The organism is Saccharopolyspora sp. 7B, from assembly GCF_020177435.1.
Classification (GTDB): Bacteria; Actinomycetota; Actinomycetes; order Mycobacteriales; family Pseudonocardiaceae; genus Saccharopolyspora_C; species Saccharopolyspora_C gregorii.
On record NZ_JAIUKC010000030.1, the window covers coordinates 1 to 50,702 of the forward strand.

Genomic DNA, 50,702 nt, shown 5'->3' on the forward strand with positions numbered 1-50,702 from the left:
CCCCCCCGCCGGGCCACACCCCCCCCCCCCCCCCCCAAACCCCCCCCCCCCCCCCGCACCCCCCCCCCCCCCGCGGCCCGGGGCCTCGCCGATCACCGGCGAGGTCCGGCCGGACGCGGTCCCTCCCCGACCGCCCGGCCGCGCAGGAAGGAGCCCGGCCGGGCACTCCCCCACATCCCGGCCGGGCTCCCCCGCTACAGGCCGAAAGCCCCGCCCTCGACGAGGATCAGCACGCCGATCCCGATCAGCACGACCGGCATCAGCACGTGCCCCCACCGCGACAACGCCGCCGCGATGGCGGGCCGGGTCGCGAAGAACCGCCCAGCGGCGATCCACACCGCCAGCAACAGCAAAAACACCACCACGTGCGCGCTCATCCCGCCGATGCCCGCCGTGGCGAACACCGGCACGTAGACGCCCACGTTGTCCGCGCCGTTGGCGAGGGTGACGGCCGCGACCTCCAGGACGCGGGGACCGCCGCGCCGCCGCTGCTCCTCGGCGGGATTCCCCCGCTCGCGCCAGGCCTGCACCGCGGCTTTGACGCCGAGCGCCAACGGCAGCAGGCCCAGGTAAGGAATCGCCCCTTCCGGGAGGAAGGTGGCGCCGAACGCCGCGGCCACCGACACCGCCAAGATCGCGGCGAAACCCAGGTACTGGCCGAACGCGATGACGCGCACGGCACCGCGGTGCCCCGCGCCCTGGGCGAAGAACAACGCGAGGACGAGGATGTCGTCGACGTTGGTGACGGCGAACAGGCCCACCGCCCGGCCGATGGTGCTCAGGTCCACGACCGCACCACCTCCGCCGAAGAGGACTGCCGTGGGAAGGCGCGCACGCGCGCGCGGAAAGAGAACATGGTCGACCTTCACTGGGTTCGCGGACTGCGGCGGACACGAGAGGCCGCACGCCCGCATCAGCGGCGGCGCACGGGCCTCGGGCCGCCATCAGCAGCGCAGGATCCCGAGGGAGATCGGCGTCGGCGGATCGACCGGCACAGGAATTCCCACCGCACCACGGGACATCCGCACGTCCTTCGCACGGAGGGCAGGGGCCGCGCAGTGGATCGCCGGGACGACGGCGAAGGCGGCGGCGGGCGGCACCTCACGCCCGAACACCACCACCCCGTCCGAAGCCGGACCGCGGTCCCCGGGATCGTCCCGCTCGAAGACCGGCCCGCCCGAGACCTCGGGCGCCGGATCAGCCGTCGGCGCGGCGGAGGTCGAGCTCGCGACGGCGGCGGGAACCGCCGACCCCGCGAACGCGGCAGGCGGGTCCGGCATCACCAGGTACACCAGCAGCGCGGTGGCCACCAGCGCCACGACCGCGCACGACCGCCGCACCCGCGCACCCCCCACCGTTCGAAGACCCCGAGAAGCATCGCACACGATCAGGCGCCGCCCCACCGGCCTCAGGTGAGGCCGAACGTCAGGCGCAGGTCCACGATCTGCTGCTCGCCCGCCACCCACGCCAGGGGCGCGTGCTGCACGAAGATGCCGGTCGGTTCGCGCAGCAGCGGACGGCTGCCCGCATCGGTCGGCCACTCGACGTCGCCGGTGGCGATGCGGGCCGGGATGAGCCAGTGGTCCCCGGTGCGGTAGGCGGGCCGGCCCGGGTCGGTGCGCTTGAAGTGCACCTCCACGCCGTCCTCCAGCCGCAGCCACCGGCCTTCCTCCACGGGGATCGCGCCGCCGCGCATCGGCCGGGTGGGGGCGCCGGGCTGCCTGCTGCCTTCGCGCTGGTCCCAGCGGCGCAGGAACGGGTGCAGCCGCGCGTCCCGGCCGGCTTCGGGTTCCGCCGACAGCCGCACCCGGCGCTCCGGCAGGTCCAGTTCCTCCACCCGCAGCAGCGGGTCCGGTTCCAGGCGGCTGGCGTAGGCGGTGTCCACGACCTCCACCAGGTCGCCGACGTCCAGGTCCAGCTTCTCGTCCCCGCCCAGCGAGGCCAGCGCCACCCAGGTGCCGTCGACCTCGTCGATCGGGAAGACGACCGAACCGTTCTCCCGGGACCACTTGAAGGTGGCGCCGGATTCCGCACCGCCCTCGTGGATCTCCACCCGGTACAGCTGGTTCTCCGGGCCGCGGTAGCGGGCCTCCGGGTGCACCAGGCACGGATCGGTGTCCGCGTCGGCGGGCCGCTTGCTGCGCGCCGCCAGCAGCGGGGACTGGGCGCGCTGCTCGCGGGACCACTCGTCGAACGCCTCGCGCACGGCTTCCGCGGGCGCATCCGCGTTCGTGACGCCGAGTTCGGCGGCGGGCAGCGCCATCACCTGCCACACCACCTTCACCCGCGCCGAGGTGTCCGGTGCCGCGGTGCCCAGCGCCACCTCCCGCAGCTGCGGATCCTCGGCGGCGGTGACGATCCGCTCCCACACCTTCAGGTACACCAGGTACGGCTCGTCCGGCAGCCGGTCCGCGGGCAGCTCCGGGTCCCGGAACCCGTCCGGCTGGTCCCAGTAGGTCCAGCTCGACGGCTGCTCCACCGGCGGCACCGGCTCGTCCTCGTCCGGCACCGCCTGGCCGGGCGCGGGCCGGTGGGCGTCGCAGCGGATGCCGCCCACGTAGTAGCGGCCACCGCCGATCGCCAGGTCCGACAACCCGTGCGGGCCGGCGATCCGCTCGATGCCGAACCCGGTGGCGTCCACCGGACCGCCGTGCGGGCCGATCAGGTCGGTGAGCACCGTCCGCTGCTCGTGCAGCTGGATCAGCGCCTGCTCGTTCGCGTCCGAATCCAGCTGGACGCGGCCCTGCTGGGCGACCACCGCGGAATAGCCGCGCTCCGGCTGGAAGTTGATGCGGGACAGGTCTGCGTGCATGTTCGGAGCGTCCTCTCGTGCTGGAGATCAGGAGACGAAGATCAGGCCCGAGTCGGCCCCCGCCGGGACGTGCTCGGCCAGCCGCGCGCGCAGGTTGTCCTCCCGCTGCGGCTCGTACAGGTCGTGGAACGCGCCGAGCTCGGACCCGTCCTCGGCGCCGCGGCGGATCGGCAGCGGGCAGTTCGCGGCGAGCCGCGCGTAGTCCGGCGTGCCGTAGCGCACCGACTCGAACACCGGCCGCACCCCCTCGGCCACGTCCCCGGCGCAGCGGTGCCTGCGCGGGGTGCGGGAACCGGACGGCACGTAGCTGTAACGCAGGTCGCCGATGCCGCGCCGGGCCACGTGCATCCGGCCGGTGAACAGGCTGTTCTCCGCGAGCCGCACCGCGTGCGCGTGCACCTCGCCGAACACGGTGCTGCGGTGCGCGTGCAGTTCCGCGTGCGCGTGGCGGCAGTCCGGGGCGGACAGCGCCTCCCGGTCGTGCCCGGTGGCGTCGAGGACGCTGTCGCGCAGGTGGATCGGCAGCGGATCGGTGCTCACCTCGTCGCCGATCACGGTGATGGTGCCGAGGATGCTGCGGTCGATCTCCACGCAGGCGGTGGTGCGGTCCAGCAGCAGGCTCGGTTCTCCGGGCGCGTGCGGCTCGCACCCGGGTTCCAGCGACCAGCCGGGGACGAGCGTGCAGTGGCGGACCTCCAGCGCCGCCAGCGGACCCGTCACGTTGACGCCGCGGCCCGTGATGAGCAGCCCGTCCAGCACCACGCGCGGCCGCCGCCCCGCCGGAACCTCCTGCGGCACGCGGATGTTCAGCGCGTCCGGGCGGTTGCTGTAGGTGTCGAGCAGCCGGATCACCGGGCGCTTCCCGTCGGCGGCGCGCAGCAGCAACCGCTCGTCCGGGCCCAGGTCGAAGTCCAGCTCCTCCTGGTGCGCGCCGTTGTGCGCGATCTCGATGACGCAGTCCGCCGCGCCACCGGACTCGCGTTCCGCGCGCCACGCCTCGTAGGCGTCGAGGATCAGCGGGTGCTCCTCGCCCGGCCCGACCCGGCGGATCCGCGCGTGCGGCGGGGTCTCCGGGTCGCGCGGGTAGGCGCCGCCGCCGATGTCCGCGGAGAACGCGTGGTGGTAGTCCACCGACACCCCGGCGCGCGGTGCGGACCGCGAGCCGAACGCGATCCGGCCCAGCACCGGGTCGACCGCCACCTGCCCGTACCCGGGCCGGTAGCGCCAGCCCGTCAGGTCCGCGATCGTGATCGCCGCCGGCGGCACCGGAGCGTCCTGCCCGTCCAGCCGGATCACGAAGCTCTTGCCCGGCCCGTAGTAGTCCGCCAGCCGATCCGCGACCTGCCTGCGCCGCAGCCGGGCGGGCACGTTGTCCAGGGTGGCGATGTGCGTCGCCGACGGCTCCGGCACCGGTTTCGTCACCAGCGGCACGTCGTTGCCCAGGATGGAGAACGTGTAGAGGCTGCGGGTGCGGTCGATGCAGTACGCGGGCGCGCCGAGCACCGGGTGCGGCCGCAGCCGCCATGCGAACAGCGCCACCCCCGCCGGGGTGAGGCCGCCGCGCCGGTGCCGCGATCCGGCGCGCCGCACATCGGCGGACCGGGCGACGGTCCCGAACGGGCCGCCCGCCAGGTCCAGCGCCGCGGACTCGCGCACGTCGGCGAGCCTGCCGCGCCGCAACCGGAACGCATCCCCTGCGCCGTGCAACCGCACCGGCTGGTGGTGCGCGACCAGGCGGGACAGCTCCACGGCGCGGGCCGGCCACCCGGCGGTTCCGGCGGCGAGCTCTTCCAGCAGCGGCAGCGTTCCCTTGCGCCGCCGGTGCGCGACGGTCGCCGCCACATCGCGGCGCGGGGCGAGCGCTTCGGCTAGCCGCCGCCGCGCCTCCGCCGGATCGCCGCCGTCGCGCAGTCCGGCGGTGCCGACCCGCTCGTAGCCGGGCAGCCGGTGGTAGCCGACGAGCTCGCCCAGGTACGGCAGCGCCCATTCGGCGGCGGTCTCCACGAACCAGTCGTCGTACTGCTGCGCCACGGCATCGCGCACCAGGTCGAGCTGTTCGCCGACGACGGCGAGCAGCTCGCGCAGCGGCTCGCCCTGCTCGGCGTCGCGCAACCGGTGCCAGGCGGGCAGCAGGTTCGCGAGCGCATCCGGTTCCCGGCTCATCGGTGGACCTCCGTGAGGATCAGCGAGTCCGGCACGTCCGGGGACAGCAGTGCCAGCTGGGCGGGACGCAGGCCGCGGTGCACGAACACCCGGCGACCCGGTTCGAGCCGGGCGGTGCCGGTGATGTCGGGGTTGCGGCGCAGCAAGTCGCGCAACGAGATCCCGTTGCGGGCGGCCACGTCGGTGAGGGTCTCGCCGCCCGGTGCGGTGACGCGGTAGCGCTGCTCGACGTGCTCGGCGAGGCGCGCGGGCACCACGTCGGCGGGCCGGGCGAGCCGGTCGGTGACCGCGGCGAACTCGTGCGGGCTGCCGTCCTCGGGGATCCCGCCGAACACGTCGACGTCCACGTAGGACACTCCAGGCACGGAGTGTGCGGTGGCCAGCACTTCGGACAGCAGCGCGGGCCGGCCCAGTTCCCGGCCGGCGAAGCCGAGTTCGTCCAGCAGCGCCCGCCGGATCCGCGGTCGCACCACGTCCCACGCGTGGTCGCGCTCCAGCGCCACCTTCGCCGACACCACCAGCAGCACCGCCTCCCGCGGCTGCACCCGCACCGGCAGCCGCGGATCGCCGTACTCGTCCAGCGCGGACCGCAGGGCGCGCAGCAGGTCGCCGTCCGGCGCGAGCGGCAGGTCGTCCACCCCGGCGACGGTCAGGTGCAGCACTTCGCGCCTGCCGTCGAACACGCGCCGCGCCGCGGCCCGCCCGATCCCCGCGCGGGACCGGGCGAAGTCCTCGTAGTCGCGCACCGACACCAGCCGGTCCAGCGCCGACACCGCCAGCGGCACCGTGCGCCGGGTCAGCGCCGGGCCGTCCGCGTCCGAACCACCGGTCGCGGGCAGCGGGTTGGTGACCCCGGTGACGCCCAGCGGCCGCGTGACGGGTTGCGTGATGCGGTCGGCGCCGACGTTGGCTGCGCGCCCGGTGCCGAACCGGTAGCGGGCCCGCACGTTCTCCTGCCCGGTGGGCAGCCGCGCGCCGTGCACGCCGTCGCCGAAGGTCACCGTGGTGCGCCCGGACGCGTCACCGCCGACCACGTAGACCCGCTCCGTCGGCCCGCGTCCGGCGAGGCTGTCCACCGGGTGCCAGCGCAGGCCGTCCACCCGGACCTCCAGCGCCGGGGTGGCGCCCAGCGGGTTGTCGGCGGGCAGCCAGGTCAGCGGGGACTGCCAGAGCGCGAACGTCTGGTGCGCCTTGCCCGCGTCGCCGCTGCCGATCGGTTCGTCGCGGCTCTCGCCGTGCGTGGCGGGCACGACGTTGCCGTGCACCACGACGGTGTCCCGCCGGTAGCGATGCCGCAGGTCGGTGGTGAGGGTGAGCACGGTGTGCGGGTGGTCGCCGGGCAGTTCCGGGTCGAGGGCGGTGTCCGCGGCGGCGATGACGGCGACCTCGGTGCCGGGAGCGCCCGGCGGGTCGGCGAGCTCCCCGGACACGACCAGGTACCGGCCGGGGCGCAGACCTTCGTGCAGGTCGGCGAGTTCGAGGGTGCTGCCGCGCACCTCCTCGTCCAGCGGTTCGTCCGCGGGCCGCAGCGGTTCGCCGCCCGCGTGCGCGGTGGCGTCGCGGATGTCGGAGAGCTGCCGGTCCTGGTCGTCCAGCCACGGGTCGGCGAGGGTCAGCTCGGTGGCGCGGCCGGTGATGCCGTAGCGGGTCCCGGCGGTGGTGCGGACGGCGGTGGCGCGGGTGACGACGCACGCCAGCGCCGGGTCGCCGGGGATCCCGCCGGGCGCGCCCTTGCGGGGGCGCCGCACGACGACGCGGCTGCCGGTGGTGATCTGCTCGTGCACCCCGTCGAGCACCAGGATCCGTTCGCTGCCCGGGTAGGGCGCGGTGGTGAAGGTGAGCTCCACGTTCGCCGGTTCGCCGCCGGCGCCGTAGCGGGCGGTGAGCCGGTACGGGCCGACGAACGCGGTCTCCTGCTGCTGCGGCAGCAGGTCCCACTCCTCCCGGGAACCGTTCTGCACGCCGACGTGCACCCGGCCCTGCTCGTCGGGACGGGAGATCGTCAGGGTGCAGGCGGGCAGCTCCGGCAGCATCCGGACGGTGACCCCGGCGGCGTTCTCCTCGCGTGGTGCGGGGCTGGGGAGCGCGGGGTCGGGTGCGGTCAGTTCGACGCGGCCACCGCCGAACTCGAACTCCTTGCGGGTCGGCAGCTGCTCCACGTGCTGCCAGCCGCCACCCGGTTCGGTGCGCTGGAACTCGGCGCGCACCGGCCGGGTGCCGCCCGCGTCGAACGCGATGCGCACGCTGGTGCGGGTGCCGCCGGGCAGCGGCCAGTCCGATTGGCGCACCACCCGGCCCACCGCGTCCTGCACCGGTTGCAGCGGGGCGGTGGCGCCGAACGGGGCGGCGGTCACCCGCATCGCGACCAGTTCGCGGAGCACGCCCGGCGGTGGCGCGGCGGAGTTCGCCCGCAGCGCGCGGGCCGGGGCGGCTCCGGCGGCGGGAGGGGTGCCGCGGCGCGCGGCCGGTGCGGCCGGTGCCAGGTCGAGGGCCCGGTCCCGCAGCTCGGCGACGACGGCCCGCAGCCTGCCGAACCAGTCGGCGACCGGTTCGCGGGGTTCGGCGAGCACTTCGGCCTCGGCGAGCCGGTCCAGGGGTTCGGCCAGCCGCAGCGCGAACTGGGCGGGCGAGCCGATCGCGGGCAGTTCGGCGCGCAGCGGTGCGAGGACCTGGGCGTCGAACTCCTCGATCAGCTCGTCGGCGGGCCGCGGGTGCGGCAGCTGCGGGGACGGTTCCCCGGTGCCGGGTGCGAGCCAAGCACCGAGTTCGGCGCGCAGCTCCGCCAGGGTCGGCGGTGGTGCCTGCGGCAGCGAGATCGCGGTGACGTCCTCGTCCCGGTCCACGCGCACCGCACCGACGGGCCGCAGCAGCTGCTGGTCGCCGAAGTCGAACAGCAGGTTCTCCCCGGCGCGCAACGAGATCGAGGTTCCGGCGACGTAGATCTCCGAACGCTGCTCCAGCTCCTGCCGGGTGAGCAGCGCCGGGCGCCGCCGCCGCACCGCCAGCCGGTTCCACGTCCAGCGCGCGAGCAGGTCCTCGCCGGTCTCGAACACCACCGACTCGGTCTCGGCCGCGCCGGGCACGCTGTTGCTGCGGGCCCCGCGCGGGATGAGCACGGTGGCGTCCTCGTCCCGCGGGTCCCGGTCCAGGGAGTAGGCCAGGTAGGTGCTCGCGGCGACGCCGGGGCGCGGCCGGTGCCCGACGAGCCCGCCGAGCATCGCCAGCGACCGGTGGTCGTCAGCGGTGCCCAGGTAACCCTCGTCGGCGATCCGCTCCGAGTGGAACGTCAGCAGGTCGCCGAGCACCGCCCACGCGTCGAGCAGCCCGATCGCCGGGTCGTCGGTGGTGCGCACGGTCAGCCCGCGCAGCGCCGGATGCGCGGGCGAGGCGAGCCGGTCGAGCATCGCGGCGAGGAACGTGCCGTGCTCCCCCACACGCAGGTCCAGCGCCGACCGGCCCGGCGGGTTGTGCGGGCGGGCCGGGGCGCGCCGTTCGTCGTGGCGGTCGCAACCGCATCCGCATCCGCTCACCGCGCACCCCCGAATTCCAGGTGGAGCACGCCGTTCTCGGGGCGCTCCGGGTCGTTGTCGCAGCAGGCGATCTCCAGCGGAGCCACCCGCAGCAGGCCCGCGTCGAGTTCGCCGTCGTCGTCGTGGAAGGCGCGCCGCAGCCGGGTGACCTGCGCGCTGCGCACCCCGGGCACGGCGGCGGCGGCGACGAGCCTGCTCAGCCGCACCGGTTCGCCGAAGCTCAGCGCGTCGGGGTGGAAGAACCCGAGCGCTCCGCCGCGCAGCCGCCGCCTGCCGAAGACCCGCAGCAGGTCGGCGACGATCGGGCCGCGCTGGTGCCCCGGCGCCGCGCAGATCCGCAACGAGACCTCCAGCGGCACCTGCCGGGCCGGGCGAACCACCAGCTGGTGGCCGATGCGGCGGTGCCGTTCGAGCAGGTCGGTGACCTCGGCGAGCAGTTCCGGGCCCGGGGTGCCGGTGCGCTCGGCGTCGACGGCGACGTGCACTTCCCGGGTGCTGCCGCTCCAGCGGATCTCGGCGGCGGCGCGCTGCACGCCGGGCACGTTTCCGGCGAGCGCGGCGTAGTCGGCGGCGGTGACGGCGCGCGGCCGGGTGCGGCGCAGGTCCAGCGGCGCGAGCTGGCGCACCTGCTCCACCGGTTCCGGTTCGGTGCCGCCGGTGGCGGGCAGCGGATTGCGCACCACCACCCCCGGCAGCGGTGCACCGTCCGGTTTCCGGCGCAGCACCAGCCGATCGATGGCCTCGGCGCCGACGTTGCCCGCGGTGCCGCCGCCGATCCGGTAGCGGATCTCCAACGCGGCGCCCGGTGCGGGTGCCGCGCCGCAGCGGTCGTCGCCGAAGCGCAGCGCGAGCCGCCCGTCGTCGTCGAGCTCGCCGACGAAGTGCCGGTCGCGCGGCCCGCTGCCGAGCAGGTCCCGCCGCGGTTCCCACCGGTGCTCGCCGTCGGTGACGTGCACGGCGGGCAGCGCGGCCCGCGGATCCGGATCGTGCGCGGCGGGCCCGTGCAGCACCGGGTCGTCGGGGTGCAGCCCGGTGGCGTGCTGCTCGCCCCAGCTCTGCCCGATCTCCCAGGCGATGTCGGGGCCGAGGACGGTGCCGGCGTGGGCGCGGGCGGTGAGCACCTCGAGCCTGCGCCGTTTGGTGGCGAGCAGGTGGTCGGCGCGGTGCAGCAGGTCGCGCAGCGCCCGCACCGTGTGCCCCCGCAGTTCGAGGCGTTCCAGCAGGTCCCGGTCGAACAGCACGGCCAGCTCGTCGACCTCCTCGTCGGCGAGCCCGTCGGAGTCGCGGGCGCTGCGCCACAGCTCCACGAGCCGTTCCCGCACCCGGCCGGGGATGGCGGCGAGCCGGGCGGCCTGCCCGACGGCGAGGTGCGCGGGCAGCGGATGCGGCACGGCCTGCACCACCGGGGTGCGGTGCAGGACGGGCCGGAACCGCGGCCGGATTCCCGGGTAGACGGACTGGGCGAGCAGCCGCCGCAGCGCTTCGGCCTGCTCGTGCGCCGTGGTGGGCAGCACTTCTTCCTGCCTGCGACCGGCGTTCTGCACGTCGATGCCCGCGCGGGTCGTGGCGGGTTCGCCGAGGACGGCGTGCAGCTCGCGCACGTCGTCGCCGGTGAGCTTCCGCCCGCCGCGGGTGCGGTCGATGAGGAAGCCCAGGAGTTCGGCGGGTTCGTTGCCGTCGGTGCGGTCCCGGCAGCCGGACGCGTCGCAGGCACCGAGCACCGCGGGCTCCGGCGGCACGACGACCCGGTCCGGGGTGCGCCGGGTGCGGCCGTGGTCGACGAGCGCCACGTTGCCGCGGGCCACGCTCACGTCGGGGATCGGCGCGCAGTCGTAGCCGCCGGTGGAGCTCAGGCGCAGCGGGAACCGCAGCGCGTCGGCCCGCGCCCAGGTCACCTCCAGCACCGGCTGCGCCAGCAGCGCGTCCTCGCCCGGAGTGGTGGAGGTGAGCCGCACCGCCTGCCTCCGCGTCGGATCGGCGTCGCCGGGGGTGCCGGTGACCGGACCGCGGACCTCTTCGAGGACCAGCAGGTCGCCGGGCCGCAGGTCCAGCGCCCGCTCGTCGTCGCGCAGCGTCGCCCCGGTGGCTCCGGCCGGCAGCGTGCAGTCCTCGTCGCCCCAGGTCCAGAACCGGATGCGGTTGTGCGCGGGCCGCAACCGGAACGGACCGTCCGCGAGCGGTTCGAAGACCTCCACCGCGTCCTGCTCGTCCAGCTCCGCCAACGCGTCCTCGTCCAGGACGGGCCCGGGCGCGGGCGGGTCGTGCGGGCCGCGCGGGCGCAGATCCACCGCGGCGAACCGGAACCCGCCCGGTTCGAGGTCCAGTTCGGTGGCGGTCTCGGCCACGACGAAGGCGCGGGCGGCGCAGCCGTCGTGCATCGGGTAGTCGATGAGCCGCACGTGCCTGCGCACCGACACCCGGCGCCGCGCGGTCTCCAGGTAGGCCTCGGTGGCGACCGCGTCCTGCTGGTAGCCGAGCTGGTCTGCGGTGTGCGCGAACAGTTCGACGAGGGTGACGCCGAGGTCCGGCGCGAGCCGTTCGGTCCAGCCCGGGATGGTGAGCGCGAGCCGGTCCAGCAGCACGCGCTTGAGCGAGTCGAAGTCGCGGGCGGTGTAGTCGATCAGCGGTGCGGGCGCGGGTTCCGGTTCGCACGGCGGTGGCGCGGCGTGGTCGAACGGGGTGGGGCCGCCGGGGTGGAAGGTGAACTCGGCGCTGCAGTAGCGCTGGTCGAAACCGGGGAACGGTTCCTCCCCCGGCCTCCCGTACGGGTCGCTGTCCACTAAGGACAATCGATAGCGGGTGGTGTCGCCGGGCCGGTCGACGGTGACGAACATGCGGTCGTCGAGCTCCGGGTCCTTCTCCCGCTCCACGGCGACCTCGACCGCGGTGATGCCGGTGATGCGGCGCCCGCCGTCGATGCGCACGTTCTCCGGCCGCACCCCGTGCGGGGCCTTGCCGATGAACGTGACGACGAGGGTGCGCCCGCCGTCGGCGGCCTCCACCGCGTCCACCCCGCCGAGCCGTGCCGCGCGGACCCGGGCCCGTCTGCCGTCGGTGCGGCAGTGCAGCTCGCTCATGCCCGCCTCCCCTCGAAGATCTCGTCGCGGTGCTCGCCGGTGGCGCGCACCAGGTAGCGCAGCCGCACCCGCACCACCTCGTCCTCGGCGGTGACCTCCAGCGCGTCCACCTCGACCAGGTCGCCGAGCCAGCGCTGCAGCGCGGCGTGCACGGACAGCTCGACGGTCGCCGCGAGCTCCGGGCTGTTCGGCGCGAAGACCAGGTCGAGCAGGCCGCAGCCGAAGTCGGGTCGCATCACCCGCTCGCCGGGGCTGGTGAACAGCACCTGTTCGACGAGGTCGGCGAGGTGCTCGTGGTGCCCGGCGCGGGCGGTGCGGCCGCGGCGGTCGAGGCGGAACGGGAACGCGATGTGGGTCCTCATCACCGGCACCGCACCCCCCGCGAGTCGCCGCGGAACACCGGCGGCCCTTGCGGGCGCAGGTCGGCGCTGAAGCACTGCCCGTCGGTGTCGTCGAGCAGCGCGGGCACGCCGTCGACGAGCAGCCCACCGGCACGCGGCGTGAAACGCACCGTGCGGCACGGCCCGCTCAGGTTCGGGCAGCCGAGCACGGCGTACGCCTCACCGGTCCTCCGCACGGCCTGCCCGTCGGCGCGGACCGCCGCGTTCCCGGTCGCGGCGACGATGCGGCCGCCGTGCGGGCAGTGCACCGCGGTCGCGGCGGTGACGAGGTTCCCTCCGGTCACGACTTCCCCCCTACTGCCTCTTGGGCACGATCAACCGGCCCTGGTTGATGTTCACTTCGTCGCCGACGAGTTCCACGGACGCGCCCTTGCCGTTGCCGACGGTCACGCCCTTCTCGTCGATCTGCACGTACGCCCCGCTCGCCGCGCGCAGCAGGATTCCTTCACCGCCGGGCACGTCGGACATGAGCAGCTTGTGGTCGCCGGGCGTCCGGATCACGACGGGCTGGCGCTCGCCGAGCGCGTCCGGCGGCAGCTCGGAGCGGTCGCCGTACCAGCAGCCCGTCCAGATCGGGAAGCTCGGATCGCCCTGCTCGAACTCGATCCACACGCCGGCGCCGACCTGCGGCACCACGTACTGCCCGGCGCCGCGGCCGGTGAACGGCAGGCACGGCAGCGCCCAAGTGGAGGCCACGTCGCCGAGCACGTCGGGGACCTGCGCGGTGATCCGCCCGATCTGCAGCGGGTCGGCGTTGTCCACGACCCGGCCGCGGAACTTGCCGAGGAAGCGGTTGTTCGATGCGTCGGCCATGCGGTTCCTTCCTCGGGCTAGGGGCGGACGGTGTCGCTGCGGGCCACGAGCCCTTCGCGGGAGAGCGTGAAGTTCTGCTGGTACGAACCGACCCGCAGGTTGTGCGTCACCGATTTCACGTAGTAGTCGCCGTCGTAGGTGACGCCCGCGCCCCGCACCCCGACGAGCTCGCGGGGCCGCAGCACGTACCCGTGCCGGTTCACGTCCAGCGAGCCGGAACCGGAGATCGCGTCGGCGGAGGTCGCGGCCCGCGCGAGCGCCTGCGCGCGGGCGCGTTCCGGATCCATCTTCGCCGTGCCGGACAGGGGTTTCCGCTTCAACGCCGGGGATTCGCGCCGCGCCAGCGGTGGGCGCAGCGGCCCGATGTCCGGGTCCGGCAGCAGCGTGACCTGCCGGGTCGCCGGGTCCTGCACGCGCGCCTCGGGTTGTTCGCGGGCGGTCCCGTCGTAGGCGAAGGTCAATTGGTCCACAGTGGAATGCGCATCCATGTTGACGGTGAGCGCGTGCTGCCGCTGCCCCAGCCGCTGCTCCGGTCCCCAGTAGGCGGTGGAGCGGCCCGGGCGCGGTCCGGGGTCCAGGTAGAACGTGTACCCGTTGGCGCGGGCCAAGTCGTTGACGTACTGCAGATCTGTGCTCGACTGGTAGTCGACGCGCAGTTCCTCCCGCGGCGGCTGGTGCACCTGCTCGCGGATGATGCGGCTGTCGATGCCGTAGTCGGCGTACTTGCCCAGGATCCGCTCCACCCGCTGCGAGGGCGCCAGGTTCGGATACCGGTCGGTGCGCTCTTCGAGGTCCAGCAGCAAGGTGAGGTCTTCGCCGGTGACGGTGAGCGTGGACTGCCCCGGCTGGTTGCTGGCGCCGACCTCGTTGCGCACGATCAGCCCGTCGAGGATGACGCTCGGCGTCCCCTTGATGGCGAGCGCCAGGACCACCCGCGTCTTCGGGTCGAAGAAGCCCTCCGGCAGCAGGCGGTCGACGATCCGGCCCTTCTTGGTGAGGTCGAACGCCAGCTGGAAACCGCTGCGCTCGCCCGCGGTGCTGGTGATCTGCGCGGACAGCAGTGCTTGCGCCACCTCGCCCGGCACGGGCCTGGTGAGCTTCGGGCCCATGTGCAGGCTCAGGTGCACCGGGCCGGAACCGATCGGGACCTCAGACATCGAAGCTCCCCGGGCTCGGCACGTCGATCTCCCGGCCCGGCTCCGCGGTCAGCTCTGCCGGGTCCAGCACCGGGTTCGCGTCCGCGATCCGCCACCACTGGCCCGGATCGCCGAAGTACCGCTGCCCCAGGTGATCCGGGCGCTCGCCGGCGTTCACCACGTGCTCGTCCGCGTGCTCCGGGAGCTTCGGCAGCAGCCGGCGCTTCGCGTACCGCACCTCGGTGCCGTCGGCCGTGCGGTGCACCCCGATCTCCACGTCGTGGTACCGGCTCGTGCGCGGATACGGGTGCGCGCCCGGGATGTCGTCCAGCGCGGTCTCGTACGGTTCGATCACGGCCTACCTCCCCGCCCCTGCCCCGTTCAGGCCCAAGGAACCCAGCGAACCCAGCGTTCCGATGCCCGCGAGTCGTTCCTTCTGCGCCAGGTGCGCCAGGTACAGCTCCGCGCCCCGATGCCCCGGCGGCAGGTCGCTCACCGTCAGCAGCTTCAAGCCGAGGCTCAAGCTCGCCCGGATCGGATTCAGGTTCACGTCGAACGCGGACTCGTTGATGGACATCTCGGTCAGCCGCACCGGGATCACCCGCTTGCCGCCCCAGGTGAACAGGGTCAACGGCATCTCGATCGGGCTGATCTCGATCGTCCCGTTCTTCGCGAGCCGCGTCGCTTCGCGGAGCTGAGCAGTCGTCGGCTGCACCAGCATCTCCAGCGCCGCCAGCTGTGGGTGAATGCCCTCCGGTGCCGCGATCTCCAGCTGATCCGTCGCGTCGATCTCCGCCGTGAACTTCCACGACTCCTCCGCCGGGCCTTTCAGCCGCAGCGCCTCGTTCTTGTCGCCCGATCCGCTGCCACCACCGCCGGAATCACCCTCGCCTCCCGCGGACTGCGGCGACACCGAGCGTTCGAGCGTGTCCGGGTTGAACTGCAACACGATCACCCGCTGCGGGGTGCCGCGCTCGGGGTCGACGAGCACGATGCCGGACCGGATCGGCTTGGGGATGTCGGCGTAGCGGGTCATACCAGTCCAATCAACTCGCGGTCACCGGTCACGATCTTCACGGAGGTAATAACCCGGGCTGCTGGAGAACCGAATCCCCTCAGACACGAGGACATCGATCACCACTCCACTCCAGATCAAGGTCGGAGGACTGGGCAACGTCGCACCCCCGTGCCGATACCCGGATACCCAAGCGATTCCACCAGCAGCGATCGCACGGGCGTTCGCATCGGTGAAGTACTCGCGACCATCATGCGAGACAACCCACAGCCCGCCACGTCGCGGCCATTTCTTGAAAAGCGACTTTATCTCGATCGGATCAGGAAGATGAGGCGCACTCGAAACACTTGAGAACCCCGCGCGATCGCTCGGCGACCATTGAACGCCAGGAGCCAGCGGCGCGACCAAATCCACCAGCTCCCGATTAGCTATGACGTCACCACTATCGGCATAAGTCAGCTTCGGCCCAGCGGGAAGCTCATCCACCTGCCACTCAGGAACAAGGCACAAGTAAGCAGCTTGCTCCCCCCGGGGAACTCCCTGTTCCAGCCGAGGCGACGTCACCCGCAACTCGTACCCCCTTCCGATCAATTCATCGACCACCTCGTCGAACGACTCGTCCGGAATACGCCACTCCTCCGGATCAGAAGCTATTTCCACAGCTCCTCGAGCCGACAACTCCGACCTCACGACGGAGCCCGCACCGTCGAACAACACAACGTCACCCAATAGACTCCCCTCCCAAGGCCGCCACTACGGAAGTTTCAGGAAAATTCCGCGCCCCTTGCTCACACTCTGCATCCCGAGCGGATTCCGCCCGAGCACCTCCTCCATGCAGCGCACACCCCACTCCATCTTTTCCGAATACCCAGCACCTCGGAGGTACTGGTACACCGGCTTCCCGTTCGTAGAAGGCAGACCGTGCTTGGACGTCGTCGACGGGTTCGCGGCAGGCTGACTGTGATCCATCCAAGTATTGAAGTCCTGATTAGCAGTGGCCGAAGTGAGCACCAAGTTCTTCGTATGGTTGGGGCCGTTCTGCCGCTGCTCGACGATATGGTGCCACTGCGGCTTCACCGGGTTTCCTGATTTCGAAGTGCTCGTGGGCGTGTCCGGATTGGTGAACCTCGCAGTCATCCGATAGTTCAGAACCTGCCGAGCCTGGTTGTACTCACTCCACAGGTCCCGCTGCCGAATGGCCTCGAAGTCCGGACCGAGCGCGTACCACCTCTTATCGAAGTCGACCCGCTCCCAACGTTCCTTGACCTCCCGCACCGGAACCCTGAACTCGCCCTTCCCCGAAGGTCCGTGACCGTAGAAGTCGAACTGGACCTGGCGTCCATCCTTGCGCCGAACCTGCATGATCTTTCCGGTGTACCACTGCCCCTTCTTCGCACGGCCGGTCCAACCGTCCTGAACCACATCCTCCCCTTTCGGTTCTCCGGGAGGAACGCTGTAGGCATCGGGCTCAGAATGCGGCTCGGTGTACTCACCCCGCAAAACCGGCCGGGACGGGTTCAGCGTGGCGACCACCATGAAAGGATCACCGCCGACCGGACCCAACCCGGTCAATCGGTAGTGCGCCTTCAGCGCACCGAGCAGATCGAGGAACCGAGGACGCTGGATACCGTCCTTCATCTTCGCGTACAGCTTGGGGCGTAAGCGTGCCACGATCTTGTCCAGCTGATCATCCTTGGACTTCTTGGACTCCTCGTCCTTCTTCCGATCGTTCTTCTTGCTCTGCTTGTTCTCGTTCCGATCGCGTTCGCGCCTGCGATCCCTGGAGGGATCGCGGTCCCGGTCCTTCGGACGTCTCCGGTCGTCGTCGTCCTTGCGCTTGCGCTTGTTCGATCCGCTGTCCGCCTTGTCCCGGTTGTTCTTGCGATCCCGGTCCCGCTTCTCGTCGCGGTCCTTCTTCCGCTCCCGCTCCTGGCTGCGCCGATCGTCCCTGCGTCCGGGGACGTCGTCGTCCTTCTTCGGGCGGTCCGAGTCCTCGTCCTTCTTGCGGTTCGGGTCCGCTTCGTTCTTCTGCTTGCGCTGCGCGTCGTCGTCCTTGCGCTTGCGGTCCTGTTCGTCGTCGTCCCGCTTGCGGTCCCGCTCGTCGTCCTGCTGCTTCTTCTTAGCCGGGGATTCGCGGTCGTCGTCGCGGCGTTTGCCGTCGCGGCGCTCGTCATCACGACGGTCCGGGTCCCGGCGCCGCTGCCCGTCCTCGTCCTTCCGGCGGTGCGGGTCCGAATGCCGCCCGTCGGGCTTGTCCTCCTTCTTCGCGTCCTTGTGGTCGTCCTTGCGAGGCTTGTCGTCCTTCGCCGGGTGCTTCTTGGAGTCGTCGCCCGGCTTCTTCGGCGCGTCGGCCTTGTCGCCGGTCTTGCCCTGGTCAGCCTTCTTGTCGCTGCGAACGCCGGTCTTACCCCCCTGACCACTGGGTTTGCCGCCACCGGGACGGCCTGGTTTCGGGACCGGGGTGTCTGTTCCGTCATCCGAAGGTCCCTTGTCTCCGGGGGCCTTGTCGCCGGCGCCGGGTTGCTGCTGCTTGTCGGAGCCGTTGCCGCCGCGGTCCTCGGGCGGAGCTGCGCCGCCTTCCTTGCCGCCCTTGTCCTTCTTGCCGAGGGAGGCCGCCAGGGTCTTGAAGCGGTCGCCGACTTTGCTGACGTACTTGCCGATGCCGTCCAACAAGAACTGGTAGGCGAGTTCCAGGAGGGCGACGACGCCTGCCGCCACCGCCTTGGCGAACAGGACTCCGTTGCCGCCCTTGCCGACCGACTTGAGCCAGTCGAGGACGGCGCCGAACGCGCGGAGGATCTCGCCGAGCGCGCCGATCGCGGTCTGCAACGCGTCGATGACCGCCGCGACCCAGCCGGCGCCGGGGATGAGCTTCGCGATCACCTTGGTGATGACGATCTCGCCGATGATGAACGGCAGCTGCGGGACTACGGCGTCCCAGGTCTCCTTGACGATCTCCTGGAGGCTGATGCCGCCCTTCTTCAACCGCTCGAAGATGGCCTTCGGCAGGCCGATGATCTCCTCGATCTTCTGGTTGAACCAGTCCTTGACGGCGCTCTTGACCTCACGGAAGAAGTGGTTCTTCGCGCCGTCCTCCGCGGAGCTCTTCGCGCCGGAGAGCCAGCCGCCGGGGTCGGCGAGGAAGTCGACGGCGACCATCATGAACTCGCCGAAACCCGCCAGGAGCTTCGAGGCGAAGTCCAGCACCGACTTGATGGCGTCCTTGACGGCCTTCAGCACGTCGGCGAGCGCCTTCTTCAGCACGTTCAGGATGTCGCTGAGCAGCTTCGCGATCGCTTCGAGCAGGTCGGTGATGAGCTGCTTGAGCTTCGCGGCGAGCTCGGTGACGAAGGCGATGGCGGCGGCCACCAGGTCTTCGATGAACTGCCGGATGCGCCGGGCCAGCTCGATGACCGCCTTCACCAGCGCGACGGCCAGTTCGATCAGCGCCTCGATCAGGTCCTCGACCAGCCCCACGATCTTGTCGCGGATGGTCTTGATGAGGTTCTCGACGTCGCGCTTGAAGTTCTCGATGAAGTCGACGATGGCGTCGCGCGCGGCCTGCAGGATCGCCACGATCTTGTCGCGGAGTTCGATGAAGAACCTCTTGATCTCGTCGAAGGCCTTCTCCACCCAGTTCTTCGACTCCCGCGAGGTGTCGTCCCGCTTCGTCTTCGCCTCGGTCTTCGCGGTCTCCCGCTTGTTCTTGATGCCCTCGTCGTCGTCCTTCTTGCGCTCCTCGATCTTCTTGTCGGTGTCCTGCTCCTCCTTCTCCACGTCCTTGCGGGCCTGCTCGCGCTTCTCCGTCTTGCCGGTGCCGAGCTTGTCGAGCTCGGCATCCTGGTCCGCGCGCCACTTCTCCCGCTCGCCGGAGACGTCGTCGAACGTCGATTCGCGCTTGCCGGTCTGCTGGTCGGTGTTGCGCTTCACCTCCGCGTCGACCTCGCGGTCGTGCTTCTGCCGGGAAGTGCGGGTGTCGCGCTCCTTCTGCTGCTTGCCGTCGGACAGGCCCTGCTCGCCCTTGCCGAACGCGGACTTGAACTCCTTGCCGCGCTCGTGCTCGGCGACCTCCGAGGCCGCTTCCGGTGGTACGGCACCGGTTCCGGCGTCGACCTTGCCGCCGCCCTTCCCGCCCTCGCGGCCGGGGACCTCGCCCTTCAGCTGCTCCTTCGGCGCGTCCGGGTAGACCTGGTCCTCGCCCATGCCGCGGCTCGCGTCGTCCCGGGCGGTGTCGGCGGTCTGCTCGCCCTTCGTGGTGACCGCGTCGTCCTGCTCGCGGGACTTGTCCCCGGCGTCGCCCTGCATCTCCACCCCGGGGGCGGTGCCGGCCTTCGCCTGCTCCATCGCCTCGTCCTCAGTGGGCATCCCGGCGAACTGGGCGGCCAGATCCTCCGGGGAGACGTCGAAACCGACCTTCTCGCCGAGCCAGCCGATGACGTAGCCAGCGCCCATCAGGAACGTGTCCCAGCCGTCCGGCTCCTCCACCTCCTCGGCGGGGATCGGGCCCTCCGGCTTCTTCTCGCCCTTGACCTCCGCGTCCTTGCTCTCGGGGGCGTCGGACTTCGCCGCCTCGTCCTGGGAATACTCGGCGGGGGCATCGGTGTCCGGGGCACCGCTCGCGGTCTGCGGAGCACCGGACGGGCGCTGCATCGACGGCGGATCGGCCGCCAGCTGCTGGTGCTCGTCGCCGACCGTGCGGTCCACGGCGCCGTCCACCCCGCCCATCGCCTGCAACGCCACGTGCGGTTTCAGACCGGACGCCGTGCGCAGGCCCGCTTCCGGGGACACCTGGGAGAGGTTCGGGGCGGCCTGCGCCTGCTTCTTCGCCTTCGCCCCACCGCCCTTGCCCGCCTTCCCGCCGCCGCCGGAGCGCGGGGCGGTCGGAGCGGGTCCGGCCTTCGGCGCGGCGGGCGCCGGCTTGGCCTGTTCGGGTTTCGGGGCCGCCTGCTCGGTCTTCTGGGCGGGCGCGGAGGTCGGTTTGGCCGCTCTGGTCGTCGGTTCCGATGTCGGTTTCGGGGCCTCGCCGGTCGCCGCCGGAGCGGGGGTGGAGCTCTGCTTCGCGGGTGCGGGCTGCTCCTGCTGGGGCTGATCGGTACCGGTGCTGGACTCGTTCGTCGGCTCGGTGCCGCCGGTGGTGTGCGAATCCCGCGCTGTGGAAGGTGATTCCGCGTCGTCGGTGCTCTTCGCGCCCGCTGCGCCGCCGGAATCCTCGCCGCCGGCTTCGGACTTCTCGGACTCGGTGCCCCCGCCCTGCGCGTCCTGGTCCGGTTTCCCGCCCTTGCCCGGCTGCTCGCCGCCCTTCTCGGTCCCGCCCGCCGAATCCTTGCCGCCCGAATCCTTGCCGCCCTTGCCCGCCCCGTCCCGCTCCTCCTTCGCCGCGGATTCCTTGACGGCGCCGCCGGGTTCGTCCTTCGCGCCCTCGGTCTTGCCCGGGGCCTCCTGGGCGAGGCGTTGCGCCTCGGCGGGACCTGCTTCGGGATCCGCGCCCGCCTTCGGGTCGGTGGGCTTCGCCGCCGCGCCGGGTTGCTTCTCGGCGGCCTTGTCCGCGGCGAGGGTCGCCAGGTCCGCCGCTCCCGGCGTGCCCTCGGTGGTGATCGACGGGTCCGGTTCGGCCTGCTCCTCCGGTTCCGCCTCCACCGGCTCGGCTTCGGCCGCCTCGTCCTCGGCGTCCTCCGCGTCGCGTTCCGCCTGGACCTGCTCGGCCTTCGTCTGCGGTGGCGCGGGGAAGGACGGCATCGGCGGCGGTGCGGCGCCCGGTTCCAGCTTGTCCGCGGTCGGCACGCCGGAGACGTCCAGGTCCTGCTCGGGCAAGAAGTCCTCGGGGGCGAGCTTCACGTCCCAGGCGCTCTTCTCCTCGCCGCCGACCTCGACCTCCGAGTCGCCGCCGTGCGCCTCCGAGTCCGGTTCCTCCTCCGGGCCGAGCACGTCCTGGTTGCGGGCGCCGTCCAGGGAATCGACGGCGCCGGCGAGCTGGGTGTCCTTGCCCGCCTGCTCCGGGGAGGGGTCGACGTCCTGCTGCCGGTCCTTCGGCTTCGCCACGAGGGGATCGATGGCGTCTGGGCGGTTCTGCGCCGCCGAGTCCTGCTCGGCGCTCTCCTCCTCGCCCGCCTCCTTCTCGTCCTGCTCGGCCTGCTCGTCCTCGCCCTTGTCCTCGGAGTCCTTCTCGTCAGCGGCTTTCTCGTCAGCGCCCTTCTCGTCAGCGGCCTGCTCGCCTTCCGGCTGCTGCTCGGCGTCCTGCTCCCCGCCCTGCTCCTCGGATTCCCCGGAGTCCGCGGCGGATTCCTCCGAGTCCTGCTCGGAAGCGGGCTCCGCCGACTCCTGTTCCCCCACCGCCGCGTCCTGCTCCGGTGCCGCGGCCTCCGGCCCCGCGTTCTCCGGCGTCCCGCCGTCCGCGCCGCCAGGGACCTCCTGCTCCTTCTCCGGTCCGGTGGCTTCGGGCGGCTGCTGCTCGGATTCGCGCCGCTGGTCGGATTCCTGCTGCTGCTCCTCGCGTTCGGCGAGCACCTCGGCGTGCGCGTCCGGTTCGACCGCCGGGGTCGCCATCGCGCCGGGTTCCAGGGCCGGGTCCGCCTCCACCTCGTCCAGGAGGTCCAGGACGCGTTCGTGCTCGGAGCTGAGCAGCCGCGACTCCAACCGGTCCAGCACGACGTCGAGGACGTCCTCGGGCAGCCGCGCGAGCCGCTTCCGAGTGCGCTTGGACCGGTCCTCCGGATCACCGCGCAGCGAGCGCTGGATGCCGTTGGCGAGCCGGTCGATCATCGTCGCCGGGTCCAGTTCCTCGGCGCGGCGGCGGTCGGCGTCGACCGTCGCGTAGCGCAACCAGCCGGGCGTGGCCTGACCGGAGCGCACCGCCGCCGGGTCCGAAGTGGACTCGGCTTCGCGCTCGATCGCCTGCTGCGGCAGGCTCACCGCGCCCAGCTCGCGGCCCGCGCGCAGGGCACCGAGCCCGTGCGGGTTCTGCACGGTGTGCAGGAGTTCGTGCGCGAGCAGCCGGGTGCCCTCGGCCGTGCCGGGCCGGAACTTCGCGGGCGCGAAAAGCACGTCCTGGCCCACCGCCACCGCGTCCGCGCCGAGGTCCTGCGCGAGCTCGCCGGAGTCGCGGTCGGTGTGCAGGCGGACGCGGCTGAAGTCGTGGCCGAGCGATTCCTCCAACTCGCGCCGGGTGCTCTCGTCGAGGGGCTGGCCGGCGCCGCTGACGACCTCCTTCGGCTCCGGGGCCCGGTCCGCGGTGCGGTTCTTCCGCTTGCGGCGCCGGGAATCCTGCGCGGAACGCGATTCCCGGGCGGGGACGGGTGCGCTCATCCGGATCGCCCCCTGCCGCTGAGACCCGCGTGCACCGACCGCGCCAGCGCCTCGCCCAACCGGGTCGGGGACGTGGTCGCGGGCAGCGGCGGCAGGTCCGCGATGCCGTCCACCTGCCGCGGCCCCCACGCGGCGAGCGGCACCCCTCGCTGCTCCACCAGGCGGGTCAGCTCCGCCTGGAACGCGACCGCGACCCGGTCCGGGTCGACGCCGTCGAACCCGTCCAGCACCAGCTCGCCGATGTGCACGTTCACACCCATCCCCGCACCTCCGAGGGCGTCAGGGACCGCTCCAGCTTGCGGTACTCGGTGTGCGCGGCGGCGAGCATGTGCCGCATCTGCACGGGTTCGCCGTCCTCGGCGGCGAGGAACGCGCCGGACAGCGCGATGTTGCGGATCGAACCGCCCGCCACCGTCAACTGCGCCAGCAGCTCCGGGTCGAGGTCCTTCACCGGCGCCTGCTCCGGCACCACGCGCCGCCAGATCTCGGCGCGCTCCGCCTCGCCGGGGAACGGGAAGTCCACCACGAAGCGGATCCGGCGCAGGAACGCCGAGTCCAGCGCCTTCTTCATGTTCGTGGTGAGGATCGCCAGGCCCCGGTACGCCTCCATCCGCATCAGCAGGTAGCTGACCTCCAGGTTGGCGTAGCGGTCGTGGCTGTCCTTGACCTCGCTGCGCTTGCCGAACAGCGCGTCCGCCTCGTCGAACAGCAGCAGCGCCCCGCCGCGCTCGGCCGCGTCGAAGACCTTGCGCAGGTTCTTCTCCGTCTCGCCGATGTACTTGCTGACCACCTGCGACAGGTCGATCACGAACAGGTCCAGGCCCAGCTCGCGGGCCATCACCTCGGCGGTGAGCGTCTTGCCGGTGCCGGAACCGCCCGCGAACAGCGCCGTCACGCCCAGGCCGCGGCGCAGCGTCGCGGAGAAGCCCCAGTCGTGGTGCACGGTGGCGCGCTGCCGCACGTGCGCGACGACCTCGCGCAACACCCGCAGCTGCCGCTCCGGCAGCACCAGGTCTCCCCAGCCCGCGGCCGGTTCGATGCGCCTGCCCAGCTCGTCCAGCCCCATCCGGGCCTGCTCCAGCCCGGCCCGCCACGCCGCCTGCGCCAGGTCGCCGTCCGCGGTGCCGCGCACGGTCGCGGCGGCGGAGACCACCACGTGCGGCGGCAGCGCGAACTGGGCGACCAGGTTCCCCACCTCGGCGTCGGCGCGCCCGCCGAACGCGCCGCGCCACAGCTCGAACTGCTCGGCGTCGTCCAGCGCGGGCACCGTGATCCGCGCACCGCGGGCGCGGGAGCTCGGGCGCGGTTCCGCACTGCCGATCACCAGCGGTACCGTTGCCGATTCCACGAACGCCTCGGCCGCCGCGAGCTGCTCGCGGTTCGGCTCGTCCACCTCCAGCAGCAGTGCGGCGGGCAGCAACACCGCCTCCCGCTGCCACAACCGCGCCAGCAGGTCCCGCTCCGCCGGATCGTCCGGCACGTCCTCCGCGGACAGCGCGTACAGGCCCAGGTCGCAGGCGTCCGCGGCGGCGGCCGCCAGGTCCGCGCGGGTGCGCGCGTCCCCGCCGACCAGCTCCACGCGCAACGCGGTCTCCGCGTCGCCGTCCGCCCAGCTCGACGCGATCCGCTCCGCGGCGTCCCGGTAGGAGGCGGGCAGCCGCCCCGGCTCCGGGACGCGGCGCAGCAGGCCGTGCAGCCGCGCGTCCAGGTACGGGGAGCCGAGCAGGAAGTGCAGCACCCGCTCGTCGATCCGCAACCGGCCGGTGGTCAACCCCGCCTGCTCGTCCAGCTCCACCAGCCGCCAGCGGCGCAGCGGCGACACCGGCGTCAGCGCGCTCCAGTGCGGCTCGCTCAACGCGGCCAGCGCGAGGGAGAACGTGGGGTGCGCGCGGGCCGAACCGCTCGCCGCCGCGCACCGGCCCGCCGTGCCCGCGTCCAGCTCCATCGCCGCGCACAGCAGCAGCACCTCGCGTTCGAAGGTGCTCAGGCCGAAGCAGCCGGCCAGCGCCTCCAGCTCGGGCACCGGCGGGATGGCGTGCTCGGCGGTCTCGCCACCGGCGTGCGCTTCGAGCGCGGCCAGCACCGCGCGCACCGCGGCCGCCAGCGCCGAGTCCGCGCCGTCGCGTTCCTCGGTCATCCCGCGCCCCCTCTCCGCTCGTCGTGCACCGGATCAGCTCTGCTCATCACGATCGCCGTCCGAAGTGGCCTGTTCGCTGGATCCCGGCTCGGCGGAGGGAGGAGTGCGGGTTCCGCGCGTCGTACTCGTGCGGCCGCGCTTCGCTCCGGTGGTGCCGCCGGTGCTCTTCGCTCCGGTGGTGCCGCTCGTTCGCTTGGTCGCGGTGGTGCCGCCCGTGCGCTTCGCGGTACCGGGCCGCTTCGACGTGGTGGTGCGCCGATTCGGCTTCGCAGCACCGGGTTCCGACGCCTGCTCGGTCCCGGCAGCTCGATCGGACTCGGATGCTCGATCGGTCCCGGCTGCCCGATCGGTCCCGGACGCCCGCTCCGGACCGGTCGCCTCCGGCGGCTCGGCCGGCTCCCCGCCGGGAGATTCCGCCGCGCCACCACGGGGATCCGCAGGCCCGAACGGCCGCGCCGTCGGCACGACCTGCCGCACCGGATTCGGCGGCACCGGCTCCTCGCGGCCCTCGATCAGCACCAGCGAACCCTGGTAGGTCGTGGACAGCGCGTACGGCGTCTGGTGCAGCATCCCCCACAACTTCGAGGTCTCGTCGGTGTCCATCTGGATCGGCGAGAACCGCACCCGCTGCGGCGACTCCGCCAGGTCGCTGCTCGCCAGGTACGGCCGCGAAGCCGCCTCCACCAGCAGTTCGCGGGGCAGCACCGGGATCTCCTGCAGGGTCCGCACCACGCAGCCGATCAACCGCTGCCCCACCAGCTCGGTCTCCTCGCCGTAGGCGCTGATCAGGTAGTGCAGGTCCAGCGCCGCGGTGGGCCGGGCCAGCAGCCCGCCACCGGAGGCGCGGCTGGGCAGCTCGGTGTTGCGCATCGACGGGTTCGGCGCCACCTGGTAGAGGAACACGGTGATCGTCGGCTCGGTCGGCGGTTCGGCCGGCGGCTTGCGGGTCTCCACCGAGACCGCGAAGTCGATCTCGGGCCGCAGGTTGCTCTCGATCAGCAGCGCGAGGGCCTGCGTGACCGTGGCGATGGCCAGTGCGTTGCTCATGAACCCGCCCGCTCGTCGAGGTAGTCGGCCAGGTTCACCGCTGGCGCGCGGCGGCCCGCGCGCTGCCGTTCCGGTGGGCGCGGCGGTGCGGCGGCGCTGACCTGGAGGCGCCCGATCTCCACCCGCACGGCCGGTTCCGCGGGTGCGGGCGTCCGGCGGCGGGCCGCGGGCGCGGTGCGCGGTGCGGCAGCGGCGGCGGCGATCCGGGTGCGCGGGGAGTCGGCCGGGGCCGGGGCGGCGGCCACCGGACGCAGCGTGCCGCCGCGCTCCCGCACCGGTTCGGGCTCGCCCGGCACGTTCTCCCGGGTCGGGCGCGGCGGTTCGGGCGCCGGGGTGACGTGCGCCGGCGGCACCAGCCTCGCCACCGGTTCGGCCTCGTCCCGCTGCGGTGCGGCTTCCGGCCGCGGTGACGGCTCGGTGGCCTGGGATTCGGTGCGTACCAAGGTGATCCGGTCGGTGCGGTGCACCTCCCGCTCCACCCGCCGCAGCTCGCGCTCCCGCAGCACCGGAGCCGGAATCCGGGCTGCTACGGGAGATTCGGCCTCCGGCGCCGGGTCCGGCAGCGAGTCCACCCGCTCGAACGGCCCCGGCAGCCGAGGGCGCAGCCGCACCGCCGCCGGATCGTGCCGGGCGGCCAGCCGGTCGAAGAAATCAGGCATCAGCGCACAACTCCAGGTAGTAACGCCGCCGAAGCGGACTGAGCGCCAGGATCTGCGGTTCGCTCCACCCGTAGGCGGCGGCGAGCAGGTGCACGTCCAGCAGCACGTCCCGGGACCACGAATCCAGTTCCGACCACAGGAATTCGGCCACGTCCAGCACCGTCGGCGTACCGCCGCCGCAGTGCGGGCAGTGCACGGTCACCGCCAGGTCCGCCGCCGGATCTGCCTGCTCGGCGAGCTCCGCCATCCGCCGCCGCACCCGCTCCGGCAGGCTTTCCGGCTCGACCGGTTCGCCGTCGCGTTCGGCGGCGAGCGTGCAGCGGGCCAGCAGCCGAGCGCCGCGCTGCTCGGCCGGGGCCACGGCCACGGCGTCCAGGTCCGCGGCCGTCGGCAACCGGAACTCGACCTCGATCCCGTCGTCGACGACCCGCAGCGGATCACCGGTGGGCCGCGGGTGGTCGGCGAGGCCGCGCGCGTCCAGGTCGAACTCGACGACCTCGCCGCACGCGGCGCACTCCAGCAGCACCTGCATCCGCTCGCCGAACAGCGCCCGGCGCAGCACCAGCAGGTCCGCCACCCGCGCCCCGAGCGGTTCCGCGTCGAGCTGCGCCACCGACGCCTCCGGCCGCGCCGCGCGGTGCAGCACTTCCGCCCGCCCGGCCGCGCGTCGCGCCAACCCCGCTTCCCAAGCGGCCAGCAGCTCCGCCGGTCCCGTCACCACCACCCGGTACCCCTCCCGCCGAACCGTCGTCCGCCGCGCGGTCAGGCGGGATTGGTGAACGCGGGTTCGGTCGGCTCCGGGACCTCGTAGTCCCGTTCCCAGCCCTCGCACTCCAGCTTCAAGCTCTGGATCGCCACCGCGTTCGCGTTCGCGTCCAGCTCGCCCAGCACCTGGTACTCGCTGGGCCAGGTGCGGTACAGCTTGTGCGAGACGGCGACCTGCCCGGCCTCGTTGAGCAGCTGGATGACGATGTCCTTGCGGAAGTCCGCGAGCGACACCTCCGACCCGAGCCCGGCGCCGACCTGCCAGACCTTGTTGGCCCACCGGTCGAACTCGGGGTCGTGGGTGACCCCGCGCTCCAAGGTGATGCCCTCGAACTCGGACCGCCCGGGCGCCTTGCGCGGGGAGCTCGGGTCACCGCCGTGGCGGTGCTTGACCACCTCGGTGGTGCGCTTCAGCGGGCTGATCTTGCTGACGCCCGCCACGGTGCGCCCGTCCCAGAGGACGAGGAACTTGAAGTTCTTGTACGGGTCGAAGCGGTGGGCGTTGATCTGGAACTCGGCCATGCTCACTCCTCCGGTTCGCTACGCCTGCGGGAGGCCGGCGAACTGCTGGATGGTCACGATCACGAACTCGGCGGGCTTCGTCGGGGCGATGCCGACGACGACGTTGACGACTCCGCGGTCGACGTCCTCCTGCGTGGTGGTGTCGGCGTCGCACTTGACGAAGTACGCCTCGCGAGGCGTGCCGCCCTGGAACGCGCCCTGCCGGAACAGGGTGTGCAGGTAGGCCGAGGCGTTGAGCCGGATCTGCTGCCACAGCTGCTCGGTGTTCGGTTCGAACACCGCCCACTGCAGGCCGCGGCGCAGGCTCTCCTCCACGTGCAGCGCCAGCCGCCGCACCGGCAGGTACTTCCACTCCGAGTCGGCCGCGTCCGAACCCGCGAGGGTCCGCGCGCCCCACACGACCGCGCCCACCACGGGGAAGCTGCGCAGGCAGTTCACCCCGAGCGGGTTGAGCAGGCCGCTCTCCCGGTCGGTGAGCCGCACCGACGGCGACCGCACCCCGAGCAGCTTCGCCTCGGTCCCCGCGGGCGCCTTCCACACGCCGCGCTCGGCGTCGGTGCGCGCGATGACCCCGGCGACCGCCCCGCACGGCGGGAAGGACCGCAGCCGTCCGGACAGCGGGTCGACCAGCTGCAGGTGAGGGAAGAAGAGGCCGGCGTGGTCGCTGCGCACCGGGTCGAACGCGGTGATCCCGGCGCGCACCGCATCCACCCCGGACCACGACGCCGGCGCGTCCACCAGCAGGAAGATCCGGCGCTCGCGGCAGATCCGGTCGGCGGCGGTGAGCACCGCCAGCACGTCCTCGGTGGACTCGTACCCGGCGAGTTCGGGCAGTGCCAGCAGGTTCACATCGTCCACGTCGCGCAGCGCCTGCAACCCGGTCTTGCGCGCCTCGCTGCCGATGAGGTCGCGCGGTCCGGGCGGGTCGCCGTCCTCCCCGCACTCCAGCGGGAACACCGGCGGGCGCACCGTCTCGTCGAGCCCGAGGTCCCCGGCGCACTCGCCGCGGAACCGGACCTCGTCGGCCGGGTCGGTGGAACCGGCGACGGTCTGCAGCCGGTCGCCGAACGCGGTGACGGTCGCCCCGGCGAACGCGCGCCTGCCCGGCGCGTCCGGCAGCGAGCGCAGCTTGCGCTCCAGCAGCAGCGCCAGTTCGGCGACGGTGCACGGCGCCTCGCCGTCCACGTCCTCCTCGTAGAGCGTGAAGTCCCGCTCCACGTCGCCGATCTTCGCGGTGAGCTCCACGCCCAGGCCGGGCAGCTCGCCGTCGAACGGGCGGGAGACGGTGCCGCTCGCGGCGGGCAGCCCCGAATCCAGCACTTCGACGCGGATCAGCGCCGAGGACGAGTTCACCGCGGTCTCCGCGTACCGGCCGTGCCCGGGATCCAGCGACAGGCCGCCGAAGGATTCGCGGGCGCCGACCCGCGCGTCGGCGACGTGCAGGTTGAACGTCTCCTCCGGGTGGTTCGTGTCGTGGTCGACGGTGACGTGCAGGCCGTTGCCCCACGCCCCGGGTTCCTTCGCGTGCACCGCGAGCACCGGGCAGTCCTTGCGCCGGTCACCGGCGTGCAGCACCACCGAGGCGGCCTTGCCGCTGCCTCGGGCGGCGACGCGCACGACGAGCGCGATCGTGCCGCCGCCGGCGAAGAACTGGTGCACCGCGTAACCGAGCGCGCCGCGTGAGGTGAGCCCGCCGAAGCGGCGCTCGAACTCGGCGAAGCTGGTCACCCGGACCGGCTCGTTCAGCGGCCCGCGGCGGGTGTGCCCGATGAACGCGGTCACCGAGGTGGTGACGGTGGAGATGGTGCGCGCGCTGCTCGGGATCTCCTCGACGTGGACACCTGGATAGGACGTGTTCGTCGGCATGCCCCTCCCATTCCTCCGAGCGCCGGAAAGCGCGCGGGGTCAGGGGGAAAGGCAGTGGAACGCGGGGCGCGATAAGCGCTCGACCCGGAAATGCCGGGTCGCGAGATGAGACCATTCCCCCAATGGCTGTTCGGAGCAGTGGAGCTCCGATCGTTCGCGCGTCGAGCAGGGCCGGGACCCCTTCCCGGCTGGCGACCTGCTGGAACCGGTGCGCGAGCCCAGTTTCTTGAGATCGCACTCGGAGGTCAAGCGGTTTTCACGAATGGCCCAGCAACCCGAAGATCAGCGATTCGAAGAATCAGCCGGGGTGCGCCGAACGGCGCAATCGAATGCGTTGGTTCGAGTGAATCCGGGAAATGCTCACCGGGGCTCGGCGATCGAGGGCACCCGTTCCGCGATCGGCGGCGGACCGGGCGGGGTCCCGTCGCCGAAGGGGCGGCCACCGAGCTCTTCGCGGCCGTGCGGGCTCAGCCAGCCCGACGGGTCCGGCCCCTTCGGCACGATCCCGGTCGGGTTGATCTCGGTGTGCACCCCGTAGTAGTGCTGCTTGATCTGCTCGAAGTCGATGGTGTCGCCGAATCCCGGCGTCTGGAACAGGTCGCGCGCGTAGGACCACAGCACCGGCATGTCGGTGAGCGTGGACCGGTTGCACTTGAAGTGCCCGTGGTAGGCGGCGTCGAAGCGCACCAGCGTCACCCAGAACCGCACGTCGGCCTCGGTGATCGTGTCGCCGACGAGGTAGCGCTGCCCGGCGAGCCGCTCGGACAGCGCGTCCAGCCGGGCGAACAGCGCGTCGTAGGCCTGCTCGTACGGCCCTTGGGCCTTCGCGAACCCGCACTTGTAGACGCCGTTGTTGACGTCGTGGAACAGCTGACCGGAGATCTCGGCGATCTCGTCGCGGTGCGCGGCGGGGAACAGGTCGGGCGCACCGGGCCGGTGGTGCGCGGTCCACTGCGTGGCGAGGTCGAATTCGAGGTCCTGGTAGGCGTTGGTGACGACCTTCCCGGTGGGGATCTCGACGACCGCGGGCACGGTCACGCCCTTGTCGTAGCCCGGGATCGCCCGCTCGTAGGCCTCGCGCAGCCATTCGATGCCGAGCACCGGGTCCACGCCGCCGGGGTCGAGGTGGAAGCGCCAGCTGCGGTCGTCGTGCAACGGGCCGGCGATGCCCAGCGACAGCACCGGTTCCAGGCCGAGCAGCCTGCGCACGATGATCACGCGGTTCGCCCACGGGCAGGCGCGGGCGCCGATGAGCCGGTACCGGTGCGGTTCGACGGGCCACGGGGAGCTCCCGTCGGCGGTGATCCGCTCCTGCACGCCCAGCGGTTCGCGGACGAACTCGTCGGTCGAGGACTGCGCGGCTCCCACGATGCGACCCCCTTGCGGCTGCGGCCGGACTCCGCCCGACCCTACGCCGCCGAACGGCCCAGCGTTCACCGCCGAACGGGCACGCCCCCACCACCCCAGGTGAGCGCCCCGCCGGACCGAGCGAGGCGAACGGGCCACTCACCTGGAACGGCCCCGCGGGCGAGTGGCCCACCAGACCGAGCAGGCGGGGGCGAAGGGGCGCTCGCCTGGGGGACGGTGCGGGAGGTCGACCTCCAGGGTGACCTAGGTTATCGTGACTTAGGTGTGGATCGACGTCCTGCTGCTGGCCCATCTCGCCAAGGAGCCCTCGCACGGCTACGAACTGCGGAAACGGGTGGAGGAAGGAACCGGGTTCGCGCTGTCGAACAACTCGCTCTACCCGGCGCTGCGGCGGTTCACCGAAGCCGCGGCCGTCACCCGCTCCGCCGAGCCGCAGGTGGGCCGGCCGCCGCGCAACGTCTACACGATCACCGAGGTCGGCCGGGAGCTGCTGCACGACATGCTCGCGGAGCTGCCCGCCGAACTCGCCGCGGACGAACCGGAGTTCCTCGCCCGCCTGGCGCACTTCGACTGGCTGACCGCCGACGAGCGCCTCGGCGTCGTCGAGTCGCGCCGGTGCGCGCTGCGGCAGCGCCGCGACCGGCTTTCCGCGCTCACCCGCAACGGCGCGAGCGCCTGGGGGCAGGAGGCGCTGGACGAGTCGCTGCGCAGGCTGCGCGCCGAACTGGACTGGCTCGACGGGATCGCCGCCCGGGCCACCGCAGATTCACCACCACAGGAGGAGCACCCATGAGCACCACGGCCGAAGCCCTGCCGCAGCTGCCGTTCGACCGGCCGAACGTGCTGGAGATCGCGCCGCTGTACGAGGTGCTGCGCAAGCAGGCGCCGATCACCCGGGTGCGCACGCCCGCCGGGGACCCGGCGTGGCTGATCACCTCGTTCGAGGAGGCGCGCGCCGTGTTCGGTGACGGGCGGTTCGGCCGCTCCCACCCGGCTCCGGAGCAGGCCTCGATGATCTCCGACGCGGGCGTCCTCAACGGACCGAACGGCGACTACGACACCGAGCAGGCCCGGCACAACCGGATGCGCAAGCTGCTCACCCCCGCGTTCTCCGCGAAGCGGATGCGGCTGCTCACCGACCACGTGCAGGACCTGGTGCGGGGCTGCCTGGACTCGCTGCAGGCCGCGCACGACGCGGACCCGGATTCCCCGGTGGACCTGCACGAGCACCTGTCGTTCCCGTTGCCGGTGCTGGTGATCTGCGAACTCCTCGGAGTGCCGTTCGAGGACCGCGAGTACTTCGCCGGGCTCTCCGACCGGATGAGCCGGCTGGGCACCGGCGACGCCGCGCAGGCCGCGCGGGCCGAGCTGGCCGAGTACATGGCCCGGCTCGCCGAGGCGAAGCGGCACTCCCCCGGCGAGGACGTGGTCACCGACCTGGTGCGGGCGCAGGAGGCCGACCCGGACTTCGACGACGGCGAGCTGTCCAGGCTCGCCTCCGGCCTGCTGTTCGCCGGGCACGAGACCACGGTGACGCGCATCGACCTCGGGGTGCTCCTGCTGCTGACCGACCTGGATCGCCGGGACGAGTTCGCCGCCGACCCGGCCGGCCGGGTGCAGCAGACCGTGGAGGAGATCCTGCGGGTCGCCGACCCCAGCGGCCTCGGCCTGCTGCGCTACGCCCACGAGGACGTGGAGGTCGGCGGGCAGCTCATCGCGCGCGGTGACGCGGTGCTCATCCCGACCGGTGCGGCGAACCGCGACGAGTCGGTGTACGGCGAGCCGGAGCACTTCGACCCGGAGCGCAAGCCGAACGTGCACCTGACCTTCGGGCACGGCATGCACTTCTGCATCGGCGCGAGCCTGGCGCGCACCGAGCTGAAGGTGGTGTTCACCGAGCTGTTCCAGCGGTTCCCGAAGCTGCGGCTGGCGGTGGACGTCGACGACCTCGACGTCCGCTCCGACCGGGTGACCGGCGGCGTGAAGGCCCTGCCGGTCACCTGGTGAGCGAACCGGTGCACGTCCCGGACGGGACGTGCACCGGCACCCCACCGCCGAGCGCGTCCCGGCCGGAATGCCGACAATGCGGCGGACGGACGGCCGAGGACCTGGGGGCTCATCGTGCGACGCGAGGACATCGGACCGCGGTACTTCGGCGAGCGGCTCGGCTACGAGCACGCGGTGCTGCTCGAACGCCCGGAGCGGTGGCTCCTGATCGCGGGGCACGAGTCCCGCGCCGACGACGGCTCGATCGCGCACCGCGGGGACCTGCGGGCGCAGCTGGAGCTCACCTTCCAGCGCATCCGGGAGACCTCGGCCGAGGCCGGGTTCACCCTCGCCGACGTGGTGCAGCTGCGCATCCACGCGATCGATATCCGCGCGGTGACGGCGAACTACGACGTGATCACCGGAATCCTGGCCGCGCACGACTGCCGCCCGACCAGCACCTTGATCCAGGTCGCCGCCCTCTCCGACCCCGACATGCTCGTCGAGATCGAGGGCATCGCCGCCCGGTGACCGGCCCCGTCACGTCTCCTGGCCGAAGTGCTCGGTGAGCCGTCCTGCGGCGGTCCGCATGTGGGCGCTCATGGCTTCGGCGGCGGCGTCCGGGTCGCCGTCGCGCAGGGCCGCGTAGACCAGTTCGTGCTCGGCGAGGGCGAGGTCGGCGTGGCCCTGGTCGGCCAGCGCCCGCTCCACCCACAGCCGCAATAGCGAGCGCACGTTCTGCAGCAGCTGCTGCAGCACCACGTTCCCGGAGGCCACCGCGATCCGCAGGTGGAACAGCCGGTCGGCCTCGACGAACTTGTCCAGTTCGGTGCGGTTCTCCCGCATCCCGTCCAGCTGGGCGGCGAGGTCGGCGAGGTCGTCGTCGGTGCGGCGGACGGCGGCGCTGCGCACGGCGAGCACCTCCAGCCCGTTGCGCACCTCGACGAGTTCGCGGGTGCGCGGCTCGCCGAGCATGAGCCCCCAGCTCAGCGTCTGCGGCAGCAGTTCGGAGGCGCTGCCGCGCAGGTAGGTGCCGGAGCCGGGCCGCACGTCGACGATGCCGAGGATCTCCAGCGCCGCCAGCGCTTCCCGGATCGCGGAGCGCCCGACGCCGAGGGAGGCGGCGAGGCTGCGCTCGGGCGGCAGCCGGGTGCCGGGCTCCAGGTCGCCGGTGGTGAACAGGTCCAGCAGCCGCTTGGCGACCGCGGAGACGGCCGTACCCGCGGGCACGGTGCCGAGGGCGGCGCCGAACGCGGCATCGGGGTTTTCCGGGTACGGAGGCATGGGCACGCATCCTAACTTCTTGCCGTCGGGCCGACTCTTGTCGCGTAGGGGGTCGGGTGGCGGAACCTCAGCGGTCCCCTCGCTGCGGAATCGTTTTCACAGGTGGCTCCGCCACATGAGAAAACGCTGTCCTCGCGAGGAGAACGCTGAGAACCCGCGGGTGGTCCGGCTGCATGCTGGGGCGCCGCTCAGCGGCTTCGCCGCTGACACAACAGCAGGACCTGCCGCGTCAGGCTCGGATCGGTTCTTTCTCGTTCAAGTGGCTTGCAATTGGTCAACCGGTTGACAGGTTGGGGGTTGCTTCCGATACTAGGCCGAACGGCGAAGCCCCGCCGCGGAACGCCGCGGCCGCGCCACGCCCGGACCAGGACCCGCCCGCTCCGGCCGCGGTCCTCGCCCGCACCCGCTTCAAAGGAGTCAATGTGGACACCTCGACCGCCGCGCAGCAGCGCGGTCCGGGGGTGGAGAAGTCGGCCATTCGCAAGGTCGCCGTCCGCCTCGTGCCGTTCGTGGCCTTGATGTTCTTCGTCAACTACCTCGACCGGACGGCGATCAGCTTCGCCGCGCCGAACGGGATGCGCGACGACCTGGCGCTGTCCGCCGCCCAGTTCGGCTTCGCCTCCGGCGTGTTCTTCGTCGGCTACCTGCTGCTGGAAGTGCCCAGCAACATCGCGCTGAACAAGTTCGGCGCCCGCCGCTGGCTCGCCCGGATCATGGTCAGCTGGGGCGTGGTGGCGCTGCTGTTCACCTGGGTGCAGGACTTCACCCAGCTCGCCGTGCTGCGCTTCCTGCTCGGCGTCGCCGAAGCCGGGTTCTTCCCCGGTGCCGTGCTGTTCCTGAGCCTGTGGGTGCCCGCCCGGCACCGCGGCAAGATCCTCGCGCTGTTCTACCTCGCGCAGCCGCTGACCACCGTCATCGGTGCCCCGCTGGCCGGCTGGCTCATCCAGCAGCACGGGGTGTTCGGGCTGGAGGGCTGGCGCTTCATGTTCTTCGGCGTCGCGATCCCCGCCATCGTGCTCGGCGTCGTCGCCTGGTTCTACCTCGCCGACGACCCGCGCGAAGCGAAGTGGCTGACCGCGGCCGAGAAGGACTGGCTGACCGGCGAACTCGCCGCCGAGAAGGAGCACACGGCCGCCGAATCCGGGCACCACGGCCTCCGCTCGGTGTTCGGCAACGGCCGGGTGTGGACGCTGGCGATGCTGTACTTCGGGTTCATCTACGGGCTCTACACGCTCGCGTTCTTCCTCCCCGCGATCATCGGCGACTTCGAGCAGCGGTTCGGCACCACGTTCGGCGTGTTCGAGAAGGGCCTCATCACCGCGGTCCCGTACCTGCCCGCGGCGATCGTGCTGTACCTGTGGTCTCGGGACGCCACCCGGCGCGGGCTGCGGTCCTGGCACATCACCGTGCCCGCCGTCGTGGGCGCGGTCAGCGTGCCGCTGGCGCTGTTCGCCGGCTCCCCCGTGCTGACCATCGCGATCATCACCGTCACCGCCTGCGCGATCTTCGCGGCGCTGCCGAACTTCTGGACGCTGCCCACGAAGTTCCTCACCGGCGTGGCCGCCGCCGCGGGCATCGCGCTGATCAACACGCTGGGCAACCTGGCCGGGTTCCTCGCGCCGTACGTGACCGGCGCGCTGTTCGACTGGACCGGCTCCTACGTGGTGCCGATGTTCGTCGTCGGCGCGTTCCTGCTGCTGTCCGCCGTGCTGATGGTGCTGCTCACGCGCACCGAGCGGGCCGACCGCCGCGTGCCCGCCGCCGAGTGACCACCGTCCCCCCGTTCCCGTAGGAGAGCTCATGGCCCGCCTGTTCAACGACCCCGGCTCGTTCGCCGAGGAGATGCTGGAAGGTTTCGCCGCCGCCCAGGCGCACCGGGTGCGCCGGGTGCCCGGCGGAGTGGTCCGCCGCGACCGAGCCCGCAGCGGCGAGGTGGCCGTCGTCATCGGCGGCGGCTCCGGGCACTACCCCGCGTTCAGCGGCCTGGTCGGCGACGGCCTCGCGCACGGGGCTGCGATGGGGAACCTGTTCGCCTCGCCGTCCGCGCAGCAGGTGCGCTCGGTGGCGACCTCGGCGCACAACGGCGGCGGAGTGCTGCTGTGCTACGGGAACTACGCCGGGGACGTGCTGCACTTCGGCCTCGCCGAGCAGCGGCTGCGCGGTGACGGCATCGACTGCCGCACCGTGGTCGTCACCGACGACGTCTCCAGCGCCCCGGCCGACGAGCGGGACAAGCGGCGCGGCGTCGCAGGCGACCTGGTGGTGTTCAAGGCCGCGGCGGCGGCCGCCGCGGCCGGCTACGACCTCGACGAGGTGGCGCGGGTCGCCGCGCACGCCAACGACCGCACCCGCTCCTTCGGCGTCGCCTTCGGCGGCTGCACCCTGCCCGGCGCGGACGAGCCGCTGTTCACCGTGCCGGACGGGAAGATGGCCGTGGGGCTGGGGATCCACGGCGAACCGGGCATCGCCGAGCAGGACGTGCCGAGCGCCGACGAGCTCGCCGAGCTGTTCGTGCGCACCCTGCTCGCCGAGGTGCCCGACGGCGTCGAGGTCGCCGGATCGCGGGTCGTGGTGCTGCTCAACGGGCTCGGTTCGGTGAAGTACGAGGAGCTGTTCGTGGTGTACCGCCGGGTCGCCGCGCTGCTCGCCGAAGCCGGGGTGGAGGTCGTCGAACCCGAGGTCGGCGAGCTGGTGACCAGCTTCGACATGGCGGGCGCCTCCCTCACGCTGTGCTGGCTGGACGAGGAGCTGGAGCGGTTCTGGCGCGCCCCCGCCGATTCGGCCGCCTACCGCAAGACCCCGGCGGTCGCCGCCGCGGACGTCGAGGCGGGCGAGGACTTCGTGGCGCTGGACGTGATCCCGCCCGCCACCGGCGAATCGCGGGAGTCGGCGCGCTGCGCGCTGGCCGCGCTCGAAGCCGTGAAGTCCACTGTGGACGACAATGTGGCGGAGCTGGGCCGGATCGACGCCGTCGCGGGCGCCGGCGCCCCCGGCATCGGCATGCAGCGCGGCGCGGACGCGGCCGTGGCCGCCGCCCGCGAGGCCGTCGAACGCGGTGCGGGCGCGGGCAGCACCCTCAACCGCGCCGCCGACGCCTGGGCCGACCGGGCCGGCGGCACCTCGGGTGCGTTGTGGGGCGTGGCGCTGCGGGCGATCGGCGCCGAGTTCGGCGACGAGACCGCTCCCGGTCCGCGCACCACCGGCGCCGCCGTGCGCGCCGCCGCCGACGCGGTGGTGCGGCTCGGCAAGGCCGAGCTCGGCGACAAGACCATGGTCGACGTGCTGGTGCCCTTCGCCGACGAGCTGGAATCCGCGCTCACCGCCGGATCCGGCCTCGCCACCGCGTGGGACGCCGCCGCCACCACCGCCGCGAAGGCCGCGGAGGCCACCGCCTCGCTGCGCCCGCTGCGCGGCCGCGCCCGCCCGCTGGCGGAGAAGAGCCTCGGCACCCCGGACGCGGGGGCCGTCTCGCTGTCGCTGATCACCCGCGCGGTGCACGCCGTGCTCGCCAGGTGACAACCCGAAACCCGTTGCGGTGAGAGGAGAAATCGCGTGAGCGACAAGCTGCGCATCGTGGTCGGCTCGGACGACGCCGGGTTCGACTACAAGGAGGTCCTGAAGCGGGACCTGGACAACAGCGACCTCGTCGAGTCCGTGCGCGACGTCGGCGTGGACGCGGACGGCCACACCCCCTACCCCACCGTCGCCATCGCCGCCGCCGAGCTCGTCGCGGCCGGGGAGGCCGACCGGGCGCTGCTGGTGTGCGGCACCGGGCTGGGCGTGGCGATCGCCGCGAACAAGGTCGAGGGGATCCGCGCCGTCACCGCGCACGACACCTTCTCCGTGGAGCGCGCGATCAAGAGCAACGACGCGCAGGTGCTCACCTTCGGCCAGCGCGTCGTCGGCATCGAACTGGCCCGCAAGCTCGCCGCCGAATGGCTCACCCACCGCTTCGACCCGGCATCGGCGTCAGCGCAGAAGGTCTGCCTGATCAGCGACTACGAGAGCAGGTCCGAGCGGTGACCCGGACCATCGGCGTCAGCCTGAAGATGTACTTCGGGCACCAGCGCACGCTCGACTGGTGCGCGGACGTCGCCGAGATCGCCCGCCGCCATCCCGCGGTGCGCGGCGGCGGCGCGAAGCTGTTCGTGCTGCCCTCGTTCCCCGGTCTGCCCCCCGCGCTGGACCTGTTCCGGGACACCCCGGTCGAGGTCGGCGCGCAGGACCTGTTCTGGGAGGACCACGGCGCCTACACCGGCGAGGTCAGCGGCGCGGAGCTGCGCGAACTGGGTTGCCGCCACGTCGAGGTCGGGCACGCCGAGCGGCGCAGGCTGTTCGGCGAGGACGACCGGGTGGTCGCGGCGAAGACGGCGGCGGCGCTGCGCAACGGGCTGACCCCGGTGCTGTGCCTCGGCGAGGAGCGGGCGGGCAGCACCACCGACGCGGTGCGCACCTGCCTGGAGCAGCTGGATTCGGCGCTCGACGCGGCCCGCGCCGCGGGCCGCGGCGGGGCGGTCGTCATCGCCTACGAACCGCAGTGGGCGATCGGCGCCGCCGAACCCGCCGAACCCGAGTTCATCGGCGCGGTGTGCGGCAAACTGCGCAACGCGCTGGACGCCGAACCGGTGCTGGCGGGCAGCCGCGTCATCTACGGCGGCAGCGCCGGGCCGGGGCTGCTCAGCACGCTCGGCGACGCGGCGGACGGGCTGTTCCTCGGCCGGTTCGCGCACGACCCGGCGGCACTGGAGCGGATCCTGGACGAGGTCGTCGCGCTGGACGGGGTGTCGGCATGATCGGGCTGAGCACCTACGCCTACTTCTGGCAGTGGTCCGACCAGGTTCCGGAACCGCTGTCGCTGACCGGGATGCTCGCGGACACCGCGGCGCAGGGCGCGGAGCTGTTCCAGATCTGCGACTACCCGCCGCTGGAGTCGATGACCGACGCCGAGCTGGACGAGGCGCGGGACGAGGCGCGTCGACTGGGGGTGCGCCTCGAACTGGGCACCCGCGGGCTGCGACCGGAGCACCTGCGCCGCTACCTGGAGCTGGCCGGGCGGCTGGACGCCTCGCTGGTGCGGTCGATGCTCTACTCCGCCGACAGCAGGCCGACCCCCGACGAGGCCGAGGCCTACCTGCGGGAGGTCGTGCCGGAGTACGCGGCGGCGGGCGTGACGATCGCGCTGGAGACCTACGAGCAGGTCCCCACCCGCGTGCTCGTCGACCTGGTGGACCGCGTCGGCGACGAGCACCTGGGCATCTGCCTGGACCCGGCGAACGTGGTGGCCGCGCTGGAACTGCCCGGCGACGTGATCGAGCTGACCGCCCCGCACGTGAAGAACGTGCACGTCAAGGACTTCGCCTTCACCCGCTCCGCCGGGTGGGTGGGGTTCGCGCTGACCGGCGCCCGGCTGGGCACCGGACAGCTGGACCGGGCGCACGAGGTGCGCGCGGTGCGCGCCGCCGAACGCGGCATCAACGAGGTCGTCGAGCACTGGCTGCCCTGGCAGGGCGATGCGGCGACGACCTGCGCGGTCGAACGGGAGTGGACCGCGCACAACCTGGACTACCTGAGGAGTGAGCGGACATGACGGATGCGAAGCTGACGATCGCGGTCATCGGCGCGGGCGGCAAGATGGGCATGCGGGTGTCGAACAACCTGCAGCGCACCGAGCACACCGTGTTCTACAGCGAGAACTCCCCCGCCGGGCAGGAGCGCGTCACCGAGGCCGGTCGCGCGGTCACCGAGACCTCGGCCGCGATCGCCGACGCCGACGTGGTCATCCTCGCCGTCCCGGACATCGTGCTGGGCAAGGTGTCCGAGGAGGTCGTGCCGCAGCTGCGCGCCGGTTCCGTCGTGGTCACCCTCGACCCGGCCGCGGCGTACGCGAACCTGCTGGCCAAGCGCGAGGACCTGGAGTACGTGGTCGCGCACCCCTGCCACCCGTCGGTGTTCCTGCAGCGCCGCACCCCGGAGGAGCTGGCCGACACCTTCGGCGGCATCGCCGCGCCGCAGGAGGTCGTGGCCGCCATCGAGTCCGGTGACGAGGAGCGCCGCGCCGTCGCCGAGTCGGTGATCCGCGCGATGTACGCGCCGGTGGTGGACGTGCACTGGGTGACGGTGAAGCAGCTGGCCTACCTGGAGCCGACGCTGGTGGAGACGGTGGCCTGCATGGTGGGCGATCTGCTCAAGGAGGCGCTGCACGAGACGGTGCACACCGTGGGCGTCCCGGAGGCGGCCGCGCGCGCGATGCTGCTCGGCCACACTCAGGTGGCGCTGGCGAACACCCTCAAGGGCGACAACCCGTTCTCCGACGCGTGCCTGATCGCGATGGACTACGGCCGCGAGTCGATCATCAAGGACGACTGGAAGAAGATCTTCGACGACGAGCAGCTGGACGCCGTGATCACCCGGATGCTGAAGCTGGACCGCATCGAGCGCTGATCCGCCCGGCCACCCCGCCCGGCCGCTCGGGCGCCACCTGCCGGTCGGCGCGGGGACGACGAACGCACCGCCCTCCTCCGGGGCGGTGCGTTCGTGCTTCCGGGCCGTTGTCCGATCGCCGGGCCGTTGTCAGATCGCCGAGGCCGTTGTCAGATCGCCCGGGCCGCCGCGGGGGCCGGGGCCGGCGCTCCGGTGGGGCGGGCGCGCTGCAGGTCGCCGCGGGCGCGGGCGGCGTCGGCCTCGTCCTCGCCGGTGCCGCCCGCCGCACCGGCGCGCGCCGCGCTGGCCTTGAGGACCGCGTGTGCCCAGGACAGCTCCTGCTCGGTCGGCGCGAACGCGTCGTTGATCGTGGCGATCTGCTCCGCGGTGACCGCGGCCTTCGAGGTGAACCCGGCGCGGGCGGCGCGCAGCGTCTCGGCCGCCAGCGCGTCCGGGTCCCCGCCGCCGAAGTGCGGCGAGTCGATGACGACGACGTCGGCGGACGTCGCGGCAAGTACCGCGGAATCGCGCACGGAGCGCATGGCCTCCGGGTCCCCCGGCGTGCCGAGGTCGGCGACCACGTCCGCCGCACCGACGAGCACGCCGACCACGCGGGTCTGCGAGGCGAGGATCCGCGGCAGGTTGCGCAGCCCGCGGGCGGTTTCGATCAGCGGCACCAGCATGGTGCGGCTGCCCGCCTCGAACAGCAGGTTCTCGATGACGCCGAGCGCGCCCGCGGATTCGGTCCGCGGCAGCACCAGCACGTCCGGCGCGACGTCCGCGGAGAGCAGCGCGGTCAGGTCGGCGAGGCCGACCGCCGTCGAGGCGGCGTTGATCCGCACCGCGGTCACCAGTTCGCCGGGCGGCGCCGCCGCCAGGTGCTCGATGACGAGGGCGCGGGCCGCGGATTTGTCCTGCGGCCGCACGGAATCCTCCAGGTCGAGGATCACCGCGTCGGCGCCGTCGCGCTCCGCCGAGTCGAACTGCTCCGGTCGGGTGCTGGGTGCGTACAACCAGCTGCGGGCGGCGCGCACCGCCGTCTCCACGTCTCCGTCAACCATGTCCGTTCCCCCCAGATCGACCGGTTCCGACGGTACGAGCCAGGTGGATCGACGGCCATTCGACGGCGGGGCGGGGCTGCGCGATTCATCCGCTCCGGGGACGTGCGGTGGTTCCGCTGCGGCGCAACGGTTCCGGCGTTCCGGGCACGGGTTCCGCCGCGACCGGAGCGGCGGATCTCGTGCTGCGACGGCGTTTCCGCGTTCCCGTGGTGCGGCCCGGTGATCGCGGACGGCGCGAGCGCGGCGGCACCGGAGCACCGCCGGGAGGACGCCCGAAAGGCGTACCAGCCGCGAACCGCCCCGATCCGTCGAGACCACAGTGGACGGTCTCGGAAGTGCCGCGCCGCCGGAACCCCGCTACCGCACCGCGACCGGCCTTCATTGACGGTGTGATCGCTTGTGACTACGCTGAGTGGCTGACCGGGGGAAGCAGTCGGTTCAACTGAATGAAGTCGGGGGGCTTCTCGTGGCACTGCGCGCAACCGCGACCGGCACGGGCGACGGGAGACACCTGTTCGGCCGCGAACCCGCGATGCGCCTGGTCCGGGAGTTCGCCGACCGGCCGGGACACGCCAGCAGGCCGCAACCCGTGCTGCTGTTCACCGGTCCGCGCGGCAGCGGCAAGACCGCGTTCCTCGACGCGCTCGCCGACCGCCTGCACGGGCAGGGCCCGTACGCCCGACTGGACTGCGAAGTGCTCGACCCCGCCCGGCTCTCCCTCGCGCACATCGCCGTCGAGCTCGACCGGCACGCACCCGACCCGATCGCGTTCCCCCGGTTCGTCGCCGGGCAGGTGGTCGCCGCCCAGCAGCTCGACGTCGACCCCGGCATCGCCCGCCTCGAAGCCGAACGCGCGCTCCTGGAGCACCGCCGCGCCGACCGGCTGCGCGCACTGCTCGGCGGCCTCCTGCCGCACGCCGAGCACGTCGGGCGGCGGCTCGCCGACGGGGTGCTGCGCGGGCTGGTGTCCTGGCGGCACGGGCACCGGGCGGTGCTCGCCGCCGACTGGTTCGGGCACCAGGACCGCGACCTCGGCCGGGACCCGCTGGACGTGCTCGTCGAGCTCAACCGGCGCGCCCGCACCCCGCAGAACCAGGACGACGCCCGCGACACCGGAGAACTGCTGTGGGCGGCGCTGCTCGCCGACCTGCGCGAGGAGTTCGACCGCGGGACGCGGCGCGCGCGGCGCGGGCTCAACTGCGCGCTGCTGCTCGACGACGTCGACTCCCCCGCCGCGAAGCCCCTCCTCGACGCGCTCGTGCGGGCCCGCAGGCAGTACGCCGCGCACCTGCCCGGCGGCTGCGACCCGCTGACCGTGGTGGCCACCAGCCGGGGGAAGCGCTCCGGCGCCGTCATCGCCACCGGCGAAGCGTCGCCGCTGCGCGACATCGAGCGGATCGAGGCGTCCGGGCCCGAGCCGTACTACACCGATTTCACCGAGCACGGCGGGAAACCGTGGTACCCGGTGCGGTTGCGCGACCTCACCCGGGACGAGATCGGCAACATGGTCGACGAGCTCGGCCGGTACGCCGGGAACCGGAAGAACCGGGTCGGCGCCGCGATCCTCCGCCTCACCGGCGGGCATCCCGGTGCGACCCGCAGGCTGCTGGAGGAGATCCGGGTCCGGCCGGGCGATCCGGTGGACCTGGGACCGCTGCTCGGCGACGCGCCCCTGCTCGGGCCGGGCGGCTCGTTCGGGCTCGCGGAGCCGTTCCGCGCCGGGCTCGCCGAGGAGGCGCTGCACGACCTGGTGACCTGCGCGGCCGCGCGCCACCAGGTCGAGGCGGAGCGGCTCGTCGCGCACAGCGGCCTCGCCGCCTCCCACGGCGCGCGGGCCGTGTTCGCCCCGGAGCTGTGGGTTCCCGCCGACGACGGGCACCACGTGCTGCCGCCGGTGCTGCGCCGGGTGCTGCTGCGGGAGCTCGCCGCCCGGCCCGAGCAGGAACCCGCGAACTGGACGGCGGTGCACACCTGGTTCCGCGAGACGCTCGCCGACCAGGGCGACGAGGTCGGCGAGCTGTACCACTCGCTCGCGGTCGGCGAAGTGGAGTCCGTGGCGCGGCGGCTCAACACGCTGCTGGCCTACAGCGACCTGCCGACCTGGCTGGATCTGCTCGCCGCGGCCACCGCCGCGCCCAACCGCCTCGACCACGCCGACCCGCAGCTCGACCAGGTGCGTTCGCTGGCCGACTGGACCCATCCCGGTGCCGCGCCGCAGGCCGCGGTCGCTCGGCTGGTCGCGGCGCGGTGGATCGCCGCCGATCCGCTCGGCGACAGCAGGCGGCACGCGCTCTACCTGGAGATCGCCGCCTGCTACGACGAGATCGCACCGCACTCCGGCAGCGGCCTGGCCACGCTGCGCGCCGAATCGGAGAAGTACCGCAGGTGGTCCGAACTGACCGACTGAACCGCGGCCACGAGGAGAGGATCAGCGTGAGCTTCGAACAGCCCCCGCGCCCCCGATGGGGTCTGCGCATCGCACTGGCGGCGGGCAGCGCGCTCGTCCTGGTGCTCGGCGTCGTCACCGTCGTCTGGGCCGTCGCCCCGTGCGACAGCGGGATGTCGCACGTGCGGGGCGAGTGCGTCGGCGTCACCGACGGTTCCGAGGTGTTCTCGCCCGAGCTGGAGGACGTGGAACGGCGGATCGCGGCCGAGAACGACCGGGTCGCCGACGACGACTTCGTCGTCACCGTCGCCGTGCTGATGCCGATGACCGCCGGGGAGGACGACAGCCTCTCCATCTCGCAGATCCGCTCCTACCTGCAAGGCGCGCACGTGGCGCAGGTCAACGCCAACCAGGACCGGCGCGGCCTGAAGGTCCGGCTGGCGCTGGCGAACGAGGGCCGCTACGAGCACGCCTGGAAGGAGGTCACGGAGCGGCTGGTCGACATGGTGGAGCCGGAGAACCTGGTGGCCGTCACCGGTCTCGGGCTCAGCTCCCCCGAAACCGCGCTCGGCGCGCGCGAGCTCGCCGCGGCGGGCATCCCCATGGTCGGCTACCTCAGCGCCGACCGGTTCAACAGCCTCCCCGGCGAGCACGGGCCTGCGATCGCGGGCCTGCACCGGGTGTCGCCGAGCATCGAGCAGGAGCTCGGCACCATCGCGGAGCACTTGGACGAGCTGGTCGGACCGCAGCCGACGGCCCTGCTGGTCCGCGACGGCAACGGCGACGACATCTACACCGCGGACCTGCGGGAGAACTTCCAGGAGAAGTTCGGCGCGGCGTGGCAGCGCAGCGGCCGGACCACCGGCTCCTACACGGGTGGACCGGACGCGTTCGGGCTCGGCACCCAGTTCGAGTACATCGCCGACCGGATCTGCACGTCGGAGGTGAACGTGGTGCTGTACGCGGGACGCAGCAACCTGCTGCCCGACTTCGTCGAGAAGGTCCGCAGGCGCGGCTGCGACCCCCACCGCCACATCACCATCATCACCGGCTCCGAATCCACCGACCTCCACCTGAGCGCCGACCCGGGCACCGCCCCGGTCTCGGTGCTCTACGCCTCGGTGGCCGATCCGGCGGCCCTGGCGGATGCGAGGAACCAGGACCGCCCGCTGTACACGGCCTTCACCGGTGCGCTGCACCGGCTGTTCGACGCGGACGCGCCGGTGTCGAACTGGAGCGTGCTGGGGCACGACGCGACGCTCGCCGCCGTCACCGCCGCGCAGCACGCGGTGGGCCGCCACCCTGGTGTGCCCACCACCAACGGGGTGCTGGCCCACCTGCGGCTGCTCAACCACGAGACGAACAGCGTCGCCGGGGCGAGCGGGCGGTTCACGTTCGACTCCGACAGCGGCGACCGGGTCAGCGGGAGCATCCCGGTGCTGCGCCGTTCCGGGGACGGGCAGGTGGAGGTCGTGGTGCCCGGCGGCGACGCGGGGTGACACCTTCACCCGCCCGTGGATCTTAGGCTAGCCTCACCCAGTGGTCTCCTTCGAACTCGCGCGGACCCTGGCCGACGAGGTGCTGTTCCCGGCGGCGGCCGAGGTCGACGCCGCGGGCGCGGTGCCGCGCTCCCACTTCGATCTGCTGGCCGAGCACGGTTTCTACGGCGCGGTCGCGCCCCACGAGCACGGCGGCCCGGAGCTCCCGCTCGACGAGGCCGGCCGGATCGTGGAGGCGCTGTCCGGCGGCTGCCTGAGCACCGCGTTCGTCTGGGCGCAGCACCACGGCGTGGTGCGCGGGCTGCTGAGCACCGAACGGACCGAACTGCGCGACCGCCACCTGGACGACGCGGTGCGCGGGAAGCTGCGCGGTGGCGTGTCGTTCGCCGGGGCCATCCCGCAGCCGCCGCGGCTGCACGCGGTGCCGGTGGACGGCGGCTACCGGTTCACCGGCGAAGCACCGTTCGTCAGCGGCTGGGGGATCGTGGACGTGCTGCAGGTGTCGGCGCGGGACGGCGACTCGGTCGTGAACGCCTTCCTCGACGCGCGCCCGGCGCCCGGGATCCGCGTCGAACCGCTCCGGCTGGTCGCGGCGCAGGCCACCGCGACGGTGCGGTTGTGGTTCGACGACCACTTCGTCCCGGCCAAGCGGGTGCTGGGCGTCGTCCCGCACTCGGCGGTGCTCGCCGCGCAGGCCGGGGCGGCCCGGCTCAACGGGGCGATGCCGCTGGGGATCGCGGGGCGCTGCGCCCGGCTCATCGCCGACACCGGGCGGCCCGAGGTCGCCGAACGGCTCGAAGCGGACCGGGACGCGGTGCGGGACGGGCTGGACGAGGCGTTCGCCACCGGCGCCGACATCGCACCGGCCCGGGCGGCCGCCGCCGAGCTGGCGCTGCGCGCCGCCGGAGCGCTGGTGACCGCGGCAGGCAGTTCCGCGCTGCTGCTGGGCGAGCACGGGCAGCGGCTGGTGCGGGAGGCGACGTTCACCCTCGTCGCCGCGTCCCGGCCACCCATCAAGGACGGCATCCTCGCGCTGCTGGCGGGAGGCGCGCGGTGAAGCGGATCGCGGCCGCCGCCCTGCTGCTCGGCCTCCTCGCCGGGTGTTCGCCCGCCCCGCAGGCCCCGGAGCGCACCGGGACCGAGGTGCGGCACGCGCTCGGCACCACGACGGCGCCCGCGCACCCGGCGCGGGTCGTCGCGCTGGGGCCCGCCGACGTGGACGCCGCGCTCGCCCTCGGCGTCGAACCGGTCGGCATCGGGTTGCCGCTGAGCGCGGAGGTCCAGCCGTGGCAGCGGCGGCCGGGCTGGGAACCGGTGACGCTGCGGCCCACCGACCAGGGCTACTCCACCGAGGCGATCGCCCAGCTGCACCCGGACCTGATCCTCGCGGGCAGCGACTACTACATCGACGGGGAGTACGCGGCGCTGTCCCGGCTCGCCCCGACCACCGCGTTCGAGACCGCACCGGACGAGGAACCGTGGCAGACCACCACCCGCCAGGTGGGGCGCGCGCTCGGCAGGCCCGCGGAGGCGGACCGGCTCGTCGCCGACACCGAGCGGCGCGTCCGCGAGGCCGCCGCCGCGCACCCGCAGCTGGCGGGCGCCGAGGTCGCGGTCACCCTCGGGCACAGCCCCGGCGGCCTCGGGGTGATCCGCTCCGCGCAGGACGTCACGGTGCGCACCTTGACCGAGTTCGGCATGGCGCTGTCCCCCGCGGCGGCGAACCTGCCCGGTGCAGCGTTCAACGCCCAGGTCAGCGCGGAGAACCTGGCGCGGATCGACACCGACGTGCTCATCACCGCGTACCCGAACCCGGCGGTGCGGCCGCAGATCGAGTCGCTGCCGGTGTTCGAGTCGCTGGACGCGGTGCGGGACGGCGGCTACCTGCCGCTGACGCAGGCGGACTGGCCGCTGCTGCGCCAGCCCGGTGTGCTCTCGCTGCCGTACCTCGTCGACCACCTGCTCCCCCGGATCGCGGACGCGGCCCGGCACCGCCGCTGAGCCCCGCCCGGGGCGTCGTGCGCGTCAGGAGCGGGACCAGGCCCCGGCGAGCAGTTCGTAGGAGCGCAGCCGGTCCTTCGGGTCGTGGGTGATGGTGGTGATGAGCAGTTCGTCGGCCCCGGTGACCCGCCGCAGCACCTCCAGCCGTTCCACGACGGTCTCCGGGGAGCCGACGATGCGGGTCTGTACCCGGTCGGCGACCCGGGCGCGTTCGGCCTCGGTCCAGTGGCGGCGGCGCGCTTCGTCCGGGCTCGGGTACGGCTGGGCGCCGTCGCCGTGGCGGATGTCGTGCACCCACCCGGCGAAGGGCGTGGCGAGTTCGCGGGCGGTGGCGTCGTCCTCGGCGACGAGCACGTCGGCGGACACGACGAGGTGTGGCCGGTCCAGCCGCGGGGAGGGCGCGAACGAGTCGCGGTAGGACGCGGCGGAGTCGAGCACGGTGCTCGGGGTGACGTGGTAGTTCGACACGAACGGCAGGCCGAGCTCGCCCGCCGCGCGGGAGCTGGGGCCCGCGCTGGCGCCGAGCACCCACACCTGCAGCGCCGCGTGCTCGGCGGTGATCGCGTGCGCTTCGCGCCCACCGCCGTCACGGAAGGTGCCGTCGAGGAAGGCCAGCACTTCCCGCACCTGATCCGCGTAGTCGGAGCGCCCGGTGTCGCCGAGCAGCAGGGCGTGCCCTTCGAGCTGTTCCACGCGGGCCTTCGACAGGCTGCCGCCGCGAGCGGTGCGCGGCACCGGAAGTCCGTCCACGTAGGCGGGTTCGGGCGCGGTGACCGGTGCGCTGTCGCCGGTGGCGGCCTTGGCGAATTCGACGTACTTGGCGAGGCCGGAGCGGCCGAGCCCGAGGTCGATGCGGTCCGGGTGCAGCTGGGCGAGGGTGCCGAAGTCCTCGGCGACCTGCAGCGGGCTGTGCTGGCCGAGCAGCACCGCCCCGGATCCGACGCGGATGTGCCGGGTCGCGGCGGCCACCGCGGCGATGAGCACCGCGGGGGAGGACGAGGCGACGCCGGGCACCAGGTGGTGCTCGGCGAGCCAGAACCGCCGGTAGCCCCACTGCTCGGCGTTCCGGGCGAGTTCGACGGTGTCGCGCAGCGCACCGCCCGCCGTGCCGCCGGTGGGGATCGGCGCGAGGTCGAGGATCGAGAGCGGTACCGCGGTCATCGCTTCCTCCAACGCACCGCCTCCCCTCGGGTTCGGGGGAGGCGGGCTGTCCACAGTGGATCGTGGAGGCGGAGGCGGGATTCGAACCCGCGTGCAGGGCTTTGCAGGCCCTTACCTGGCCTCTCGGTCACTCCGCCACGACCCGATCAGCGGCCGCAGCCGGGGATCGGGGACCAGAATCGTCCACATCGGACCCGAGTCGGGTCCGGGAGGTCGCTGCTCAGGGCAGCGCGGGCGCACAGATCGAGCTCGCGTGCCGCCGGAGGTCGACGTGCAGGCGAGCGAAGAAGAACCGCGCCTCGATGTCCACGCCACGATTCTTGCGCCGCACCCGCCGGGCGTCAACGGAGCCCGGTGGCGTCCCACTGGCTGGACGATCTCGGCCGGAACCGCAGCGCACGGGCCGCGCCGTACGCTGGCCGGTGATGCGACGCAAGCTCCGATCCCCCCTGCCGCAGCGCGACGGCCTCGACGCCGCGCGGCTGCGCACCCCCGGTTCGGGGACGTGGGCGACGATGCGCGACCACCTGGTCGAGCGGTTGCCGATCCCGGCCGGCGAGGTGGACCGGATGCTGCGCGAGCAGCGCGTCGCCGATCGGCACGGCCGGTTCGTGGACGCCACCACGCCGTTCGCGCCCGATGCCTTCCTGTGGGTGCAGCGGGAACTCCCGGCCGAGGTGCCGGTGCCGTTCGAGGTGGCGGTGCTGCACCGCGACGAGCACCTGCTGGTGGCGGACAAACCGCACTTCCTGGCCACCACGCCGCGCGGCGGGCACGTCGCCGAGACGGCGCTGGTGCGGTTGCGCCGCGCGCTGGAGCTGCCGGAGCTGAGCCCGGTGCACCGGCTCGACCGGCTGACGGCGGGCCTGGTGCTGTTCGCCGTGCACCGGGCCGCGCGGCGCGAGTACCAGCTGCTGTTCCAGGACCGCGCGGTGCGCAAGGAGTACGAGGCGATCGCGCCGCACGACCCGGCCCTGGAGCTGCCGCGCGTGGTGCGCAGCAGGATCGAGAAGGAACGCGGCGTGCTCCAGGCCCGCGAGGTACCGGGCCCGGTGAACGCGGAGACGCGGGTGGAACTCGTGGAGCACCGGGGCGGACTCGCCCGCTACCGGCTGCTGCCCGCCACCGGCCGCACCCACCAGCTGCGGGTGCACCTGGCATCGCTGGGCGTGCCGATCCTCGGCGATGAGCTGTACCCGGAGGTCCGGGAGCGGGCCGCGGAGGACTTCACCGATCCGCTGCGGCTGCTGGCCAAGGAGCTCGCTTTCGACGACCCGATCACCGGGGCCCCGCGCCGCTTCACCAGCCACCGCGCGCTGGAACTCCCCTGACCCGACCACGCGGCGGCGCTTGCCCCGAAGCCGGGCGCGGCGCGGTCAGGCGAAGCCGCGGGACAGGTCGCGGAGGGCGTCGTCCAGGACCGCGCACAGGTCGACCCCCGGCGTCGAGAGCCAGTGCTCGTAGGCCGCGAGCGCCGCGCCGAGGGTGGAGTGCGCGATGGCCTGCGGGCGCAGCGCGCTGACCGGTTCGCCGAGGCGGTCGGCGGCGAACTCGGCGACGACGGCGCGCCAGTCGGCGTAGCGCAACGTCGAGTGCGCCTGCAGCGCGGGCACCCGCAGGATCAGTTCGAGGCGGCGGCGGTGCCGCGCCGTCTCGGCCGGATCGACCCGGTTGAACTCGACGACGACCGCGCGGATCGCCGCCAGCGGCGGCTCGTCCGCGGGCCGGGCGCGGAACCGCTCCCGCATCACGTCGAGCCGTTCGGTGAACGCGCCCCACACCACGTCGTTCTTCGAGTCGAAGTAGCGGAAGAAGGTGCGCCGACCGATGCCGGCGGCCCGCGCGATGTGCTCCACGGTGGTGCGGTCGAAGCCGTCCGAGTCGAACAGCGCGAAGGCGACGCGTTCGAGTTCGGCGGGGCTGGTCGTGCGCCGCCGGCCGGGCCCCGTCGTTGGTCCGGAAGTGTGGTCGCGGGTCGGTCCGGTCATCGCCTCTTCCATTGTGACACCGGGTGCCCATATCGTGTGGCGGCCACCACATCGCAGTGAGTGATCGGGAGGAAGCATCCCATGAGCGAATCCCAGCACGACGCGACCGGCACCGCCCCGGCCGACGGGGTGGAGGACGACCTGCTCGTCGAGGAAGTGTCGATCGATGGCATGTGCGGCGTCTACTGAACCGGGCGGGGGGGGGGGGGGGGGGGGCCCCCCCCCCCCCCCCCCCCCCCCGCCCCCCCCCCCCCGGCGGCCCGGCGCCGGCCGCCCTCGCCCGGGGCGGAGCGCCCCACCCCC

Annotated in this window: 42 protein-coding genes and 1 tRNA gene; 15 read left to right on the forward strand and 28 right to left on the reverse strand. The window is 73.1% G+C overall.

What is annotated here, in order from left to right; translation table 11 throughout:
• Positions 1-194 precede the first annotated feature (194 nt).
• The 22 genes from LCD33_RS06065 to LCD33_RS06170 all read right to left on the reverse strand — a co-directional run bounded on the left by LCD33_RS06065 (position 195) and on the right by LCD33_RS06170 (position 30,613).
• A complete protein-coding gene (locus LCD33_RS06065) occupies positions 195-788 on the reverse strand; it encodes a cadmium resistance transporter (protein ID WP_224955603.1) in 594 nt (197 codons plus the stop codon).
• Between the two features lie 156 nt (positions 789-944).
• Positions 945-1,340, reverse strand: a complete 396-nt coding sequence (locus LCD33_RS06070; protein ID WP_224955602.1) for a hypothetical protein — start codon at positions 1,338-1,340, stop codon at positions 945-947.
• Between the two features lie 68 nt (positions 1,341-1,408).
• Positions 1,409-2,812: a DUF6519 domain-containing protein gene (locus LCD33_RS06075; RefSeq protein ID WP_224955601.1), complete on the reverse strand. Its 1,404-nt coding sequence runs from the start codon at positions 2,810-2,812 to the stop codon at positions 1,409-1,411.
• A gap of 27 nt (positions 2,813-2,839) precedes the next feature.
• Positions 2,840-4,975, reverse strand: a complete 2,136-nt coding sequence (locus LCD33_RS06080) for a hypothetical protein (RefSeq protein WP_224977601.1) — start codon at positions 4,973-4,975, stop codon at positions 2,840-2,842.
• Positions 4,972-8,505 (reverse strand): putative baseplate assembly protein, encoded by a 3,534-nt coding sequence (locus tag LCD33_RS29325; RefSeq protein ID WP_224977602.1) that lies wholly within the window; start codon positions 8,503-8,505, stop codon positions 4,972-4,974. Before LCD33_RS29325 ends, LCD33_RS06080 begins: the two co-directional genes overlap by 4 nt.
• The gene (locus LCD33_RS06090; protein ID WP_224977603.1) at positions 8,502-11,582 is read right to left on the reverse strand and encodes a putative baseplate assembly protein; all 3,081 of its coding nucleotides are present in this window, start codon (positions 11,580-11,582) and stop codon (positions 8,502-8,504) included. Before LCD33_RS06090 ends, LCD33_RS29325 begins: the two co-directional genes overlap by 4 nt.
• On the reverse strand, positions 11,579-11,944 hold the full coding sequence (locus LCD33_RS06095) for a GPW/gp25 family protein (RefSeq protein WP_224955597.1): 366 nt from the start codon (positions 11,942-11,944) through the stop codon (positions 11,579-11,581). The genes LCD33_RS06090 and LCD33_RS06095 overlap by 4 nt, the downstream gene beginning before the upstream one ends.
• Entirely contained in the window at positions 11,944-12,267 is a 324-nt protein-coding gene (locus LCD33_RS06100) for a hypothetical protein (protein WP_224955596.1), read from the reverse strand. The genes LCD33_RS06095 and LCD33_RS06100 overlap by 1 nt, the downstream gene beginning before the upstream one ends.
• A 10-nt stretch (positions 12,268-12,277) precedes the next feature.
• Entirely contained in the window at positions 12,278-12,796 is a 519-nt protein-coding gene (locus LCD33_RS06105; protein WP_224955595.1) for a phage baseplate assembly protein V, read from the reverse strand.
• A gap of 17 nt (positions 12,797-12,813) precedes the next feature.
• Positions 12,814-13,953, reverse strand: coding sequence for a hypothetical protein (locus tag LCD33_RS06110; RefSeq protein WP_224955594.1), 1,140 nt, complete (start codon positions 13,951-13,953; stop codon positions 12,814-12,816).
• Positions 13,946-14,287, reverse strand: a complete 342-nt coding sequence (locus LCD33_RS06115; protein ID WP_224966075.1) for a LysM domain-containing protein — start codon at positions 14,285-14,287, stop codon at positions 13,946-13,948. Before LCD33_RS06115 ends, LCD33_RS06110 begins: the two co-directional genes overlap by 8 nt.
• 3 nt (positions 14,288-14,290) lie before the next feature.
• A complete protein-coding gene (locus tag LCD33_RS06120; protein WP_224966074.1) occupies positions 14,291-14,968 on the reverse strand; it encodes a hypothetical protein in 678 nt (225 codons plus the stop codon).
• A gap of 21 nt (positions 14,969-14,989) precedes the next feature.
• Complete coding sequence (locus LCD33_RS06125; protein ID WP_224966073.1) at positions 14,990-15,607, reverse strand: hypothetical protein; 618 nt, start codon at positions 15,605-15,607, stop codon at positions 14,990-14,992.
• A 93-nt stretch (positions 15,608-15,700) separates the two neighbouring features.
• Positions 15,701-22,249, reverse strand: a complete 6,549-nt coding sequence (locus LCD33_RS06130; protein WP_224966072.1) for a DUF4157 domain-containing protein — start codon at positions 22,247-22,249, stop codon at positions 15,701-15,703.
• The gene (locus tag LCD33_RS06135) at positions 22,246-22,509 is read right to left on the reverse strand and encodes a hypothetical protein (protein ID WP_224955589.1); all 264 of its coding nucleotides are present in this window, start codon (positions 22,507-22,509) and stop codon (positions 22,246-22,248) included. Before LCD33_RS06135 ends, LCD33_RS06130 begins: the two co-directional genes overlap by 4 nt.
• The gene (locus LCD33_RS06140) at positions 22,500-24,386 is read right to left on the reverse strand and encodes an ATP-binding protein (RefSeq protein ID WP_224955588.1); all 1,887 of its coding nucleotides are present in this window, start codon (positions 24,384-24,386) and stop codon (positions 22,500-22,502) included. Before LCD33_RS06140 ends, LCD33_RS06135 begins: the two co-directional genes overlap by 10 nt.
• A 33-nt stretch (positions 24,387-24,419) precedes the next feature.
• Entirely contained in the window at positions 24,420-25,433 is a 1,014-nt protein-coding gene (locus tag LCD33_RS06145) for a DUF4255 domain-containing protein (protein WP_224977604.1), read from the reverse strand.
• Positions 25,430-26,092, reverse strand: coding sequence for a hypothetical protein (locus LCD33_RS06150; RefSeq protein ID WP_224977605.1), 663 nt, complete (start codon positions 26,090-26,092; stop codon positions 25,430-25,432). Before LCD33_RS06150 ends, LCD33_RS06145 begins: the two co-directional genes overlap by 4 nt.
• Positions 26,085-26,810: a hypothetical protein gene (locus LCD33_RS06155; RefSeq protein WP_224966070.1), complete on the reverse strand. Its 726-nt coding sequence runs from the start codon at positions 26,808-26,810 to the stop codon at positions 26,085-26,087. Before LCD33_RS06155 ends, LCD33_RS06150 begins: the two co-directional genes overlap by 8 nt.
• A gap of 44 nt (positions 26,811-26,854) precedes the next feature.
• Positions 26,855-27,379, reverse strand: a complete 525-nt coding sequence (locus tag LCD33_RS06160; protein ID WP_224955584.1) for a phage tail protein — start codon at positions 27,377-27,379, stop codon at positions 26,855-26,857.
• 18 nt (positions 27,380-27,397) lie between these two features.
• Entirely contained in the window at positions 27,398-29,245 is a 1,848-nt protein-coding gene (locus LCD33_RS06165) for a phage tail sheath C-terminal domain-containing protein (protein WP_224977606.1), read from the reverse strand.
• A gap of 360 nt (positions 29,246-29,605) precedes the next feature.
• The gene (locus LCD33_RS06170) at positions 29,606-30,613 is read right to left on the reverse strand and encodes a glutathione S-transferase family protein (protein ID WP_224955582.1); all 1,008 of its coding nucleotides are present in this window, start codon (positions 30,611-30,613) and stop codon (positions 29,606-29,608) included.
• 262 nt (positions 30,614-30,875) lie between these two features.
• Between LCD33_RS06170 and LCD33_RS06175 the strand changes: the two genes are divergently transcribed.
• The 3 genes from LCD33_RS06175 (at position 30,876) to LCD33_RS06185 (ending at position 33,130) form a co-directional block, all read left to right on the forward strand.
• On the forward strand, positions 30,876-31,406 hold the full coding sequence (locus tag LCD33_RS06175) for a PadR family transcriptional regulator (RefSeq protein WP_224955581.1): 531 nt from the start codon (positions 30,876-30,878) through the stop codon (positions 31,404-31,406).
• Entirely contained in the window at positions 31,403-32,620 is a 1,218-nt protein-coding gene (locus LCD33_RS06180; RefSeq protein WP_224955580.1) for a cytochrome P450, read from the forward strand. Before LCD33_RS06175 ends, LCD33_RS06180 begins: the two co-directional genes overlap by 4 nt.
• Before the next feature lie 114 nt (positions 32,621-32,734).
• Positions 32,735-33,130, forward strand: a complete 396-nt coding sequence (locus tag LCD33_RS06185) for a Rid family hydrolase (protein WP_224955579.1) — start codon at positions 32,735-32,737, stop codon at positions 33,128-33,130.
• A 9-nt stretch (positions 33,131-33,139) separates the two neighbouring features.
• Here the strand turns inward: LCD33_RS06185 and LCD33_RS06190 are convergent, their stop codons facing one another.
• Positions 33,140-33,883 carry a FadR/GntR family transcriptional regulator gene (locus tag LCD33_RS06190; protein WP_224955578.1) on the reverse strand — a complete coding sequence of 248 codons (744 nt, stop codon included), beginning with the start codon at positions 33,881-33,883 and terminating at the stop codon, positions 33,140-33,142.
• Positions 33,884-34,305: 422 nt separating this feature from the next.
• Here LCD33_RS06190 and LCD33_RS06195 point away from each other — a divergent pair, with 422 nt between their 5' ends.
• The 6 genes from LCD33_RS06195 to LCD33_RS06220 are packed head-to-tail and all read left to right on the forward strand — an operon-like array spanning position 34,306 to position 40,324.
• Entirely contained in the window at positions 34,306-35,652 is a 1,347-nt protein-coding gene (locus LCD33_RS06195; RefSeq protein WP_224955577.1) for an MFS transporter, read from the forward strand.
• Between the two features lie 31 nt (positions 35,653-35,683).
• Positions 35,684-37,399 carry a dihydroxyacetone kinase family protein gene (locus LCD33_RS06200; protein ID WP_224977607.1) on the forward strand — a complete coding sequence of 572 codons (1,716 nt, stop codon included), beginning with the start codon at positions 35,684-35,686 and terminating at the stop codon, positions 37,397-37,399.
• Positions 37,400-37,435: 36 nt separating this feature from the next.
• Entirely contained in the window at positions 37,436-37,906 is a 471-nt protein-coding gene (locus LCD33_RS06205; RefSeq protein ID WP_224977608.1) for a ribose-5-phosphate isomerase, read from the forward strand.
• Complete coding sequence (locus tag LCD33_RS06210; RefSeq protein ID WP_224977609.1) at positions 37,903-38,676, forward strand: triose-phosphate isomerase family protein; 774 nt, start codon at positions 37,903-37,905, stop codon at positions 38,674-38,676. Before LCD33_RS06205 ends, LCD33_RS06210 begins: the two co-directional genes overlap by 4 nt.
• Complete coding sequence (locus LCD33_RS06215; RefSeq protein ID WP_224955573.1) at positions 38,673-39,470, forward strand: sugar phosphate isomerase/epimerase; 798 nt, start codon at positions 38,673-38,675, stop codon at positions 39,468-39,470. The genes LCD33_RS06210 and LCD33_RS06215 overlap by 4 nt, the downstream gene beginning before the upstream one ends.
• Positions 39,467-40,324, forward strand: a complete 858-nt coding sequence (locus LCD33_RS06220) for a phosphogluconate dehydrogenase C-terminal domain-containing protein (RefSeq protein ID WP_224955572.1) — start codon at positions 39,467-39,469, stop codon at positions 40,322-40,324. The genes LCD33_RS06215 and LCD33_RS06220 overlap by 4 nt, the downstream gene beginning before the upstream one ends.
• Positions 40,325-40,473: 149 nt before the next feature.
• Here the strand turns inward: LCD33_RS06220 and LCD33_RS06225 are convergent, their stop codons facing one another.
• Positions 40,474-41,364 carry a CoA ester lyase gene (locus tag LCD33_RS06225; protein ID WP_224977610.1) on the reverse strand — a complete coding sequence of 297 codons (891 nt, stop codon included), beginning with the start codon at positions 41,362-41,364 and terminating at the stop codon, positions 40,474-40,476.
• 466 nt (positions 41,365-41,830) lie between these two features.
• Here LCD33_RS06225 and LCD33_RS06230 point away from each other — a divergent pair, with 466 nt between their 5' ends.
• From LCD33_RS06230 to LCD33_RS06245, 4 genes are read left to right on the forward strand one after another with little or no spacing between them, the layout of a single operon-like run.
• Positions 41,831-43,771, forward strand: a complete 1,941-nt coding sequence (locus LCD33_RS06230; RefSeq protein WP_224977611.1) for an ATP-binding protein — start codon at positions 41,831-41,833, stop codon at positions 43,769-43,771.
• 26 nt (positions 43,772-43,797) lie between these two features.
• Positions 43,798-45,249: an ABC transporter substrate-binding protein gene (locus tag LCD33_RS06235; RefSeq protein WP_224955569.1), complete on the forward strand. Its 1,452-nt coding sequence runs from the start codon at positions 43,798-43,800 to the stop codon at positions 45,247-45,249.
• A gap of 40 nt (positions 45,250-45,289) precedes the next feature.
• Positions 45,290-46,306, forward strand: coding sequence for an acyl-CoA dehydrogenase family protein (locus LCD33_RS06240; RefSeq protein ID WP_224966062.1), 1,017 nt, complete (start codon positions 45,290-45,292; stop codon positions 46,304-46,306).
• A complete protein-coding gene (locus LCD33_RS06245) occupies positions 46,303-47,250 on the forward strand; it encodes an iron-siderophore ABC transporter substrate-binding protein (RefSeq protein ID WP_224966061.1) in 948 nt (315 codons plus the stop codon). The genes LCD33_RS06240 and LCD33_RS06245 overlap by 4 nt, the downstream gene beginning before the upstream one ends.
• 24 nt (positions 47,251-47,274) lie before the next feature.
• On the opposite strand, the gene LCD33_RS06250 is transcribed toward LCD33_RS06245, so the two are convergent.
• From LCD33_RS06250 to LCD33_RS29580, 3 genes are all read right to left on the reverse strand, one after another.
• Positions 47,275-48,411, reverse strand: a complete 1,137-nt coding sequence (locus tag LCD33_RS06250) for an MsnO8 family LLM class oxidoreductase (protein ID WP_224955566.1) — start codon at positions 48,409-48,411, stop codon at positions 47,275-47,277.
• Positions 48,412-48,474: 63 nt separating this feature from the next.
• Positions 48,475-48,548 (reverse strand) — tRNA-Cys (locus tag LCD33_RS06255).
• An 83-nt stretch (positions 48,549-48,631) separates the two neighbouring features.
• On the reverse strand, positions 48,632-48,721 hold the full coding sequence (locus LCD33_RS29580; protein WP_374108108.1) for a putative leader peptide: 90 nt from the start codon (positions 48,719-48,721) through the stop codon (positions 48,632-48,634).
• A 115-nt stretch (positions 48,722-48,836) separates the two neighbouring features.
• On the opposite strand from LCD33_RS29580, the gene LCD33_RS06260 reads away from it, so the two are divergent.
• A complete protein-coding gene (locus tag LCD33_RS06260) occupies positions 48,837-49,742 on the forward strand; it encodes a pseudouridine synthase (RefSeq protein ID WP_224955565.1) in 906 nt (301 codons plus the stop codon).
• Between the two features lie 45 nt (positions 49,743-49,787).
• Here LCD33_RS06260 and mftR read toward each other — a convergent pair whose 3' ends face one another.
• Positions 49,788-50,399 (reverse strand): mycofactocin system transcriptional regulator, encoded by a 612-nt coding sequence (gene mftR / locus LCD33_RS06265; RefSeq protein ID WP_224966060.1) that lies wholly within the window; start codon positions 50,397-50,399, stop codon positions 49,788-49,790.
• 81 nt (positions 50,400-50,480) lie between these two features.
• Between mftR and mftA the strand changes: the two genes are divergently transcribed.
• A complete protein-coding gene (mftA, locus tag LCD33_RS06270; protein ID WP_224955563.1) occupies positions 50,481-50,588 on the forward strand; it encodes a mycofactocin precursor MftA in 108 nt (35 codons plus the stop codon).
• Positions 50,589-50,702 lie beyond the last annotated feature (114 nt).

What these genes read in the sequence shown, in the direction of transcription:
- LCD33_RS06075 (WP_224955601.1), bottom strand. Translation starts at nt 2,812, where the DNA reads ATGCACGCAGACCTGTCCCGCATCAACTTCCAGCCGGAGCGCGGCTAT.
- LCD33_RS06080 (WP_224977601.1), bottom strand. Translation starts at nt 4,975, where the DNA reads ATGAGCCGGGAACCGGATGCGCTCGCGAACCTGCTGCCCGCCTGGCAC.
- LCD33_RS06090 (WP_224977603.1), bottom strand. Translation starts at nt 11,582, where the DNA reads ATGAGCGAGCTGCACTGCCGCACCGACGGCAGACGGGCCCGGGTCCGC.
- LCD33_RS06095 (WP_224955597.1), bottom strand. Translation starts at nt 11,944, where the DNA reads ATGAGGACCCACATCGCGTTCCCGTTCCGCCTCGACCGCCGCGGCCGC.
- LCD33_RS06105 (WP_224955595.1), bottom strand. Translation starts at nt 12,796, where the DNA reads ATGGCCGACGCATCGAACAACCGCTTCCTCGGCAAGTTCCGCGGCCGG.
- LCD33_RS06110 (WP_224955594.1), bottom strand. Translation starts at nt 13,953, where the DNA reads ATGTCTGAGGTCCCGATCGGTTCCGGCCCGGTGCACCTGAGCCTGCAC.
- LCD33_RS06120 (WP_224966074.1), bottom strand. Translation starts at nt 14,968, where the DNA reads ATGACCCGCTACGCCGACATCCCCAAGCCGATCCGGTCCGGCATCGTG.
- LCD33_RS06130 (WP_224966072.1), bottom strand. Translation starts at nt 22,249, where the DNA reads ATGAGCGCACCCGTCCCCGCCCGGGAATCGCGTTCCGCGCAGGATTCC.
- LCD33_RS06135 (WP_224955589.1), bottom strand. Translation starts at nt 22,509, where the DNA reads ATGGGTGTGAACGTGCACATCGGCGAGCTGGTGCTGGACGGGTTCGAC.
- LCD33_RS06140 (WP_224955588.1), bottom strand. Translation starts at nt 24,386, where the DNA reads ATGACCGAGGAACGCGACGGCGCGGACTCGGCGCTGGCGGCCGCGGTG.
- LCD33_RS06145 (WP_224977604.1), bottom strand. Translation starts at nt 25,433, where the DNA reads ATGAGCAACGCACTGGCCATCGCCACGGTCACGCAGGCCCTCGCGCTG.
- LCD33_RS06150 (WP_224977605.1), bottom strand. Translation starts at nt 26,092, where the DNA reads ATGCCTGATTTCTTCGACCGGCTGGCCGCCCGGCACGATCCGGCGGCG.
- LCD33_RS06160 (WP_224955584.1), bottom strand. Translation starts at nt 27,379, where the DNA reads ATGGCCGAGTTCCAGATCAACGCCCACCGCTTCGACCCGTACAAGAAC.
- LCD33_RS06165 (WP_224977606.1), bottom strand. Translation starts at nt 29,245, where the DNA reads ATGCCGACGAACACGTCCTATCCAGGTGTCCACGTCGAGGAGATCCCG.
- LCD33_RS06180 (WP_224955580.1), top strand. Translation starts at nt 31,403, where the DNA reads ATGAGCACCACGGCCGAAGCCCTGCCGCAGCTGCCGTTCGACCGGCCG.
- LCD33_RS06190 (WP_224955578.1), bottom strand. Translation starts at nt 33,883, where the DNA reads ATGCCTCCGTACCCGGAAAACCCCGATGCCGCGTTCGGCGCCGCCCTC.
- LCD33_RS06200 (WP_224977607.1), top strand. Translation starts at nt 35,684, where the DNA reads ATGGCCCGCCTGTTCAACGACCCCGGCTCGTTCGCCGAGGAGATGCTG.
- LCD33_RS06215 (WP_224955573.1), top strand. Translation starts at nt 38,673, where the DNA reads ATGATCGGGCTGAGCACCTACGCCTACTTCTGGCAGTGGTCCGACCAG.
- LCD33_RS06220 (WP_224955572.1), top strand. Translation starts at nt 39,467, where the DNA reads ATGACGGATGCGAAGCTGACGATCGCGGTCATCGGCGCGGGCGGCAAG.
- LCD33_RS06225 (WP_224977610.1), bottom strand. Translation starts at nt 41,364, where the DNA reads ATGGTTGACGGAGACGTGGAGACGGCGGTGCGCGCCGCCCGCAGCTGG.
- LCD33_RS06250 (WP_224955566.1), bottom strand. Translation starts at nt 48,411, where the DNA reads ATGACCGCGGTACCGCTCTCGATCCTCGACCTCGCGCCGATCCCCACC.
- LCD33_RS06260 (WP_224955565.1), top strand. Translation starts at nt 48,837, where the DNA reads ATGCGACGCAAGCTCCGATCCCCCCTGCCGCAGCGCGACGGCCTCGAC.
- mftR (WP_224966060.1), bottom strand. Translation starts at nt 50,399, where the DNA reads ATGACCGGACCGACCCGCGACCACACTTCCGGACCAACGACGGGGCCC.
- mftA (WP_224955563.1), top strand. Translation starts at nt 50,481, where the DNA reads ATGAGCGAATCCCAGCACGACGCGACCGGCACCGCCCCGGCCGACGGG.